Annotated in this window: 51 protein-coding genes, 2 other RNA genes and 1 pseudogene (2 of these 54 cut by a window edge); 40 read left to right on the plus strand and 14 right to left on the minus strand. The window is 66.6% G+C overall.

What is annotated here, in order from left to right; genetic code table 11:
• A protein-coding gene (locus A7D16_RS05940; RefSeq protein WP_064630954.1) for a diffusible signal factor-reguated S8 family serine peptidase crosses the window boundary here: on the plus strand, positions 1–1352 show its 3' portion. Its footprint begins 532 nt before the window's first position; the window shows 1352 of its 1884 coding nt (coding positions 533–1884); its start codon lies off the left edge, out of view; its stop codon occupies positions 1350–1352.
• Positions 1353–1363: 11 nt separating this feature from the next.
• Here the strand turns inward: A7D16_RS05940 and A7D16_RS05945 are convergent.
• Positions 1364–1439: non-coding RNA, sX9 sRNA (locus tag A7D16_RS05945), on the minus strand.
• Between the two features lie 185 nt (positions 1440–1624).
• On the opposite strand from A7D16_RS05945, the gene gspE reads away from it, so the two are divergent.
• The 12 genes from gspE to A7D16_RS06005 all read left to right on the plus strand — a co-directional run bounded on the left by gspE (position 1625) and on the right by A7D16_RS06005 (position 13615).
• The gene (gene gspE / locus A7D16_RS05950) at positions 1625–3352 is read left to right on the plus strand and encodes a type II secretion system ATPase GspE (protein ID WP_064630776.1); all 1728 of its coding nucleotides are present in this window, start codon (positions 1625–1627) and stop codon (positions 3350–3352) included.
• A gap of 265 nt (positions 3353–3617) precedes the next feature.
• On the plus strand, positions 3618–4835 hold the full coding sequence (gene xpsF / locus A7D16_RS05955) for a type II secretion system protein XpsF (RefSeq protein WP_064630778.1): 1218 nt from the start codon (positions 3618–3620) through the stop codon (positions 4833–4835).
• A 270-nt stretch (positions 4836–5105) separates the two neighbouring features.
• Entirely contained in the window at positions 5106–5537 is a 432-nt protein-coding gene (gene gspG, locus A7D16_RS05960; protein ID WP_064630780.1) for a type II secretion system major pseudopilin GspG, read from the plus strand.
• Between the two features lie 9 nt (positions 5538–5546).
• Positions 5547–6056, plus strand: coding sequence for a type II secretion system protein XpsH (gene xpsH, locus A7D16_RS05965; RefSeq protein WP_010367776.1), 510 nt, complete (start codon positions 5547–5549; stop codon positions 6054–6056).
• Positions 6053–6469, plus strand: a complete 417-nt coding sequence (gene xpsI, locus A7D16_RS05970) for a type II secretion system protein XpsI (RefSeq protein ID WP_064630782.1) — start codon at positions 6053–6055, stop codon at positions 6467–6469. Before xpsH ends, xpsI begins: the two co-directional genes overlap by 4 nt.
• Positions 6466–7101, plus strand: coding sequence for a type II secretion system protein J (locus A7D16_RS05975; RefSeq protein WP_064630784.1), 636 nt, complete (start codon positions 6466–6468; stop codon positions 7099–7101). Before xpsI ends, A7D16_RS05975 begins: the two co-directional genes overlap by 4 nt.
• The gene (locus A7D16_RS05980) at positions 7098–7949 is read left to right on the plus strand and encodes a type II secretion system minor pseudopilin (protein ID WP_064630787.1); all 852 of its coding nucleotides are present in this window, start codon (positions 7098–7100) and stop codon (positions 7947–7949) included. The genes A7D16_RS05975 and A7D16_RS05980 overlap by 4 nt, the downstream gene beginning before the upstream one ends.
• Entirely contained in the window at positions 7946–9067 is a 1122-nt protein-coding gene (locus A7D16_RS05985) for a PilN domain-containing protein (RefSeq protein WP_064630789.1), read from the plus strand. The genes A7D16_RS05980 and A7D16_RS05985 overlap by 4 nt, the downstream gene beginning before the upstream one ends.
• Complete coding sequence (gene gspM, locus A7D16_RS05990; protein WP_064630791.1) at positions 9051–9704, plus strand: type II secretion system protein GspM; 654 nt, start codon at positions 9051–9053, stop codon at positions 9702–9704. The genes A7D16_RS05985 and gspM overlap by 17 nt, the downstream gene beginning before the upstream one ends.
• A complete protein-coding gene (gene xpsN, locus A7D16_RS05995; protein WP_064630794.1) occupies positions 9694–10488 on the plus strand; it encodes a type II secretion system protein XpsN in 795 nt (264 codons plus the stop codon). Before gspM ends, xpsN begins: the two co-directional genes overlap by 11 nt.
• The gene (gene gspD, locus A7D16_RS06000) at positions 10485–12779 is read left to right on the plus strand and encodes a type II secretion system secretin GspD (RefSeq protein WP_064630796.1); all 2295 of its coding nucleotides are present in this window, start codon (positions 10485–10487) and stop codon (positions 12777–12779) included. Before xpsN ends, gspD begins: the two co-directional genes overlap by 4 nt.
• Complete coding sequence (locus A7D16_RS06005) at positions 12776–13615, plus strand: glycosyltransferase family 2 protein (protein WP_064630798.1); 840 nt, start codon at positions 12776–12778, stop codon at positions 13613–13615. The genes gspD and A7D16_RS06005 overlap by 4 nt, the downstream gene beginning before the upstream one ends.
• Positions 13616–13839: 224 nt before the next feature.
• On the opposite strand, the gene A7D16_RS06010 is transcribed toward A7D16_RS06005, so the two are convergent.
• From A7D16_RS06010 to A7D16_RS06025, 4 genes are all read right to left on the minus strand, one after another.
• On the minus strand, positions 13840–14568 hold the full coding sequence (locus tag A7D16_RS06010) for a UTRA domain-containing protein (protein ID WP_064630800.1): 729 nt from the start codon (positions 14566–14568) through the stop codon (positions 13840–13842).
• A gap of 105 nt (positions 14569–14673) precedes the next feature.
• Positions 14674–15249: a nicotinamide riboside transporter PnuC gene (pnuC, locus tag A7D16_RS06015; protein WP_064630802.1), complete on the minus strand. Its 576-nt coding sequence runs from the start codon at positions 15247–15249 to the stop codon at positions 14674–14676.
• A gap of 192 nt (positions 15250–15441) precedes the next feature.
• Positions 15442–17604, minus strand: coding sequence for a TonB-dependent receptor (locus tag A7D16_RS06020; RefSeq protein ID WP_064630804.1), 2163 nt, complete (start codon positions 17602–17604; stop codon positions 15442–15444).
• Between the two features lie 30 nt (positions 17605–17634).
• Positions 17635–18792, minus strand: coding sequence for a phosphotransferase enzyme family protein (locus A7D16_RS06025; protein WP_064630806.1), 1158 nt, complete (start codon positions 18790–18792; stop codon positions 17635–17637).
• A 623-nt stretch (positions 18793–19415) separates the two neighbouring features.
• Here A7D16_RS06025 and A7D16_RS06035 point away from each other — a divergent pair.
• The 10 genes from A7D16_RS06035 to A7D16_RS24440 all read left to right on the plus strand — a co-directional run bounded on the left by A7D16_RS06035 (position 19416) and on the right by A7D16_RS24440 (position 28851).
• Positions 19416–20255, plus strand: coding sequence for a glycosyltransferase family 2 protein (locus tag A7D16_RS06035; RefSeq protein WP_064630810.1), 840 nt, complete (start codon positions 19416–19418; stop codon positions 20253–20255).
• Between the two features lie 129 nt (positions 20256–20384).
• Positions 20385–21419 (plus strand): hypothetical protein, encoded by a 1035-nt coding sequence (locus A7D16_RS06040; protein WP_064630812.1) that lies wholly within the window; start codon positions 20385–20387, stop codon positions 21417–21419.
• 12 nt (positions 21420–21431) lie between these two features.
• Entirely contained in the window at positions 21432–23339 is a 1908-nt protein-coding gene (locus A7D16_RS06045; RefSeq protein WP_064630814.1) for a glycosyltransferase family 2 protein, read from the plus strand.
• A gap of 49 nt (positions 23340–23388) precedes the next feature.
• On the plus strand, positions 23389–24699 hold the full coding sequence (locus A7D16_RS06050) for a hypothetical protein (protein WP_064630956.1): 1311 nt from the start codon (positions 23389–23391) through the stop codon (positions 24697–24699).
• Positions 24681–25649: a glycoside hydrolase family 113 gene (locus A7D16_RS06055; protein ID WP_064630816.1), complete on the plus strand. Its 969-nt coding sequence runs from the start codon at positions 24681–24683 to the stop codon at positions 25647–25649. Before A7D16_RS06050 ends, A7D16_RS06055 begins: the two co-directional genes overlap by 19 nt.
• A 161-nt stretch (positions 25650–25810) precedes the next feature.
• Complete coding sequence (pncB, locus tag A7D16_RS06060; protein ID WP_064630817.1) at positions 25811–26989, plus strand: nicotinate phosphoribosyltransferase; 1179 nt, start codon at positions 25811–25813, stop codon at positions 26987–26989.
• Between the two features lie 15 nt (positions 26990–27004).
• On the plus strand, positions 27005–27592 hold the full coding sequence (locus A7D16_RS24425) for a hypothetical protein (protein ID WP_162577187.1): 588 nt from the start codon (positions 27005–27007) through the stop codon (positions 27590–27592).
• Position 27593: 1 nt separating this feature from the next.
• Positions 27594–28475: a cellulose synthase subunit BcsC-related outer membrane protein gene (locus A7D16_RS24430; protein WP_239686949.1), complete on the plus strand. Its 882-nt coding sequence runs from the start codon at positions 27594–27596 to the stop codon at positions 28473–28475.
• A complete protein-coding gene (locus tag A7D16_RS24435; protein ID WP_373418994.1) occupies positions 28472–28720 on the plus strand; it encodes a hypothetical protein in 249 nt (82 codons plus the stop codon). Before A7D16_RS24430 ends, A7D16_RS24435 begins: the two co-directional genes overlap by 4 nt.
• The gene (locus tag A7D16_RS24440) at positions 28624–28851 is read left to right on the plus strand and encodes a cellulose synthase subunit BcsC-related outer membrane protein (protein WP_373418995.1); all 228 of its coding nucleotides are present in this window, start codon (positions 28624–28626) and stop codon (positions 28849–28851) included. Before A7D16_RS24435 ends, A7D16_RS24440 begins: the two co-directional genes overlap by 97 nt.
• A 270-nt stretch (positions 28852–29121) precedes the next feature.
• Here A7D16_RS24440 and A7D16_RS06070 read toward each other — a convergent pair whose 3' ends face one another.
• Positions 29122–30780 (minus strand): PA domain-containing protein, encoded by a 1659-nt coding sequence (locus tag A7D16_RS06070; protein ID WP_064630819.1) that lies wholly within the window; start codon positions 30778–30780, stop codon positions 29122–29124.
• Positions 30773–31192 carry a post-PEP-CTERM-1 domain-containing protein gene (locus tag A7D16_RS06075; RefSeq protein ID WP_064630821.1) on the minus strand — a complete coding sequence of 140 codons (420 nt, stop codon included), beginning with the start codon at positions 31190–31192 and terminating at the stop codon, positions 30773–30775. The genes A7D16_RS06070 and A7D16_RS06075 overlap by 8 nt, the downstream gene beginning before the upstream one ends.
• A 468-nt stretch (positions 31193–31660) precedes the next feature.
• Here A7D16_RS06075 and A7D16_RS06080 point away from each other — a divergent pair.
• The 8 genes and pseudogenes from A7D16_RS06080 to A7D16_RS06115 all read left to right on the plus strand — a co-directional run.
• Positions 31661–31909, plus strand: a pseudogene (locus A7D16_RS06080) (ArsC/Spx/MgsR family protein); the annotation flags it as partial.
• A 175-nt stretch (positions 31910–32084) separates the two neighbouring features.
• Complete coding sequence (gene def / locus A7D16_RS06085) at positions 32085–32600, plus strand: peptide deformylase (RefSeq protein ID WP_064630823.1); 516 nt, start codon at positions 32085–32087, stop codon at positions 32598–32600.
• Between the two features lie 654 nt (positions 32601–33254).
• Positions 33255–33347 (plus strand): potassium-transporting ATPase subunit F, encoded by a 93-nt coding sequence (locus A7D16_RS06090; RefSeq protein WP_006452907.1) that lies wholly within the window; start codon positions 33255–33257, stop codon positions 33345–33347.
• A 15-nt stretch (positions 33348–33362) separates the two neighbouring features.
• On the plus strand, positions 33363–35177 hold the full coding sequence (gene kdpA / locus A7D16_RS06095; RefSeq protein WP_064630825.1) for a potassium-transporting ATPase subunit KdpA: 1815 nt from the start codon (positions 33363–33365) through the stop codon (positions 35175–35177).
• A 12-nt stretch (positions 35178–35189) separates the two neighbouring features.
• Positions 35190–37289 (plus strand): potassium-transporting ATPase subunit KdpB, encoded by a 2100-nt coding sequence (kdpB, locus tag A7D16_RS06100; RefSeq protein WP_064630828.1) that lies wholly within the window; start codon positions 35190–35192, stop codon positions 37287–37289.
• A 40-nt stretch (positions 37290–37329) separates the two neighbouring features.
• On the plus strand, positions 37330–37959 hold the full coding sequence (kdpC, locus tag A7D16_RS06105) for a potassium-transporting ATPase subunit KdpC (protein ID WP_064630829.1): 630 nt from the start codon (positions 37330–37332) through the stop codon (positions 37957–37959).
• Between the two features lie 93 nt (positions 37960–38052).
• Positions 38053–40713, plus strand: coding sequence for a sensor histidine kinase (locus tag A7D16_RS06110; protein WP_064630831.1), 2661 nt, complete (start codon positions 38053–38055; stop codon positions 40711–40713).
• Positions 40703–41419, plus strand: coding sequence for a response regulator (locus A7D16_RS06115; protein ID WP_064630833.1), 717 nt, complete (start codon positions 40703–40705; stop codon positions 41417–41419). Before A7D16_RS06110 ends, A7D16_RS06115 begins: the two co-directional genes overlap by 11 nt.
• A 195-nt stretch (positions 41420–41614) precedes the next feature.
• Here A7D16_RS06115 and A7D16_RS06120 read toward each other — a convergent pair whose 3' ends face one another.
• Genes A7D16_RS06120 through A7D16_RS06135 form a run of 4 tightly spaced genes read right to left on the minus strand, consistent with a single transcriptional unit; the run spans position 41615 to position 45684 of the window.
• Positions 41615–43003 carry an FAD-binding oxidoreductase gene (locus A7D16_RS06120; protein ID WP_064630835.1) on the minus strand — a complete coding sequence of 463 codons (1389 nt, stop codon included), beginning with the start codon at positions 43001–43003 and terminating at the stop codon, positions 41615–41617.
• Positions 43000–43539: a metal-dependent hydrolase gene (locus A7D16_RS06125; RefSeq protein WP_064630958.1), complete on the minus strand. Its 540-nt coding sequence runs from the start codon at positions 43537–43539 to the stop codon at positions 43000–43002. Before A7D16_RS06125 ends, A7D16_RS06120 begins: the two co-directional genes overlap by 4 nt.
• Positions 43540–43580: 41 nt before the next feature.
• The gene (locus tag A7D16_RS06130) at positions 43581–43949 is read right to left on the minus strand and encodes a YraN family protein (RefSeq protein ID WP_064630837.1); all 369 of its coding nucleotides are present in this window, start codon (positions 43947–43949) and stop codon (positions 43581–43583) included.
• Between the two features lie 4 nt (positions 43950–43953).
• Positions 43954–45684 carry a penicillin-binding protein activator gene (locus tag A7D16_RS06135; protein ID WP_064630839.1) on the minus strand — a complete coding sequence of 577 codons (1731 nt, stop codon included), beginning with the start codon at positions 45682–45684 and terminating at the stop codon, positions 43954–43956.
• An 82-nt stretch (positions 45685–45766) separates the two neighbouring features.
• On the opposite strand from A7D16_RS06135, the gene rsmI reads away from it, so the two are divergent.
• Together rsmI and rnpB are read left to right on the plus strand one after the other, a co-directional pair.
• On the plus strand, positions 45767–46588 hold the full coding sequence (gene rsmI / locus A7D16_RS06140) for a 16S rRNA (cytidine(1402)-2'-O)-methyltransferase (RefSeq protein ID WP_064630841.1): 822 nt from the start codon (positions 45767–45769) through the stop codon (positions 46586–46588).
• A gap of 146 nt (positions 46589–46734) precedes the next feature.
• An RNA gene (rnpB, locus tag A7D16_RS06145) (RNase P RNA component class A) lies at positions 46735–47161 on the plus strand.
• Positions 47162–47529: 368 nt separating this feature from the next.
• Here the strand turns inward: rnpB and A7D16_RS06150 are convergent.
• The 3 genes from A7D16_RS06150 to A7D16_RS06160 are packed head-to-tail and all read right to left on the minus strand — an operon-like array spanning position 47530 to position 48912.
• Positions 47530–47847, minus strand: coding sequence for a CcdB family protein (locus A7D16_RS06150; RefSeq protein ID WP_064630843.1), 318 nt, complete (start codon positions 47845–47847; stop codon positions 47530–47532).
• Entirely contained in the window at positions 47844–48095 is a 252-nt protein-coding gene (locus A7D16_RS06155; RefSeq protein ID WP_047697619.1) for a type II toxin-antitoxin system CcdA family antitoxin, read from the minus strand. Before A7D16_RS06155 ends, A7D16_RS06150 begins: the two co-directional genes overlap by 4 nt.
• A 49-nt stretch (positions 48096–48144) precedes the next feature.
• Complete coding sequence (locus A7D16_RS06160; protein ID WP_064630845.1) at positions 48145–48912, minus strand: NRDE family protein; 768 nt, start codon at positions 48910–48912, stop codon at positions 48145–48147.
• 314 nt (positions 48913–49226) lie between these two features.
• On the opposite strand from A7D16_RS06160, the gene mraZ reads away from it, so the two are divergent.
• The 7 genes from mraZ to mraY form a co-directional block, all read left to right on the plus strand.
• Positions 49227–49682: a division/cell wall cluster transcriptional repressor MraZ gene (gene mraZ, locus A7D16_RS06165; RefSeq protein ID WP_016903087.1), complete on the plus strand. Its 456-nt coding sequence runs from the start codon at positions 49227–49229 to the stop codon at positions 49680–49682.
• A gap of 14 nt (positions 49683–49696) precedes the next feature.
• Positions 49697–50785 carry a 16S rRNA (cytosine(1402)-N(4))-methyltransferase RsmH gene (gene rsmH, locus A7D16_RS06170; protein ID WP_064630847.1) on the plus strand — a complete coding sequence of 363 codons (1089 nt, stop codon included), beginning with the start codon at positions 49697–49699 and terminating at the stop codon, positions 50783–50785.
• The gene (gene ftsL / locus A7D16_RS06175; RefSeq protein ID WP_005991913.1) at positions 50782–51045 is read left to right on the plus strand and encodes a cell division protein FtsL; all 264 of its coding nucleotides are present in this window, start codon (positions 50782–50784) and stop codon (positions 51043–51045) included. Before rsmH ends, ftsL begins: the two co-directional genes overlap by 4 nt.
• A gap of 139 nt (positions 51046–51184) precedes the next feature.
• Positions 51185–53053: a peptidoglycan D,D-transpeptidase FtsI family protein gene (locus tag A7D16_RS06180; RefSeq protein ID WP_064630849.1), complete on the plus strand. Its 1869-nt coding sequence runs from the start codon at positions 51185–51187 to the stop codon at positions 53051–53053.
• A gap of 8 nt (positions 53054–53061) precedes the next feature.
• A complete protein-coding gene (locus A7D16_RS06185; RefSeq protein ID WP_064630960.1) occupies positions 53062–54537 on the plus strand; it encodes a UDP-N-acetylmuramoyl-L-alanyl-D-glutamate--2,6-diaminopimelate ligase in 1476 nt (491 codons plus the stop codon).
• Positions 54534–56102, plus strand: a complete 1569-nt coding sequence (locus tag A7D16_RS06190) for a UDP-N-acetylmuramoyl-tripeptide--D-alanyl-D-alanine ligase (protein WP_064630851.1) — start codon at positions 54534–54536, stop codon at positions 56100–56102. The genes A7D16_RS06185 and A7D16_RS06190 overlap by 4 nt, the downstream gene beginning before the upstream one ends.
• A protein-coding gene (mraY, locus tag A7D16_RS06195; RefSeq protein WP_064630853.1) for a phospho-N-acetylmuramoyl-pentapeptide-transferase crosses the window boundary here: on the plus strand, positions 56092–56762 show its 5' portion. The gene runs 415 nt beyond the window's last position; 671 of the gene's 1086 nt are visible here — the first part of the coding sequence; it begins with the start codon at positions 56092–56094; its stop codon lies off the right edge, out of view. The genes A7D16_RS06190 and mraY overlap by 11 nt, the downstream gene beginning before the upstream one ends.

The raw sequence follows: 56762 nt of genomic DNA on the forward strand, positions 1-56762 counted from the left end.
GCATCAATGCACCGGCAGCATGGGATCTGTCGCAGGGCGCCGGCGTGGTGGTGGCGGTATTGGATACCGGCATCCTGCCGGGCCATCCCGATTTCGCCGGCAACATCCTGCAGGGCTACGACTTCATCACCGATGCCGAAGTGTCGCGGCGCCCGACCGATGCGCGCGTGCCTGGCGCACTGGATTACGGCGACTGGGAAGAAGCCGACAACGTCTGCTACGACGGCTCGGTCGCCCAGGAAAGCTCCTGGCACGGCACCCATGTGGCGGGCACCGTGGCCGAGGCGACCGATAATGGGGTAGGCATGGCCGGTGTGGCGCCGAAGGCGACCATCCTGCCGGTGCGCGTGCTTGGCCGTTGCGGCGGTTACACCTCCGACATCGCCGATGCGATCGTGTGGGCCTCCGGCGGTGCGGTGGATGGCGTGCCGGCCAACACCAACCCGGCCGAAGTGATCAACATGAGCCTCGGCGGCGGCGAGCCGTGCGATTCGGCCACCCAGCTGGCGATCAACGGTGCGGTCTCGCGCGGCACCACCGTGGTGGTCGCGGCCGGCAATAGCGGCGAAGATGCAGCCAACCATTCGCCGGCCAGCTGCAACAACACGATTACGGTGGGCGCCACGCGCATCACTGGCGGCATCACCTACTACTCCAACTATGGCAGCAAGGTCGACTTGTCCGGCCCGGGCGGCGGCGGCAGCGTGGACGGCAATCCGGGCGGTTACATCTGGCAGGCCGGTTACACCGGTGCGACCACGCCGACCTCGGGCACCTATAGCTATATGGGTCTGGGCGGGACCTCGATGGCGTCGCCGCACGTGGCCGGCGTCGTGGCGCTGGTGCAGAGCGCGGCCATCGGTCTGGGCGATGGCCCGCTGACCCCGGCTGCGGTCGAAGCGCTGCTCACGCAGACCAGCCGTCGCTTCCCGGTGACCCCGCCGGCCAGCACGCCGATCGGCAGCGGCATCGTCGACGCCAAGGCTGCGCTGGAAGCGGTGCTGGTGGAGCCGTGCGACCCGGCCACTGAAAGCTGCGCACCGACTGCCATCGAACTGACCAACAAGGCACCGGTTGCCGGCTTGAGCGGCGCTGCCGGCAGCTCCACGCTGTACAGCTTCGACGCCAAGGCCGGCGCCGTGCTCAGCTTCATGACCTACGGCGGCACCGGCGATGTGTCGGTGTATGTCAGCTTTGAGGCCGAGCCCACCGCTACCTCCTACGATGCCAAGTCGACCCGTCCGGGCAACAGCGAAACCGTGCGTTTCACTGCACCCAAGGCAGGCACCTACTACATCAAACTGGTCGGTGCGAAGGATTACGCGAAACTGACGCTCGTTGCACGACAGTAAGTGATAAGAGCGGCTAGCAAAACGTAGCAAGCGGTTGTCAGGTGGGTGCGGACGGCGCGCACGAACCGGAGTGTACGCGTGGTGCATGCCGATTCCGAGCACCGACCGCGCCCGCATGGCGGCCGCACAGTAGTTTTGTTAGTTGCCCTAAATAGTGTGACCGCTGCCCCCGGCCAATCACCGGGGGCAGCGTTTTTCAGGGCGATTCAGATGGGTGCGGTTGATCGTCGCGGCAAACTGCTACAGTCGGCGCCGAACCAGTGGAGACGAGTGTGAACGCGGTTGCCGTCGATCCAATCGAGCATCGAAGTGCGGAGACGCGCATCGTCGAAGCGCTGCTTGAACGCCGTCGTCTGAAAGACACCGATCTGCTGCGCGCGCGCCAGTTGCAGGCCGAGTCCGGTATGGGCTTGCTTGCCCTGCTCGGCCGCCTGGGTCTGGTGTCCGAACGCGATCATGCAGAAACCTGCGCCGATGTGCTCGGCCTGCCGTTGGTGGATGCACGCCAGCTCGGCGACACCCCGCCGGAAATGCTGCCTGAAGTGCAGGGCTTGTCGTTGCGCTTTCTCAAACAATTTCATCTGTGCCCGGTCGGCGAACGCGATGGCCGGCTGGAGCTATGGATCGCAGACCCCTACGACGATTACGCCGTGGATGCAGTGCGCCTTGCCACCGGCTGCACGCTGCTGTTGCAGGTGGGTTTGCGTTCGGAAATCGACGATCTGATCGAGCGCTGGTACGGCCAGGGCCGCAGCGCGATGGGCACCATCGTGGAAACCGCCGATGGCGATGCCAACAGCAGCGACGACATCGAAGCGCTGCGCGATCTGGCCTCCGAAGCGCCGGTGATCCGGCTGGTGAATCTGGTGATCCAGCACGCGGTGGAACTGCGCGCCTCCGACATCCATATCGAACCGTTCGAAAACCGGCTCAAGGTGCGTTACCGCGTGGACGGCGTGCTGGTGGAAGGCGAAAGCCCGCCGGCCAAACTCACTGCCGCGGTGATCAGTCGCATCAAGATCATGGCCAAGCTCAACATCGCCGAACGCCGCCTGCCGCAGGACGGCCGCATCATGCTGCGCGTGCAGGGCAAGGAGCTGGATCTGCGCGTGAGCACCGTGCCCACCGCGCATGGCGAAAGCGTGGTGATGCGTCTGCTCGACCGCGAAACGGTGGTGTTCGACTTCTACAAGCTCGGCTTCACCGAAGACTTTTTGCCGCAGTTCCGCAAGGTGCTGGAGCAACCGCACGGCATCATGCTGGTCACCGGCCCCACCGGCTCGGGCAAGACCACCACGCTGTACACCGCGCTGAGCCAGCTCAATACCTCCGACGTGAAAATCATCACCGTCGAGGACCCGGTGGAATACCAGATCGAAGGCATCAACCAGATCCAGGCCAAACCGCAGATCGGGCTGGATTTCGCCAACGCGCTGCGCAGCATCGTGCGTCAGGACCCGGACATCATCATGATCGGCGAAATGCGCGATCTGGAAACCGCACGCATCGCGATCCAGTCCGCGCTCACCGGCCACCTGGTGCTGTCCACGTTGCACACCAACAACGCGGCCGGCGGCATCACCCGTCTGCTGGACATGGGCGTGGAAGATTACCTGCTCACTTCCACCATCAACGGCATCCTGGCGCAGCGTCTGGTACGCAAACTCGACCTGGCCAACGCCGAACGGTATGCCGCATCGCCGGAAGAAATCGCCAAGTTCGATCTGCGCCGCCTGCAGCCGGAGGGCGAGATCTTCCTGTATCGCCCGCGTCCTTCTGCCGGCGCACCCACCGGTTATCTCGGCCGGACCACCATCGTCGAATTCCTGGTGATGAACGACGAATTGCGGCGCGCGGTGATGCGCCGCGCCGGCATGGGCGAGATCGAACAACTCGCACGCCAGGCCGGCATGCGCACGATGTACGAGGATGGCCTGTCGAAGGCCCTGCGCGGCGAAACCACCATCGAAGAAGTTCTGCGCGTCACGGAGGATGCGTGATCGGCGACGTGATGGGACCCGGGACCCGGGACCGGGGACCCGGGAACAGCCAAGGCAGCAGCGTGGCTGCGTCTTTGCCACGCGCGGACCTGCGCGCTGCCAGATTCCAGTGCTGCGGCACGCCGTCTTTCACGGGTCAGGGCAGCAACGACGTCCCGGCTGCAGCGCCCATCCATGCCGACCGAAGCGCCGCAGTGTTCCCGTTGTGCAGTAAACCGATCTTCCCGGGTGCCCGGTCCCCGGTCCCCGGTCCCGGCCGTTCCTGATGCCCCTCTACCGTTACAAGGCGCTGGACGCCCACGGCGAAATGCTCGACGGCCAGATGGAAGCGGGCAGCGATGCCGAAGTGGCGCTGCGTCTGCAGGAGCAGGGCCATCTGCCGGTGGAAACGCGTCTGGCCACCGGCGAAAACGATTCGCCGTCGCTGCGCATGCTGTTGCGCAAGAAGCCGTTCGACAATGCCGCGCTGGTGCAGTTCACCCAGCAGCTGGCGACCTTGATCGGTGCCGGGCAGCCGCTGGATCGTGCGTTGTCGATCCTGATGGATCTGCCCGAAGACGAAAAAAGCCGGCGGGTGATCGGCGATGTGCGCGACACCGTGCGCGGCGGTGCGCCTTTGTCGTCCGCACTCGAGCGCCAGCATGGGCTGTTTTCCAAGCTCTACATCAACATGGTGCGCGCCGGCGAAGCCGGCGGCAGCATGCAGGACACGCTGCAACGGCTGGCCGATTATCTGGAGCGCAGCCGCGCGCTCCGGGGCAAGGTGATCAACGCGTTGATCTACCCGGCGATCCTGCTGGCGGTGGTGGGCTGCGCATTGCTGTTTTTGTTGGGCTACGTGGTGCCGCAGTTCGCGCAGATGTACGAAAGCCTGGATGTGGCGCTGCCGTGGTTCACGCAAGCGGTGTTGAGTGTGGGCCTGCTGGTACGCGACTGGTGGCTGGTGCTGATCGTGGTGCCCGGCGTGCTGGGGTTGTGGCTGGATCGCAAGCGTCGCAACGCTGCATTTCGTGCGTCGCTGGACGAGTGGCTGCTGCGCCAGAAAGTGGTCGGCAGCCTGATTGCGCGGCTGGAAACCGCACGCCTGACACGGACTTTGGGCACCTTGCTGCGCAATGGCGTGCCGCTGCTGGCGGCGATCGGCATTGCGCGTAACGTCATGTCCAACCTGGCGCTGGTGGAGGATGTCGCCAATGCCGCCGACGACGTCAAGAACGGGCATGGTCTTGCGATATCGCTGGCACGCGGCAAGCGCTTTCCGCGGTTGGCGCTGCAGATGATTCAGGTGGGCGAAGAATCCGGCGCACTGGACACGATGCTGCTCAAGACCGCCGACACCTTCGAGCTGGAAACCGCGCAGGCCATCGACCGCGCATTGGCCGCGCTGGTGCCGTTCATCACGCTGGTGCTGGCCTCGGTGGTGGGGCTTGTCATCATTTCGGTATTGGTACCGCTGTATGACCTCACCAATGCAATCGGCTGAGAGCGGCGATCGATGCGGCCGCGTTGCCGCCAGACGGACGCAGCCGGTACTCGGAATCGGCGTGCACCACTCGTACACTGCGGGGCCTGCGCGCGGTTTGCGCGGAGCTGCCAACCAGTCGCGACGCGGTGCCAGCCATGTTCCCGGCCGGGCAGCGTCTTCACAACAACGTTCCGGTGACCGCACGACACCCATGCGGGAACCATTGCAATGCCCGCCGTGTCATCTGTTGGCGGCAGCATCCTTCATCGACGTGCAAGGAAATCGTTCATGATCAAGCGTTCCATCACCCGCAGTCCGTCGCGCGCAGGCCAGGCCGGCATGAGCTTGCTGGAAATCATCATCGTCATCGTGCTGATCGGCGCGGTGCTCACGCTGGTCGGCAGTCGCGTGCTCGGTGGCGCCGATCGCGGCAAGGCCAATCTGGCCAAATCGCAGATCCAGACCCTGGCCGGAAAGATCGAGAATTTCCAGCTCGACACCGGCAAGTTGCCGAGCAAGCTCGATGACCTGGTCACCCAGCCCGGCGGCAGCAGCGGTTGGCTGGGCCCGTACGCCAAGCCGGTGGAACTCAACGACCCATGGGGCCACACCATCGAATACCGCGTGCCCGGCGATGGCCAGCCGTTCGATCTGATCAGCCTGGGCAAGGACGGCAAGCCCGGTGGCAGCAGCTACGACTCGGACATCAAGTACCAATAAGCCCTCGCCATGCGCGTTGCGTGTCAGCCGTTGCGTCATCCGCATGGAGTGGTCGGCCCTGGTCGGGCACGCACGCGTGGCACCTCGTTGCTGGAAATGCTGCTGGTCATCGCGTTGATCGCGATGGCCGGCGTGCTCGCCGCCGCGGCATTGAACGGCGGCATCGACGGCATGCGCCTGCGCACCGCCGGCAAGGCGATTGCCTCGCAACTGCGCTACACGCGCACCCAGGCGATTGCCACCGGCACGCCGCAGCGGTTCTTGATCGACCCGCAGCAGCGCCGCTGGGAAGCCCCCGGCGGCCACCACGGCGATCTGCCGCCGTCGCTGGAAGTGCGCTTCACCGGCGCGCGCCAGGTGCAATCGCGGCAGGATCAGGGCGCGATCCAGTTCTTCCCGGATGGCGCCTCCACCGGCGGGCGCATCGATCTACAGGTCAAGGACGCGCGGTGGCGCGTGGACGTGGGCTGGATCACCGGCGAGGTGCGTTCGGGCCCGTTGCGGACGCCGTCGCCATGAGACGTCAGCGCGGTTACACCCTGATCGAAGTGATCGTCGCCTTCGCGCTACTGGCGCTGGCATTGAGCCTGTTGCTGGGGTCGTTGTCCGGTGCCGCACGCCAGGTGCGTGCAGCCGATGAAAGCACGCGCGCCACCTTGCACGCGCAGTCGCTACTGGCCATGCAAGGGATGGACAAGCCGCTGGAGCCCGAGCAGCAACAAGGCAGCTTCGAAGACGGGCACTTCCGCTGGTCGATGGACGTGCGCCCGTACGACGAACCGCGGCGCAACCCGCAGGCGCCGCTGTCGCCCGGCGCACATCGCCTGCTGCAACTGACCCTGGTGGTGCGCTGGGGCGAGCAGCCCAACCAGGTGCTGCAATGGCGCACGTTGCGGCTGGTGGCCGCCGCCGCGCAGGGCAGCCCGCCATGAGCCGTTCGCGCAGCGCCGGATTCACCCTGATCGAAGTGCTGCTGGCGACCATGCTGCTGGTCGGCGGGCTGGCCTTGGCGTTTGCCACCTTGCGCTCGGCCAGCGCGGTGAGTCAGCGCGGCGAAGCGATCGCGCAACGCAGCGAGCGCGTGCGTGCGGTGGAAGAATTCCTGCGCCGGCGGCTGGCCGCGGCATTGCAGATCGCCATGGGTATCGACCCGCAGAGCCAGCAGCCCATCTTGTTCATCGGCGAACCGCAACGCATGCGCTTTGCCGCAGACGTGCCGGATTATCTGGGCCGCGGCGGGCCGTATCTGCACGATCTCTCGGTGGCCGGCGATGGCGAACAGCGCAATCTGCTGATCGCATTGACCATGCTGCAATCGGGCAAGTCGATCGAAGAAGGCAGCACCTTGCCGCCGGAAAAACTGGCCGAAGGCGTGCAGCAGGTAAGTTTTCGTTATCGCGGCATGGATCCGCAGAACGGCCGCCTGAGCGCATGGCTGCCGCGGTGGGAATGGCACGACCGCCTGCCGCTGCTGGTGCGCATCGACATCCGCAGCGGCGACGCCGCATGGCCGTCGCTGGTGGTGGCGCTGCCGCAATCCAGCAACCCCGGGGCAGGGCAATGAGCCGCGCGCGTGGTGCCGCGCTGGTGTTGGTGTTGTGGCTGATCGCCCTGCTCACTGCGATGATCGGTGCGTTCGCGCTCACCGCACGCGTAGAAGCATTGCAGGGCAGCATGCTGCGCAATGGCGCACAGGCGCAGGAATACGCCCGCGCTGGCCTGGAATACGCACTGTCGCGCTTGCAGAGCACCGATACCCAGACACGCTGGCGCGCAGACGGCCGACGCTATCGTTGGCAGATGGACGATGCCAGTGTGGAGATTCGCATCACCGACGAAAGCGGCAAAGTAGATCTGAACATGGCCGAGCCCACCTTGCTGGCCGGTCTGGTGCGCGCGGTAGGCGGCGAGCAGGCCAATGCCGCGCGCATCGCCGGTGCCATCGTCGATTGGCGCGATGGCGATTCGTTGAGCCAGCCGGGTGGCGGCGCGGAAGATCGCGACTACGCCGACGCCGGGCTGCCGTATGGCGCAAAAGACAGCCCGTTCGAAACGCTGGGCGAACTGCGCCTGGTGCTGGGCATGGATGGCGAGTTGTATCGCAAGCTGCTGCCCAACATCACCCTGTACAGCGGGCGTTCGCGGCCTGAAGCGCGCTTTGCGCCCGGCCCGGTGTTGACCGCGATGGGCCTGGATGCGCAGCAACTGCTGGCGCAGCGTGACGCGCCGCTGGGTTTGTCGGGCAGCGAGGCGACGGTCGGTGGCTCGGACACTTATAGTATCGAGAGCCGGGCGCGACTGAGTCAGGGACGCGAGGCTGTGTTGCGGGCGGTCGTGTCCATCAGCGCGTCTGCATTACCGGGGTCGGCCTATACCGTGTTGCGTTGGGAAGAGGGAGCAGCAGTGCAATGACCGCATGGCGGGATACCTTGGGTCGTATCGGCGTACGCGCCATGCCGGGAGCCGGAGGCGTCTGGCGTTGGTGGCAACAATCGCTGCTGGCCTGGCTGCCGCAACGGTGGCAATGGCAGTTGGGTCTGTCGCAGGCACGCCTGTTGTTGCAGCAGGACGGCGACACGCTGCAGTTGCTGCGCCAGCGCGACCACAGCAGCGACACTGTCGCCAGCCTGCCGTGGCCGGTGCAGCCGCAGGAAGTGAACGCCTTGCTGCCGACCGCGCTGGAAGGCCTGCCGCGGCATTGGTTGTTGCCGGCCGCACACGCGTTGCGCCGCCCGTTGCGCCTGCCTGCCGCAGCAGCGGCGCGCCTGCAGGATGTGGCGCGCTTCGAGATCGATCGGCAAACCCCGTTCACCGCCGACCAGGTGTATTTCGATGCGCGCGTGCTCGACGTGCGCGAAGACGGCCAGCTCGATGCCGAACTGGTGGTGGTGCCGCGGCGCATGATCGACGGCCCGGCCGGTGTGCCGGACGCCTGGAACAGTACGCTGTCGGGAATCGATGTTGCCGATGCGAACGGTCTGCCGCTGGGCGTGAACCTGCTGCCCCCAGCGCGACGCCTGCGCCGCAGCGACCCGATGCAGCGCTGGAACCTGATGCTCGCTGCCGCCGCACTGGTGTTGTTGGCCGTGGCCGGCTGGTTGCTGCTCGACAATCGCCGCCAGGCTGCCGACGATCTGCGCGCCAAGGTGCAGGCCAATGCTGCGCGCGCGCGCCAGGTTGCCGCCGAACGCCAGCAGTTGCTCGATCTGGTTGAAGGCGCCCGGTTTTTCCAGCAGCAACGCGCCACCCGCCCGACCTCGGTGGAAATCTGGGACGAGTTGAGCCGGCGTCTGCCCGGCGGCACCTATCTGGAAAAATTCTCGGTCGAAGGCGGGCAATTGCAGTTGATCGGCTTGAGCAACGAAGCCTCCTCGCTGGTGCGCCGTCTGGAAGGCTCGCCGCTGTGGCGCACGCCCTCGCTGACCGGCGTGCTGCAGAGCGATGCCGGTCGCAACGTCGACCGTTTCACCATCACCGCCGAGCTGGCCGGCCCCGATGCGAAGGAGGCGGCCAATGCCACGCAGCGTTAAGCGCGATCGCTGGATCGCTTTGGGGATACTGCTGCTGGTGATCGGCGTGGCGTATCTGGTGCTGGTGCACCCGTGGTTCACCCAACCGATGATCGCCGTGCAGGACGACCTGCAATCGCTGCGCGAGCGCGAGCTGCGCGTGCGCGTGCAATTGCAGCAGGCGCCGGAAGTCAGCAAGCGGCTGCGCCAGGCGCGTCAGACGCTGGAAAGCCGCCCGGGCTTCTTGCCGGAGACCTCGGCCGAACTCGCCTCCGCCGGGTTGGTGCAGCGGCTGGAACGCGCGGTGGTGGAAGCCAGCCCCGGCAACCGCAGCTGCGCCATCAGCAACCGCTCGCCGTTGCAGCCGGAGAGCAAGGACCGCTTCACCCGCGTGGCGGTGCAGGTGCGTTTGCGCTGCGGCACCCCGGAACTGGCCTCGGTGTTGTACAGCCTGGAAAACGGCACCCCGCGTCTGTTCGTGGACAACCTCAACGTGATGGCGCAGCGCTACCAGCTCTCGCCCAACGAAAGCGGCAACGGCCTGGATATCGCCTTCGAACTGGCCGGCTACCTGCGCCCGGGCGCCAGCGCCGCGCCGCTGAATACCGAGACCGCGCCCACTGCGCCAGCCGCCGCGGAGGCCAGCAATGCGCCTTGACATGATCGGCCTGCGCACCTGGTTGCTGGCTACCGTGGTCGGCTGGGCACTGCTGGTGTGCGTGCTGGCAGTTGCCGGCCTGGGCAAGCGTGTGGAGCTGCTGCCGGACGACCCCGCGCTGGTGCAGCGGTTGCCCACCTTGCCGGCACCGGCCCCGGAGCGGCTGGGCGCGTTCGTGAAATATTCGGAGATCGCCGCGCATCCGGCGTTCGCTGAAGACCGCCTGCCGCATCCGTTCTTCCTGTCCGGCAACGACGGCAGTGGCGCCGCTTCCACGGTGCGCCTGACCGGCGTGCTGCTGACCGAAAACTTCAAGATGGCCACGCTGACCCTGGACCCGCAGGATTCGGTGCGCGTGCAGCTGGGCGGCGACGCAGTGAAGGGCTGGCGCCTGCTCGCCCTGCAGCCGCGTAGCGCAACCATCGAAGGCCCCAGCGGCACTCAGACACTGGAATTGCACGTGTTCAACGGCCAGGGCGGGCAGCCGCCCACCGCCAATGCGGCCGCGCGTGGTGCCGCCGCGGAAACCCCGCCGTTGCCCTCTCCCGATGCTGCCGCGGTTGCACCGGCGCAGCCGCCGCCGCCAGCGCAACCCGCCCCGTCTGCGCAGCAGCCCGGCGGGCAGGCACCGCCCACGGCGCCGCCGCAGCGCAGCGATGGCGCGCAGGAAGCCCCACGCCCCTCCGACGATCAGATGCGTGCCATCCGCGAACGCATCGAAGCCCGACGCCGCCAGCTGCAACAGCAGCGCCAGAGCGGCTCTACCCCCGGTCAGACCCAATGAGTGAACGCATGACGCCGCGCCTGTTTCCCGTGTCCCTGCTGATTGGCCTGCTGGCCGGTTGCGCCACCACTCCGCCGCCGGACGTGCGCCGCAATGCGCGCCTGGACCCGCAAGTCGGCGCTGCCGGCGCCACCCAGACCCCCGCCGAACAACGTGCAGACGGCAACGTCAGCGCCAGTGCCAAACCGAGCCCGGTGATCCGCCGCGGCAGCGGCACCATGATCAACCAGAGCGCCGCCGCCGCGCCGTCGCCCACGCTGGGCATGGCCAGCAGCGGCAGCGCCACCTTCAATTTCGAAGGCGAGTCGGTGCAGGCGGTGGTCAAGGCGATCCTGGGCGACATGCTCGGCCAGAACTACGTCATCGCGCCGGGCGTGCAGGGCACCGTGACCCTGGCCACGCCCAACCCGGTCTCGCCGGCGCAGGCCCTGAACCTGCTGGAAATGGTGCTGGGCTGGAACAACGCGCGCATGGTGTTCAGCGGTGGCCGCTACAACATCGTGCCGGCCGATCAGGCGCTGGCCGGCACCGTCGCGCCCAGCACCGCATCGCCCTCGGCCGCGCGCGGGTTCGAAGTGCGCGTGGTGCCGTTGAAGTTCATCTCCGCCAGCGAAATGAAGAAGGTGCTGGAGCCGTATGCGCGGCCGAATGCCATCGTCGGCACCGACCCGTCGCGCAACGTCATCACCCTGGGCGGTACCCGTGCCGAGCTGGAGAACTACCTGCGTACCGTGCAGATCTTCGACGTGGACTGGTTGTCGGGCATGTCGGTGGGCGTGTTCCCGATCCAGTCCGGCAAGGCCGAAAAGGTCAGCGCCGATCTGGAAAAGGTGTTCGGCGAACAGAGCAAGACGCCCAGCGCCGGCATGTTCCGCTTCATGCCGCTGGAAAACGCCAACGCGGTGCTGGTGATCACCCCGCAACCGCGCTACCTGGACCAGATCCAGCAGTGGCTGGACCGCATCGACAGCGCCGGCGGCGGTGTGCGGTTGTTTTCGTACGAGTTGAAGTACATCAAGGCCAAGGACCTGGCCGATCGGTTGTCTGAGGTGTTCGGCGGCCGCAGTAGCGGCGGCGATTCCAATGCCTCGCTGGCGCCGGGCGCCGAGAGCAGCGTGCTCGGTGGCGCGCTCGGTAATCGTGACAGCAGCATGGGTGGCAGCTCCGGCATGACCGGTGGCAGCGTCGGCGAAAGCGGCGATGGCAGTTCGTCCGGCAGCAGCTTCGGTGGCAGCAGTGGGAGCGGCAGCAGTGGTGGCCTGGGCAACGGCAGCCTGCAGCTGTCCCCGCGCAGCAACGGCAATGGCGCGGTGACCCTGGAAGTGGAAGGCGACAAGGTCGGTGTGTCGGCGGTGGCCGAAACCAACACTTTGCTGGTGCGCTCCACACCGCAGTCGTGGGCCTCGATCCGCGACGTCATCGAAAAGCTCGATGTGATGCCGATGCAGGTGCATATCGAGGCGCAGGTGGCTGAGGTGAATTTGACTGGTGAGCTGCAGTACGGTGTGAATTGGTATTTCGAAAATGCAGTGAGCGTGCCAGTGGCATCCGGTGGGCCCGGCCTGCCACCTGCCGTAGGACGCGGCATCTGGGGCGACATTGCAGGAACCGTCACCAACGGTGGGGTGGGCTGGACATTTCTTGGCAAGAATGCAGCGGCAGTCATCAGTGCGTTGGATACCGTGACTAACGTACGTTTGCTGCAGACGCCTTCGGTGTTCGTGCGCAACAACGCCGAAGCCACGCTCAATGTGGGCTCGCGCATTCCGATCAATTCGACGTCGATCAATACCGGGCTGGGCAGCGACAGCAGCTTTTCGTCGGTGCAGTACATCGACACCGGCGTGATCTTGAAGGTACGTCCACGGGTCACCAAGGACGGCATGGTGTTCCTGGATATCGTGCAGGAGGTCAGCACGCCGGGTGCACGACCGCCGGCGTGTACTGCGGCGGCTACCACAACCGTCAACAGCGCCGCTTGTAACGTCGATATCAATACGCGCCGTGTCAAAACCGAAGCTGCAGTGCAGAGCGGCGACACCATGATGCTCGCAGGCTTGATCGACGACACGACGAGCGACGTCAGTGCAGGCGTCCCCTTCTTGAGCAAGCTGCCAGTTGTCGGCGCCCTGTTCGGTCAAAAGACCAGGAATACCGACCGCCGCGAAGTCATCGTGCTGATCACTCCGTCGATCGTCCGCAATCCGCAGGAGGCACGCAATCTCACCGACGAGTACGGCGAGAAGTTCCGGGCGATGGATCCGCTTGATGCAGCCAAGAAACTAAGGTGAGTGCAGCGCTGCCCGTCGTGCTGGTGCCGGTCGGCACCGACGACGAGGCGCTGGACGCGTGTTTAGGCGCGCTGGACGCCGCCACGCCCGCAGGCACGCGGGTGTGGCTGGCCGACGATGCCCAGGCCGGTCCGCGCGGGCGCGTGGTGATCGAACACTGGCTGGCGCGCACGCAGTTGCAGGCACACCACACCCGTCGCCAGCGCATGCTTGGCGAGGTGGCACATCTGGACGAAATGCTCAGCGCCTGCGGCGACGCCGATGTGGTGGTGCTGGGGGTGGATGCCTGCCCGTTGCCCGGGTGGTTGCGGCAACTCACCGCATGTTTTGCACGCGATGCGGCGATCGCCACGGCCACGCCGTGGAGCAATGTCGGCGAAGCCTGCAGCTGGCCGCGGCTGGGCGAACTCAATCCGATGCCGGATGCACCCGAACGGCTTGCGGCTGCCTGTGCCGCGATGCCGCCGCTGCACCCGGAACTGCCGTCGGCGATCGGGCATGCAGTGCTGTTGCGTGGCACTGCACGCCGCAAGGCCGGTGGCCTGGATGCCAGCAGTTACGGCTCGTGGTATGCCGCACTTGTGGATTTGAGCCTGCGCATGGGCGGGCTGGGATGGCGCAACGTGCTGTGTGATACCGCGTTTGTTGCCTCGCCGCACGAAGGCCGCCCGGCCGATGGCGACATGGACGCACTGGCCACCCGCTGGCCGGCATGGCATACGCGCCTGGCCAACTTCCTCATGCACGACCCGCTGCGCGCCCGGCGCGATCAGCTCACCCAACTGCTGGCCGACCTCCCGCCACCGGACCCGCAACGCGCGCTATTCGACGCGTAGAGAAGCTAACACAGCACCTGCGCTCGGCGCCAAGAGCGCGTGGCCGGCGCTCGGCGCCGCATGTGTCACCTGCGCGCCGTGTTCCGAGCGCACAACCGAATTCAGATCGATAGTTCACGATGTGCTGTCAGTGACGCCAAGCCCGCACTAAAGATGCAAAGAAAGCAGCGCGGTATGCTCTTCCCGATTCCCGATTCCCGATTCCCGATTCCCGATTCCCCGCGCTACAGCGCCGAGCGCGTCGGTGCCTCCGTGCGCACCACCACATCCAGCGCGTCGTGCCGCCAGGATTCGATATCCAGTTCCACCGCGCTGCCGTCTTCGGCAAAGCTGATCCGCTGCAGACGGAAACACGGGGTGCCGGGGGTGGATTGCAGCAGCATCGCCTGCGCCGCATCCAGGCCGGCCGGATGCATCGACAGCTGCGCGCGGCTCAGGAACAGGCCGAGCCGCTGGTTGAACACGCTCGACAGCGAGCCGGCCAGATCGTGTTCGAGCAGGCCAGGCGCCCAGGCCGCGAGCACCACATTGGTTTCCAGCAGCACGGCGCGGCGGTCGATCCAGCGCCGGCGTTGCAGCACAAACACGTCGTCGTACGGGCTATCCAGGCGCAATGCCGCAGCATAGGCGGCGCCTGCTGCCTGCCGGGTGGCGCTCAATAACTCGGTGCGCGGCTTGCGTCCTTGCGCCGCCACGTACTGCATGAAACCGGCAATGCTGGTGGGGTCGTAGCGCACGCGCGGTGCACTGACAAACCAGCCGCGGCGGTTTTCGCGGTAGATGCGGCCTTCGGCTTCAAGCTGCTGCAGCGCTTCGCGCAACGTGATGCGGGTGCAGGCGAACCGCTCGGCCAACGCGCGTTCCACCGGCAGGCGTTGATCCGGCCCCCATTCGCCGGCGGCAATCTGCGCAGAAATCACTTCGGTGATGGTGTGCTGGCGCGACACGCTCATGCGGCGAACCGCCGAGGAAGCGCGCAGGGCATGGGCAAGGCAATGAGTTGAAAGGCGTACATGCTGCGATGGTAAAGAAGAACGCGTGCGCAAACTGCGCTTGGCTCAGTGGGCGCCGGCCAGGTTCCGGTTCTGTTGGGTTTTCCAGCTGTGCCAGCCGTACACGGCAAGTGCCACGAAGCCGGCATAAAGCACGGCGGTGGGGTAGAGCCCCGTGCTGATGAAGACGCCGACATACACGCAGTCCAGCACGATCCACAACACCCAGTTGGCGATGCGCTTGCGTGCTGCCCAGACGCTGGCGACCAGGCTGAAGCTGGCCAGCGCCGCGTCCAGCCACGGCAGCGCCGCATCGGTGCGGTAATGCATGTAAGCACCGAGTGCGGCAGCGAACGCCGCGCCGATGCACAGCGACAGCCACAGTTCCGCAACCGGCATCGGCAGCGGGCGAATCCGCGTTTGGACAGCGCTTCCGCGTTGCCAGTGCCCCCATCCGTAGAGCTGGGTCAGCACGTAGACGCCTTGCAACAGCATGTCCGAGTACAGCTTCCACTGATAGAACAGCCATGCATACAACGCCACCGCCACGATGCCGACCGGCCAGCACCAACGGGTGCGCCGCGCGGTCAGCCATACGCCCAGCAGGTTGATCACGACGGCGATGGATTCGAGCAGCAGCATGGAAGGCCTGAAGGGAATGCAGAGTGGAAGCTGGATCGAGGTGCAATGCTGCAGACAGGTCAACGCGACGGTGCAAGCACCAGGTGAGCGTTTGTCATTTGGTGCCATCTACCCATGCGCTGCACTCACGACAGCAACAGCGCAACGAACGCACATCAGCTGCTGGCGAATCGAATGGCTGCATCAGCGCTTTTAAAAATCCACCTGCACGGTCAGGCGCGCCGTCCGCGGTGCGCCGGGGAACAGATAGGCATCGCCCTGGTATTCGCCGGAATCGCGCCAGTAGCGCTTGTCGAACACGTTGTCCACATTCAAGCGCCAGGTGGTGGCCAGCCCGCCCAGCGCAGTGGCATAGCGCGCGCCCAGATTGGCCACGGTGTAGGCCGGTACGCTGGCAGTGCCGATTCGGTCGGCGAACTTGCGCCCGCTGTATTGCACGCCAGCCAGCAGCGCCAGCCCATCGACACCGGGCACGCTGTAATCGGCCTGCACACTGGCGCGCAGCTTGGGCACGTTGATCGCCTGATGGCCTTCGTACTCGGCAATGTCGGTGCCTTCTGCGCGCGCGCGGATCGCCGCAACGCTGGCGAAGATGCGCAGTTGTTCGGTGGCTGCGCCGTCGGCCGACAGCTCCAGGCCGCGGTTGTGCAGGCGGCCTTGTTGCACGTAGAGCAGGCCGCCATCGGCCTGCGCTTGGGTGAACTGGTAGGCCTGGCGGATGTCGAACAGCGCCGCGCCCAGGCGCAGGCCCTGCAGATCGATCTTGGCGCCGGTTTCCAGCTGATAGGCGTTGGTGGGCGGCAGGATTTCATCGGCGTTATCGGCAAACCACGGCGCGGTGCCGCCGGCGGCCAGGCTCTTGGCGTAGCTGGCATACAGCGACACGTTCTGCTGCGGTTTGAACAACAGTGCCGCCTGCGGCAGCACCGCGTCCTTCCGGGTGCGCCGCTCCAGCATGCCGTCGCGATCGAACGCGCGTTCGTCCAGCCGCACGGCGCGCGCGCCCAGCGCCAGCTCCCACTGCTCACCCAGGCCGATACGGTCGGCCAGCACCAGCGCGCGCTGGCGGCTATCCAGGCGGCGTTGTTTGGGGTCCAGGGGGGCATCGGTTTGTGCGAACACGGCCGGGTCGCGGTCGATGCTGCCGCTGCCGACGAATTCGTTGACCGAGCCAAAGCGATCGATGGTGCGGCGTAGCCAGTCGCCACCGATGCTCAGATGGTGATCCAGTGCACCGGTGAGCACGTGGCCTTCCAGCGTGGCGCGCAGTTGATCATGCACGCGGGTGTCGTCGGGGCTGCGGTAGTCGTAGACGTCGTAATCGCCCTGCGCGCTGAAGAAGTTCGGCGTGGCGATGTCCGCGCAGCTTGCCGCGCCATAGCAGCCCCAGGCGAATGCGGAGAAATCGTTGATCACCGAGCGGCTGCGCGATGCCTCGGCGGTGGCGCGCCAGTCGTCGTTGAACTGGTAGGCGTAGCGCAGCTGGGCGTTGAGCGAATCCATTTCCACCGGCCGTGCCCACGGCTGGTAACCCAGCAGGCGACGCACGTCGATATCGCGCGGCACCTGCGTGCCGCCGAGCAATTGGTAGCCGGGTACCGAGCGCTGTTGCCGATGCTGGTATTCCACGTCCAGCTGCAGCAGCGCTTGCGGGCTGATCTTCCAGTCGCCGGCCAGCGAGAGGAAATTGCGGTAGCCATCGGCATGGTCGACATAACTATTGATGTCTTCGCGTGCGGCGTTGACGCGCACTCCCAGCGTGCGTTCGGCACCGAACCAGTCGCCCAGGTCGGCGGCAACATAGCGCGAGCCCTGCTCGTCGGTGCCCAGGGTCACGCTGCGCACGTGCTCGGGCCGCTTGGTGCGGTAGTCGATCAAGCCGGCCGGCTCGTTGACGCCCGACTGCAGTCCGGCCAGACCCTTGAGAAGTTGCACCTGCTGCTTGTTTTCCAGCGCGATCGTCTGTTCGCCCACCGCGCTCAGGCCGTTGATGCGATAGCTGTTTGCGGCATTGAGCGAATAGCCGCGCACCACGAAGTTTTCGTAATAACCGATCGGCGCATACGCATCGCCAGCGGAGGCGTCGGCGCGCAGCACCTCACTGAGCACGCGCGCCTGACGGTCCAGCAATTGCGCGCGCTCGATGACTGCGATCGAGGCCGGTGCGTCCAGCAGCCGGGTTGCGCCGAATCCGCTCAATGCGGTGTTGGTTTCGGCATGCTCGCCACGCACGTTGACCGCATCCAGTTCGACCGCATCGGCGTCGGGTTGCTGCTGCGCCAGTGCAGGAGCGCAGCACAGCGCCAATGCAAGCGCGAGCGGGCAGCGGGAGAGCAGGGGAGATGCAACGGACATGGGCAGGACTCAACAGAGAAGGGAAGGCGCTCATGGCAACCGGTGCGCACGCGCGTGCAGATGCTTGAGCAGGTGCTGGCCGTCGGCGCTGGTAAACCAGTCCGCATGGCCCAGCAAATAGCGGTGATAGGCGATGTCGGCATTCGCGGGCGAGCGCGTGATGCCGGCGAAGTATTCGATTTCGCTCAGCGCGAAGTCGGCATGCACGATGGGCAGCAGCGCGGCCAGGCAGCGCACTTGGTTGGCATCCAGCGGGCGATGCTGCGCGTAGCCATCCAGCAGCGCGTCGAGCTGGGCCAGCTCGGCCTGCGCGCGTGCGCCGGTGTCCAGTCGCAACCACGGGATGAGGTTGCGTTCGATGGCGGTGGCCAGATCGAACAGCGCGCTGCTGCAATCGCTCAAGCCGAAATCGAAGATGGCGCTGACGCGGGTATGCCCGTCGTCGGTGTCCCACAGCAGGTTGGACGCGTGCCAATCGCCATGGGTCCACAGCGGCGGTAGCGCGCCCGGTGCGGACAGCAGTGGCCATGCACGCGCATGCCAGGGCAGCAGATGGGTGGCGAAGTCGTGCTGCCAGGGGCGGTGCTGCAGCGCCGCTGCCAGGCGTGGCCGTGCCGGCAAGACCGCATGCAATGCCTGCACGGGGTCGGCCTGCGCAAACAGGCGCAGATTGGCGACCAGCACGCTGGTGGAGCGCGCGGGTGCATCGAAGCCCTGGGCGGCGGTGTGCAAGCGCGCCAGCGCGACGCCGGCGGCCTGTGCATGCGCAGCGTCGGTGAACGGTGTCCACGACAAGGCATCGCGGTAGATGTCGCGTCCGGCGCCGACGCGCTGCACCTCGTACACCCAATCGTCGTGTGCCAGCGCAGTGCGGCCCTGGGCGTCGTGCAGCACTTCCACCACCGGTGCGCCGGCCCAGCGCAGATGGGCCATGAAGCTGTGCTCCTCGCGCAACGCGGCGACGCTGCGCACGCTGCGGTGGTGGCGTTTGACGATGAGCGGGCCGCTGGCAGTGTCCACGCAGGCCGCCGCCGAGAACGGGCGCGCGCTATGCCAGCGCACCGCGGCAAGCTGGCCCAGTGCCGGAAACCCCTGCAATACGCGCTGGATTTCGTCGGTGCTCAGCACCGGCCAATCCGGCAGCGCCAGTTCCAGGCTCATGCCATGTACCTGATGCGGCACGCTCATGGCGGCGCGCCTTGCGTACGCCTGCGGCGTGCGGCACCGGTGGGTGGTATAGACCAGGCGGTCAGGAGTGAAGCGGCGGACCCGGCGCGCGCGCCGGCATCGACAAGGACGGCGCTGCCAGGCCGTCGTTGCATCGCATCCGCCATCAGGCAGCCGCGACGCAGGGAATGAAAAGGCAGCGCGAAACCAAAAGGTCGCTGGCCGTCATCTCAACAATCAGGTGTGGGAGTGCATCAAAGCGACTGGCAAAACGGGTGGCTGTCAGGTGGGTGCGGGCGGCGCGCTCTCAAAAAAAACGCGATGTACGCCTGGTACATGCACCGCGTGCTGCCCGCGCTCGCCTGTTGGCTGCGCAATCGTGTTGCTGGTCGCTCAAGTGTCGCAAACGGAGACCGCATGGCGGCTCCAAGCGCGCAGTATGCGCTTTGCGGCGATGGGTCGCCATGCCGGTGTGGCGCGGTCGCGCGAGCGCCGGCGAGGCCGGTGCAGCCGCGACAGCAGTTGGCGCGCAACCTGCAGCCCGCATCTGCAGCCCGCAGCCCGCACCCGCAGCCCGCAGCCCGCAGCCCGCAGCGTCGAAGTTGAGATGGCGCTGCGCCGTCCCGGCACCGGATAATGGCCGGATGACTCCCGTCCAGATCGCCGCCGTCGTCGTCACCTACCAGAGCAGCAGCACCATCGATGCGTGCCTGTCGCGATTGCGCGCGGCCGCGGGCATCAGCGAGATCCGGGTGGTCGACAACGCCTCCAGCGACGACACCCTGGAAGTGGTGCAGCGCCACGCGCTGGCCGACGCGCGGCTGCATTTCATCGCCAACCCGGACAACCCCGGTTTTGCCACCGCCTGCAACCAGGGCGCGCGCGACTCGCAGGCGCCCTGGCTGGTCTTCATCAACCCGGACCTGATGGTCGAGCGCGACACCTTGCTGCAGCTCTGCGACCGCGCGGCCGGGCATCCGGCGGTGCTGTTGGGAGTGGAACAGGTGGACGAACAAGGCCGCCCGGATGCTGCCGTGCGCCGTCGCGACCCGGACTTTGCCGCCATGCTGCGCGCCCCGCGTGCCGCCGCCCAGCTGGCGGTGCCGGCCGACCCGGCGTGCGCCTTGCAGACGGTGGATGCCATCTCCGGTGCGTTGATGCTGATGCAGCGCAGCCTGTTCGACCGGCTGGACGGCTGGGACAGCGGCTACCGGCTGCATGCCGAGGACCTGGATCTGTGCCGGCGTGCGCGCCAGGCCGGCGCGCTGGTGGCGGTGGCCAACGATCTGCAGGTGCTGCACGTGCGCGGGGTCTCCAGCCGTGCACGCCCGTTCTTTGTGGAATGGCATAAGCACCGCGGCTTGTGGCGCTATTTCCGCAAGTTCGAAGCCGGCCAACGCGGGCTGTTCACCCGTCTCGGCGTGTGGCTTGCCATCTGGACCCATGCCGCTGCGCAGGTGCCGCGTTTGTTGCAAAAGAAATGAGTTTGATCGCGTTAAATTTGTGATAAATCAGTGATGGGTCGCCGCAAAAACTGTGATACGTTGCGCCCCGAAGTGTGATCAATCATTAGCTTCCTGTCCCTCTCGGGTCCCCCATCAGGAATCGTGCAAATGTCCTTACAGAACGACCCGCAATTGCGGGTACGTCAGTCGTGCGCCGCCCCGCTGCAGTCCAGCCCGGTTGGCCCGACGTGTCGCCCCAATCCAGCTGCCCGTCGCGCGCCGTCGATCCTGGCCTCAGCGCTTGCACTGAGCTGCCTGCTTGCCGCCTCGCCGGGTACCGCCCTGGCCGGTGCCTGGACCCAGCCGCAGGGCGACACCTTGGTGATCGTCAAGGCCTTGCATAGCGATGGCCGTGGGTGGTTCGACGATAGTCACCACCGCACCACGTTTGGCGACGGCCAGCAGTTCGACGGCAACGGCCGCAGCCGTCAGGACCAGCTCAATGTGTATGTCGAGCATGGTTTGACCGACAAGCTCAGCTTCATCGGCAATTTCTATTTCACCGATGTCGGTTTCAGCAGCCACGATGTTGGTCGCGGCCGGCAGCAAACCAGTACGACCGGTTTTTCCGATCAAGAAATCGGCTTGCGCTACGCGCTTCCGAGCGCGCCGGACGATGTCTGGCGCAGTTCGGTGCAAGGGCTGGTCAGTATCCCGGCCTATGGCCGCAGCAAGACCTACCACCCGAACAATCCCCCGGCGAATTCCGATCCCGCGCTCGGCTTGGGCGATTACGGCCTGGAGCTGCGGTATAGCCGTGGCCGCGGCTACACGCTGGGCGGACGCAATGGGTACGTTGATTTGGGGGGCGCAGTGCGCCTGCGCGGCAGTGCGGCTTCCGATGAAGTGAGGGTGGATGCCTCCACCGGCTTGAGCCTGACCCCGAGCTGGTTGTTGCTCGGCGAACTCAACGTCATCCAGGGTCTGGGCAATGGCCGTAACAACTTCGACGTCCCAGGTTCGGCTGGGGGCGTGGGCTTTGTCGCCACCGGCACCAACTACGACCTGACCAAGCTGCAGCTGTCCACGTTGTATACCGCGCCGGGCGGCAGCCAATGGCAGCTGGGGTATCAGCAGCCGGTGATGGGCCGCAACACTGCTGCCGCAGGCGGGCCATTCGTGGCCGCCTGGTGGCGTTTCTAAGGGCGCGTCCACATGACGGTCACCTGCGAAATGGAGGCGCTGGGACGCGCGCCGGACATCGGCCGCGAGCGCGGTCTGCTGGGTCGTGCGCTGGTTTCGGCAGGCGTCATCACCGATGAACAGCTGCGCTTGGCGCTGGCCTTGCAGCAACGCTGGAACTCGCGTCTGGGCGATGTGATCCTGGCCCAGCGCGGTGTCCCGGCGCAGCGGTTCTACGCCATCGTTGCGGCGCACTTCGGGCTGCAATTCGTCGATCTTGTGCAGCAGTCGCCGGATCCGGCGCTGCTGACTCCCGGCGATCTGGACAGCTACGCGCAGCGCCTGGTGTTGCCGTGGCGGCGCGAGGACGGCGTGCTGGTGTTGGCCGTGGCCGACCCCGATCCAGCGTTGTTCGCCTGGGCGCGTGCGCATTACGGCGAAGACGTGCGCTTTGTCGGCACCGCCAAGTTCGACATCATCTGGAGCCTGCAGCGCTACGCCGACGAGCAGCTCACCGATAACGCACTGAACCTGCTCGCCTCGCACGCGCCGACCTATTCGGCACGCCAGGTGGTCACGCGCGGGCAGAAGCACGCGCTGTGGGCGATCGCTGCGGTGTTGCTGCTTGCGATGGTGGTGTTTCCGGTGCCGGCCTTGATCACCGTCAACGTGCTGGTGGCGCTGGGCTTTTTGGCGACCTTCGGTTTGAAGCTGTTGCTGGTGTGGTTCGGCTCGCGCCATCGCATCGACATCAAGGTCACCGAAGACGAAGTGGCCACGCTGCGCGACGACGACCTGCCGGTCTACACCGTGCTGGTGCCGATGTACAAGGAACCGGAAGTCCTGCCGATTCTGGCCAATGCGCTGCGCAAGCTGGACTACCCGATCAGCAAGCTCGACGTGAAGCTGGTGCTGGAAGCGGACGATTTCGAGACTATCGACGCGGCCAAGAAACTGGGCCTGGAAGCATTCTTCGAAATCATCCGGGTGCCGCCGTCGCAGCCCAAGACCAAGCCCAAGGCCTGCAACTACGCGCTGCATTTTGCGCGCGGCGAACTGCTCACCATCTACGACGCCGAAGACAAGCCCGAGCCGGACCAGCTCAAGCGCGTGGTGGCGGCGTTCCGCAAGGCCGAGAAGGATGTGGTGTGCATCCAGGCGCGGCTGAACTACTACAACGCCGACGAAAACTGGCTGACGCGGATGTTCACGCTGGAGTACACGCTCTGGTTCGACTTCTACCTGCCGGCGCTGGAATACCTGCGTATCCCGATTCCGCTGGGCGGCACCTCCAATCACTTCCGCCTGGACGTGTTGCGCCAGGTGCGTGCATGGGACCCGTACAACGTCACCGAAGACGCCGACCTGGGCGTGCGGCTGATCCAGAACGGCTACCGCGTCAACGTGGTGAACTCCACCACGTTCGAAGAAGCCAACGTCAGCATTCCCAACTGGATCCGGCAGCGTTCGCGCTGGCTCAAGGGCTACATGCAGACCTGGCTGGTGCACATGCGCGACCCGGTGCATCTGTATCGCAGCACCGGGTTCAAGGGGTTTTGGGGCTTTCAGTTCTTTATTGGCGGTAATTTTTTCATCGCGTTGGGCGTGCCGGTGATGTGGGCGTTGTGCCTGATCAGCATCGTGGGCGGCGCGCGCGTTTTCGATGCGATTTTCCCGCCGTGGCTGGCTGCAGTGTCCCTGGTCAACCTGCTGCTGGCCAATGCATTTTTCATCTACATCACGTTGGTGGCTGCGTTCAAACGCGACTACTTCAAGCTGGCGCCCTACGCGCTGACGGTGCCGTTCTATTGGGTGCTGCAGTCGGTCGCCGCCTACAAGGGTCTCTGGCAGCTGATCCACAATCCGTTCTATTGGGAGAAAACCACGCATGGCATCAGCAAGCATTCGGAAAACGAGCGCCGCGCCGCACTCGAAGAGTGACGCGGTAACGCCGCGTCGCGAGAGCGGGCTGCCGGCGTTCCTGGTGGCCGTGGTGGCATTGTCGCTGCTCAGCCAGCCGTTGCTGCTGCAGTCGGTCGGCACCGCAGCGCCGACGCTTGCGCCGGGTGCTGGCTTGCCGGCAACCGGCCTGCTGGCGTGGGCCGTCGATCTGACCCTGCACAGCTGGAATCTGCCGTTCCAGGTCTGGCCGTTCCTGGCGGTGGCGGCCAACGCGCTGTTCCTGTCGCTGCTGTGGCGCGACCTTGCCGGCGTGTTCGGGCGCGGCTGGGCCAGCGCTTTGACCCTGCTGGTGGGCTGCAATCCGCTGTTTCTGTTACCGATTGCAGCCGGCGGCAGTCAGGCAGTGGGGTTGCTGGCCTTCTACGGCCTGTGCCGCACCTTGCGCCGCTTGCAGGCGCCGGTAGAAGCCTTCACTTATCTGCGTATCGCCGGCTGGTTGTGCGTCCTGCTGTGCCTGGATCTGCAGACGCTGGCGTTGTCGACGATGGTGGCACCGTGGCTGCTGTTGGTGATGCCGCCGCAGATGCTGCGCAAGGCGCCGGGTTCGTTCTATCTGGTGTGCTATCTGCCGTTCGCGTTCCTGGTCGGCATGTGGGCCTACGTCAACCTGACCGTGTTCAATGCACCGTGGCCGACGCTGTCCAGCATCGCGCAGGTGTCCAGCCCGCTGCCGCTGCCGTTGGCCGCGCATGCCGAAGGCTGGTTGCCGGCGGTGCGCTGGGGCGTTGCGGCCGTGGTGTGCTTCCCGATCCTGGCGCTGGTGGCGCGTGCGCGCAGTGGAGCGTTGACGCGTGGCGTGGTGGCCAGTGCCGGCACCGTCATCTGTGCGGCGGCGTTGTCGTTCGCATTCGGCTGGGCCGGGTTCGACGCCTTGTTGCTGCTGTGGGTGCCGGCGGCGTTGTTGTTGCGCGCGCTGCACGCCGATCAACGCAGCCAGGCCGCTGGCTTGCTGCTGCTGGGCCTGTTCGGTGCGGTCTGGGCGCAGCCGCAGGGCTGGGGTAGCTGGATGCGTGCCGCACCTGCCGATGAGCAGGCGTTGCTGCAGGGCGAGGCCGTGGTCATGACGGCGCCGGTGTCGCTGCCGGTGAATGCAGCGCTCGCTCCTGCTGCGCAGGATGCAGGTGTGGCGCAGCCGGCAGTGACCGACGGCGTTGCCGTGACGCCGGCTGCAACAGTGGCTGCCATCAGTGCCGACCGGGCAAACCCTGTCACCGCCACGGTGGCGCAGCCGGACGATAACAACGCATCCTTGCGTGCAGCCGCGTGCGCCCAACACGCGGCGCTGCCGAATTCCGCGGTGTCTGCCGAGGTGTCTACCGCATGTTCAAGCGCCTTCTAAGCAGCGCAGCGTTGATCGGCGTGTGTCTGCTGGCAAACGGCTGCAATGCCGCCGCGCCCATCTGGATGGGTGCCAACGTCAAGGTCTCGGCCAACGCGCCGTGGGAAAGTGAGGCTGCAGCGCAGTCGTTGGACGCGCTGGCCGATACCGGCGCCAGCAAGGCGCTGCTGGTCGCGTTCGTGTGGCAGGCCAACCCGCAGTCCAACGACCCGGTGCTGGGGAGCGACAGCAACGTGGAAGCCATGCGCGCCGCGTTGCGGCAGAGCCTCCAGGCCGGCTTGCAGCCGACACTCAAGGTACATGTATGGATTCCGGGTCACTGGGCCGGCGATGCAGCGCCTACCGACCCGGCTGCCTGGTTTGCGGCGTATCAGAATGCGCTGCTGCCGCTGGCCAAGTTGGCGCAAGACGAACACGCCGAAGCGCTGGTGATCGGCACCGAATTGCGCAAGCTGCAGGACGCGCCGCAGTGGCCGGCCCTGGTGGCGGCCGTGCGCAAGGTCTACCACGGCAAGCTGCTGTACGTGGCCGATGGCATGGAGCATGCCGAGAGCTTCCGGTACTGGTCGTTGTTCGATGCGGTGGGCACCAGCCTGTATCCGCGCCTGTCCGAAGCCGCCGATGCACGCACCGCCGAAATGACCGCTGCCGCGCAACGCCTGCAGCAGTTGGGGCAGCGCGTGGGCAAGCCGGTGTGGGTGGCCGAGCTGGGGCTGCGTTCTGCGCGCGGCAGTCTGGCGGCGCCCTGGGAAAGCCCGGAGCAACGCACGGCCGCAGTCGATACGCAGCTGCAGCTGCAGGTGCTGCAGCAGTGGCGCAAGGTGCTGCAGGCGCACGGCGTGGAAGGCATCGCGCTGTGGTGCTGGTACACCGACCCCAAGGCCGGTGGCCCGGGCGACAGCGACTTCACCGTGCAGGGCAAGCCGGCTGAGCAGGTGCTGGCGCGCTGAGCGATGGCGCCTGGCAATCTCCAAGAGAATGCCAGGCGCAATTACCGAGGTGACTTGCCGGGGTGACGCGCACTGCCGCTGCGCTGCGCAGCGCATCGCCTCCCGGACGCATGGGCGGCTTGCACGCAGCGCGATCGCCGCTGCGGGCATAATCCGGCGGCATGATCATCCATTCGCTGCTCGACACCGACCTGTACAAATTCACCATGATGCAGGCGGTGCTGCACCAGCATCCTGCAGCGCAGGTGGATTACCGCTTCAAATGCCGCACGCCCGGCGTGGATCTGGCGCAATTCATCGACGAGATCTCACGCGAGATCGACGCGCTGTGCCGGCTGCGGCTGCGCGAAGATGAGGTGGATTACCTGCGCAGCCTGCGCTTCATCAAGCCGGACTTTGCCGACTTCCTGGCGCTGTTCCATCTGGATCGCAAGTATCTGCAGCTGTCGGCATCGACCACCCACCCGGGCGAGATCGAGCTGACCATCCGCGGCCCCTGGCTGCACACCATCCTGTTCGAAGTACCGCTGCTGGCGATCATCAACGAGGTGTGGTTTCGCAACACCTCCGAGCCGGATTTCGAGGAGGGCCGCAGCCGCCTGCGCGCCAAGGTGAGCAGCCTGCGCAGCATGCCGGCCGGCTGCAAGATCGCCGATTACGGCACCCGCCGGAGGTACTCGCGGCAGTGGCATGGCGAGTTGCTGCCGCTGCTGCGCGATGGCCTGGGCGCGCAGTTCGTGGGTACCAGCAATGTGTATTTCGCCAAGCGGTACGGGCTGACTCCGCTGGGGACGATGGCGCACGAATACCTGCAGGCGTTCCAGGCGCTGGGGCCGCGGTTGCGTGATTCGCAGGTGGCGGCGCTGGAATCGTGGGCGCGCGAGTACCGCGGCGATCTGGGCATTGCGTTGTCGGATGTGGTCGGGCTGGACGCGTTCCTGCGCGATTTCGATCTGTACTTCTGCAAGCTGTTCGATGGCATGCGCCACGATTCGGGCGACCCGTTCGAATGGGGCGAGCGCGTCATCGCGCATCTGGAAGCGCACCGTATCGACCCCCGCACCAAGGTGCTGGTGTTCAGTGACGGCCTCAATATCGACAAGGTGATGCGGCTGTACGCGCACTTCCACACGCGCTGCCGGCTGGCCTTCGGGGTGGGCACCAGCCTGACCAACGACCTGGGGCCGACGCCGCTGCAGATCGTCATCAAGATGGTCCGCTGCAATGGCCAGCCGGTGGCCAAGCTCAGCGATTCGCCCGGCAAGAGCATGTGCGACGACATCGGGTACCTGCGCTATCTGCGCGACGTGTTCGGGTTGCCGCCGCCGGCAGAAACGTAACCGCGCAGGGTGACCATGCGCGGCAGTTATCTGCAACGCGCGCTGGCGCAGGCACCGGAGTCGCCGGAAGTGCTCGCCGCCGCCGGCCGCGTGTGTCGCAGCGCTGGCAAGAACCGCAAGGCCGAGCAATATTTCCGCACATCGCTGGCTGCGCAGCAGCGTCAGGCCGCTCAACTCGATAACGGCCTGCCGTCGGCACGCGGCACGGCTGCGGTGGCATCGTCCGGGCGCCCGCTCAATCCGTTCTCCGGCATGACCGGCGCGATGCCGCGCTCGCCGGCGGTGCTGTCCGAACGCATGGACGGCGGCAATGCGTACGACGCCGCCGCAAGGGCGCCCACCGTGCAACTGGCGCCGGTCGCCACGCCGCCCACCGCTGCACGTTTCGCAACGGCTGCGCCGGTCAACGCCTATACCGGCACCAGCGGCGACGCGTTGCCGCAGCCGGTGAGCGCCAGCGCCGTGCCTTCCACCTTGCCTGCACCCAGCAGCCGCCTGCGCGCTTCCACGCGCAACGACGTGCCGCTGCTGTCAGCAAGCGATCCACAGCCGCGCGCCATCGCCACGCACGCACGCACTGCCTGCGCGCAGCAGCGGCAATAGCGTGCTCGACGAATTGCGCGCGGTGCAGTTGGAAAACAGCGACAACCTCGCCGGCGGCGCGCTGTATCGCGCCCGCGACGGCGAAGACGGCCTGGGCCGTTTGGACGACATCGAAATGCCGGTGCAGGCCGAGTTCGCGGTCGGCGAGGGCAAGCTCGGCGTCACCCTGACATCCACCGGGGTGGACGCCGGCACGCTCACTACCGAGTCCGTCACCGCCAGCCGCTTCGGCACCGGCCCGCAGGGCGCGATCGGCGATGCGCTGGCCGCCGATCGTGGCCCGATCGACACGCTGGTCAACACCCCGGTGTATCAGCTGCTTGCCACCGAAGGCGACAACGCCGCCACACGCGAACCGCTGCGCCGCTACACCTTGAACACCGGCTTGTTCAACGAGCTGCTGGTCGAAAACAACAACAGCAACGCCGCTGCGCTGGCCGCGCTGGCCAACGAACCGTTGCCGGCGTATCTGCTCAGCATCAACGTCTCCGCCACGCCGATTGCGCAGCTGCCACGCGACATCCTGGGCAACACCGCACTCAGCGAACAGCTGGGCGCCGGCGGTGCGGTCGCCTTGCGCGCGCTGGCCGGCAGCACGGCCGCTGCGCAGCAGACGCCCACCGGGCTGGCCGATACGCTCAACGCGATGGCCGCCAGCGGCAACGGCAGCTGCCGGCTCAGCCAGGACGACACCGGCGTGGGTGTTGGCGTGCGCTATCGCAATGGCGGTTTCAGCGCCGATGCGGGCAGCACGCCGATCGGGTTCCAGGAACAGAATGTCATCGGCGGCGTGGGCTATCGCGGCGAACTCGGCGACACCGTCAGTATGTGGACCTGGGGTTCCCGGTGCACTGGAGCGGGCGCACGGCCGGGCAGACGGTGAACTGGAAGGTCGACGCCAGCATCGGCGTGCAGCACTTCAGCACCGACGCCTCGCCGTATTTCCCCGCTGACCGACCCTGCAACAGGCCGCCTACGATGCCGCATCGCTGGCGGCGCTGCTCGGCCTGGTCAACCGCTACACCGACCCGGTGTACGCCGGCGAAAGCCGTACCGGCGTGTCCTACAACCTCAGTGGTGCGGCCGAATGGCAGGTGGCACCGCAGCTGTTTCTGGGCGGGCGGCTGACGTGCAACAACGCGCGCGACTCCAACCAGTTCAGCTGCAATCTCTATCTGCGTTTCGTGATGGACCGGTTGGGCGCGGCGCTGGGCCGTGCGCCGCAGGTGCTGACCTCGCCGTATGCGGCGGATCGTTGATGGCCTGGCAAGCCTGATGCGTCGTCGATCGGGTGTGCAGCAAGCAGGCGCAGCACGTGTGTGCAGCGAATGCATGCAGCGGAGCGTGACGCGACAGCTGGCTGCCGCGCGCATCGCGTTCGCGCCCTGATGTGCTTCCGGCTGTTGGTTCGAGTCGCTGCAACGGTGCGTGGAACGCTTGGCCTGCACCGAACGCCATGAGTGCGGATAAACGAACGGCGCCTCTCGGCGCCGTTCGCATTACTGCGTTTTACGCACCACGTGTGACGCTTACGGACGCACCTTGGTGGCGCAGACAAAGACCGCTGCCTGCTGCACGCGGCTGATCACACCCTGGCTCTGCAGCTCACGCACGTGCTCGTCCATGCAGGTCAGGTAACCCAGACGGTTGCCGCCATTCTGCGACTTGCACAGGCTGCTTTCGGCAGACACGTTCGCACCCGGAATCAGGCCGCCGGTCTCCACCGTTGGCACCAAGGTATTGCAGGTGCCCAACTTGGCCGGCCCGCTGTTCAAGGTCCAGCCGATGTCGGCAAACAGCGCCGGGGTCAGGTCGATGTTGACGTGCGCCTGCACCTGCGGTGTGTCGAACGGTTCCATCAACGCGTTCGGCTGCAGATCGGTATCGAAGTGCGAGAACGTCGAACCGCCGGCCACCACGCTGGGCGAGTACAGGCGCGTGCGGCCTGCGCTGTCGGTGCCCTGCAGCAGCGTGGGATCCTCGTACAGCGCCGCGACCACCGCAGTACTGCTCTTCAGGCGCGCGCCATCGGCCTGCGAGACCATGATGGCGGGGATGGTGATGTCGGTGATCGGCGGGGCGGCATTGCCCATCGTCTGCACACCCGCGGCGTTGTTGGCCACGATCACGCCTACGGCGCCGTTGAGTTGCGCATTCTTCGCCTTGATCGTAAACGCGCAGGTGCCGCGGTCGATCAACGCCACCTTGCCGGCCACATCGGCCGCATTGGCGAAGGGTGTTTCGCAGCCATCGCTGGCCGACGGTGCCGCCACGCCATCGTTGACCGTCACCACCGCACGCGCGGGGAAATTGGCTGCGGTGGCCAGTGGCCCGAAGCTGGCAAAGCCCACTTCGAACTTGCCCGCTGCGCTGGCCGGTGCGGTCACGCGCAACAGCGTGCGCTGGTCCAGGATCAACGCCGCCTCGCGGTTCACGCGGGTGCCGGCCCACACCGTGCGTCCGGGCGTGCGCATCGCTTCGGCACGCAGGGCGTCGGTCATGGCGGGGTCGTCGAAGCGCTTGTTCTGGACGTTGTCGTAGGCCTGCGAGGTGTAGACGTCGGTCAGGCCGCTGCCCGAACCGAGCACACCGGTGGTCTTGTTGAGGAAGCCCGCCGCGCCCAGCCCATGGCCGATCTCATGCATCACCACGTTGAGGAAGTTGATCTGGCCTTCGGGCGTCTTGCCGTCCAGACCCAGATACCAGCCCGAGCCGGCCAGGCAGTCGTCCTTGCCCAGGTCCCCATTGAACTGCGAAAACACGTCGGCCGGATCGGCCGGATCCGGCACCAGGTCCTGCCCGGCGATCGCATCGCCCAGCGCAGACGGGTACAGCGTGTTGGGCTTGGCGCCGGGGAAATTGTTGACGATCCAGTTCGGCCCGGCCTGGCCCAGCGTGCCGCTGGTGGCGGCGCAAGTCAGCCGCGCGAACGAGGCATACACCTTGATCTCGACGTTGCTCTGCAGCACCGCGCCCCACAGGTCCATCGCGTACTGATAAGCGATACGGCGTTGCTCACCGACCGAGCGCCCCGGGTTGCCGCCCAACGGCGCGGCAGCAGTCGGGTCGTTCAAGCCGACCACGCTGCCGGCATCGCCATTGATCAGCGTGACGTTGGCCGCCGACGCATGCAGCGGTGCCAGTGCGGCGGCCACGGCCAGGGACAACAGCAACAAGGGCTTATTCATGCGGCAGCGCTCCGTGCTCGGCGTGGGCGGGTTGGGGGGTGTCGGCGTCTTCGCTGTGTTCGATGACGATGCGTCCGTCGGCCTGGCGGGTCGCTGTCAGCGAACTCATCTGGGTCGCCGGCAACTTGCGCACCACGGTGCCATTGGGCAGGCGGCGCTCGGTGGCGCGTGCGGCCGCCTCGGTCTGCGGCACCGAGCTGCGCGCTGCGCCGCGACGGGCTGCGGAGGCGGCGGCCTGCTGATCCAGCGCCGCGCTCTCGGCGTCGGTCAGCGGGCGCAACTTGCCGGTGGTGGGGTCGATCCCGACCTTTGAACTGCTGGTGGCTGCCTCCTGCGCTGCGGCAATGGCCGGCAGGCACACAACACACAACACACCGGACAGCATCCATCCGGGCTTGCGAAAGCTCATCATCGTTGGGGTTTCCTTGGGTCCAACAGGGGAAAAAACGCCGTGCTGACACCGGCGCTCGGGAGAATCCTTCCGTTCCATTCTGTTCATGACTGAATCATGAATACGTGACGTGTGTCAATCTTTTGACACGTCAGCCGATAAATGCGAAGCGGTAGCCTGAAAAAGTCATCGACTGACTTGTGGTTTGAGATTTTCTTGGAATGACCCGTTGGGATGGCCCGGAATCAGTCAGATTTTTGGCGCACAGGCACAGGCACAGGCCCGCTCCTGGTCATGCCATGACAAGGTCCGTAGCTAGCCCCGCCGAGCAGCCCGCTGCTTCAGAAAGGCCGATGGTCCAGCAGGCGCCAACTGCACTCTCTTCTCCCGCCGGGAGAAGGTGCCGCGAAGGGGCGGATGAGGGTACGGGCGCCGTCTACAGGGGCATGTCCTACCGACTTGCTTTTCCTGGCGTCGCCCAGTTCCGCTCGCCAGAAGGGAACGCCGTATCTGGAGCTGGGACTCGACAATCCTGCGCTGGATGACGCCGCACTCCTCAGCGCGATGCTCGCGCACCCCATCCTGATCAATCGCCGGTTCGTGCGGACGCCGCTGGGTACGCGCCTGTGCCGGCCATCCGAGCAAGTGCGCGAGCTGTTGCCTCCGGCCACCCGCGCGTTCGTCAAGGAGGACGGCGAACCCGTGCTGGACGAGACCGGTCAGCGCATCGGTGCCTGAGCGCCGCAGCCATCGCTAAAGCGACTGCTTGAGCACAGGCCGGTGCGGCCGGTGCCAGGACGCGCTATGTCGCATTTTTGCACTCGGGTGAACGCCGCCCACATCTGCCTGGCAGCCGCTCGCTAGCAGGTGTTGGCCGTTCTAAGATCGCCGTATCGTTTTGAGGAGCACCGACATGATTCGTGAAATTATCCGCATGGGCGACAAGCGCTTGCTGCGTGTGGCGCCGCCGGTGACCAATCTGGGCAGCGCCGAGTTGCACACGCTGGTGACCGATATGTTCGAAACCATGGACGATGCGCGTGGTGTCGGCCTGGCAGCCCCGCAGATCGCGGTGGATCTGCAACTGATGGTGTTCGGTTTCGAAGCCAGCGAGCGCTATCCCGAAGCACCCGCAGTGCCGCGCACGGCGCTGGCCAACGCGCAGATCGAACCGCTGTCAGACGAGATGGAAAACGGCTGGGAAGGCTGCCTGTCGATTCCCGGCCTGCGCGCAGTCATCCCGCGCTATCGCTACATTCGCTACCGCGGCTTTGCCCCCGACGGCAGCCCGATCGAGCGCGACGCCGAAGGCTTTCATGCCCGCGTGGTGCAACACGAATACGACCATCTGGTCGGCCGCCTGTATCCCTCGCGCATCGAAAACTTCGACACCTTCGGCTTCGAAGACGTGCTGTCCTACGACCTGTAGCACTGCTCTCAACCGGCAAGCAGCGACGCGCTGTCTTCGCTCTTCAACAAAACCACCAGCCAACTATCTGGTGCGGTGTCCTTCCCGATTGCGGGACCGTTGGCGGCATGGATGCCGCCACCGAGCCTCCAGGGACGGATTCATGGCGTGTCCCGCGAGCGGTGAGGGCACCGCACGCTCAGCCACCTCAGCGTTGAGCAGTCAAAACAACGCAAGTAATCGGGGGTAAGCGTCTGAACGGAGGGATTCTGATAAGCGACTAAAGCAGGCCAGCCCCCAGGTCGCAGCAAACGTCGTAAAGATGGCAGGGCACGGGTCTCTGCACCCTGCCAACGCCACCTGATCCCAACGAACATCGGCTTTGATCCAGGAACAACAACTTCGCCGCTCACCCGCACTGGGTGATTTATGCGGAATTTACGCGGCGGCCACTGCGGGTCCATAGCGACTTTACGCGGCACGGGCGGAGACTGCGCAGGTTGGCGGAGCGGTTCCGCCGTGGACGATCCCGATGCATCCCTTGACCTGTCTGCTCCATCGGCGCTGCGCGCACGGTGCGGCAGCGCTTTGCCTGGTTGGCACGCACATGCTGCCAGCGCCATTGCACATCGCATCCATCGCGCCGCCTTGTGCGCGTCTTGGGGAGTAGCCGACATGCCTGCCTGGTTGTCCCTGTTGTGCGGCGTGGCCGTACTCGTTGCTGCTGCGTACCTGTTGTACGTGGTGCTGCGGCCCGAAGACTTCTGATGCGAGTGCGCTCCAATGACTGAAACGTTTCTTGTCTACGCGCTGGCGATCGTGCTGGCGTGGCCCCTGGGCCGCTATCTTGCCGCGGTGATGCGCGGTGCCCCGATGCGCGGCGATGCGCTATTTGGCTGGATCGAGCGGCCGTTGTATGCCTTGCTCGGAACGCGCCCGCAGCAGGGCATGTCGTGGCGCGGTTACAGCGTGGCTTTCCTGCTCAGCAATCTGGTCGTCGGCGTACTGACCTGGGTGGTGTTCATGACCCAGGCCTGGCTGCCGTTCAACCCGGACGGCATTGCGAACATGCGCTGGGACACTGCGCTGCACACCATGGTGTCGTTCGTCACCAACACCAATCAGCAGCATTATTCCGGTCAGGCGCAGCTGTCGTATCTGGCACAGATGACCGGCATCGTCGGTCTGCAGGTGGTGACACCGATGATGGGGTTGGCGTTGGCAGTGGCGACGCTGCGCGCCTTGTTCGGTGGGCGCGCCGCCGCACACGTATCCGATACCGCACTGGCATCGGACGCGACGGCGAGCGCCCGCGCAGAGACGGCCGGGCCGGACGATTCGGAGACGGCACTGCTGCGCAATGGAGGGCAACAGCCAGGTTCCAGCGCGGAGGCACTCCCCGAAGCAGACGTCGGCAATTACTGGGCAGATGTGATCCGCGCCAGCGTGCGCGTGTTGTTGCCGCTGTGCCTGCTGTGGACGGTGTTGCTCGGCTGGCAAGGCGTGCCATCCACATTGCAGGGCGCGGCAACGGCAGCGCCGTTGGATGGTAGTGCCGGCATGGCCAAGCAGACCATTCCGGTGGGCCCGGTGGCGGCAATGGTGGCGGTGAAACAGCTCGGCACCAACGGCGGTGGCTGGTATGGCCCCAACAGTTCGGTGGCGCTGGAAAACCCCACGCCGTTGAGCAATCTGCTCGAAACGCTCGCATTGGTATTGCTGCCGATGAGCGTGGTGTTCATGGTCGGCTATCTGGCCGGGCGCAAGCGCCTCACCGCGTTGGTATTCGGCACCATGCTGACGATGTCGGCCGCGTCCACCGCGTTGTTGCTGTGGTCTGAAGCACATTCGGCCAGTGCGGGCTCTCCAGCGCTGATGGAAGGCAAGGAAGTGCGCATCGGTGCGGATGCCTCGGCGTTGTGGGCGGCGTTGACCACGCAGACCTCCAACGGCTCGGTCAATGCGATGCACGATTCGTTGGCGCCGTTGAGCGGCCTGGTCACGTTGGTCGACATGCTGATCAACGCCATCTGGGGCGGCATCGGCTGCGGCTTGCAGCAGTTCGTGGTGTATCTGTTGCTGAGCGTGTTTCTGGCCGGGTTGATGACCGGACGCACGCCGGAATTGTTCGGCCGCAAGATCGAAGCGCGCGAAGTGCAGCTGCTGGCGCTATTGATCCTGCTGCAGCCGCTGGTGGTGCTGGGCTTCACCGCAGTGGCGCTGGCAGTGCCGGCATTTACTGCCAATTCCAATCCTGGTTTTCATGGCATCAGCCAGGTGTTCTACGAGTACACCTCGGCCTTTGCCAACAACGGGTCGGGCTTCGAAGGCCTGGGCGATGCCACGTACTGGTGGAATCTGAGCTGCTCGGCGGTGTTGGCGCTGGGTCGGTATCCGGCGTTGATCCTGCCGCTGATGGTGGCCGCGCGCATGGCAGTGAAGCGGCGTGCGCCGGAGTCGGCCGGCAGCCTGCAGGTCGAAACGCCCACCTTTGCGCTGACCCTGATGGCGATCGTGCTGGTGCTGACCGTGCTGCAGTTCATGCCGGCACTGGTGCTGGGTCCTATCGCTGAACACCTCGCCCTGGCGGCGTCCTGAGAGTTTTGAGCAATGTCTACGATCGATACGACTGAAAAACGCGAGCGCGGCGACGCAGCGTTGTTCGATGCCGCCGTGCTGGTTGCGGCGATGCGTGCCGCCTTCGGCAAGTTGGCGCCGCGGCATCTGCTGCGCAGCCCGGTGATGGCGGTGGTGATGGGTGGCACGGTGCTGGCGGCGGTGATCACCGCCAGCGGGCATGGCAATGCAGGCTTCGGTTGGACGGTGACGGCGATCCTGTTCGTCACGGTGTTGTTCGGCAATTTCGCCGAGGCCATTGCAGAGGCGCGTGGTCGCGGCCAGGCCGCCTCACTGCGGCGTGCGCGCAAGGACCTGGTGGCACGCCGGGTGGAAACCGCACTTGGCGGCCGCGAGACCTGCGTGCCAGCGGCGGAGTTGCGTCCGGGCGATTACGTGATGGTGTCCGAAGGCGAATTCGTGCCGGCCGATGGCGAGATCGTGCGTGGCGTTGCAACGATCAACGAAGCGGCGGTGACCGGTGAATCGGCACCGGTGCTGCGCGAGGCCGGCACCGACCGCAGCGGCGTGATCGGTGGCACGCGCGTGCTCTCCGACGAGATCGTGTTCAAGGTCACTGCCGAGCCGGGGCATAGTTTCCTGGATCGCATGATTGCGTTGGTGGAGGGCGCCAACCGGCAGAAGACGCCGAACGAAATCGCGCTGACCTTGTTGCTGGCCGCGATGACGCTGACCTTCCTGATCGTGGTGGCCTCGTTGCCGGCGATTGCGGGGTTTGTCGGCGTCACGCTGGATCCGTTGCTGCTGATCGCGCTGCTGGTGTGCCTGATCCCCACCACCATTGGCGGCTTGTTGCCGGCGATCGGCATTGCCGGCATGAACCGCGCGCTGTCGGCCAATGTGCTGGCCAAATCCGGCAAGGCGGTGGAAGTGGCCGGCGACGTGGACGTGTTGCTGCTCGACAAGACCGGCACCATCACCTACGGCGATCGGCAGGCCACTGCGTTTCATCCGCTGGCCGGCATCGACCGTGCGCAACTGCGCGATGCGGCGATGCTGGCCTCGCTGGCCGATCCGACGCCGGAAGGGAAATCCATCGTCAAGCTGGCGCGTCAACAAGGCGCGGTGGTGGTGGAGCCGGAGGCGCCATTGGATGCGGATCCCTCCACAACAGACCGCACATCCATGCGCGGGGTCCCTCATTACATCGCCTTCACTGCGCAGACGCGCATGTCCGGTGTGGATCTTGCCGGGCGCAGTATCCGCAAGGGCGCCGGCGATGCGATCGTGGCGTATGTGCAGGGCATGGGCGCGACGGTGTCGCCGGAATTGCAGGGGCGTATCGAAGAAGTCGCGCGTGGCGGTGCCACACCGCTGGTGGTGGCCGAAGGCCGGCATGTACTCGGTGTGGTCGAACTGAGCGATGTGGTCAAGCAAGGCATCAAGGAAAAGTTCGCGCAGCTGCGCGCGATGGGCATCAAGACGGTGATGATCACCGGCGACAACCCGCTCACCGCCGCCGCCATTGCCGCCGAAGCCGGTGTGGACGACTACATCGCCCAGGCACGCCCGGAAGACAAGCTCGCGCGCATCCGCGCCGAGCAGGCCGGTGGGCGGTTGGTGGCGATGGTTGGCGACGGCACCAACGATGCCCCGGCGCTTGCCCAGGCCGATGTGGGCCTGGCGATGAACTCCGGCACGCAGGCGGCCAAGGAGGCCGGCAACATGGTCGACCTGGATTCGGATCCGGCCAAGCTGCTGGCGGTGGTCGAAGTGGGCAAGCAGCAGCTGATCACGCGCGGCGCGTTGACCACGTTCTCGCTGGCCAACGACGTGTCCAAGTATTTCGCGATCCTGCCGGCGCTGTTTGCCGCAGCGATTCCATCGATGGCGGCGCTCAATGTCATGCAGTTATCCAACCCGCGGCATGCGGTGCTGGCGGCATTGATCTTCAATGCATTGATCATCCCGGCGTTGATTCCGCTGGCCTTGCGCGGCGTGCGCTTTCGTCCGTCCAGCGCCACCGCGCTGTTGCGCCGGAACATGCTGATCTACGGCGTGGGCGGCGTGCTGCTGCCGTTCGCTGCGATCAAGGTGATCGATCTGGCGCTGGTCGCTGCTTTCGGCGCCTGAGTTGCGTGTGATGCACCTTTCTACTTCCAGGAATCTGTCCATGTCTTCTTCCTTGCCGTTACGCGACGACGGCGCTCTGCGCGGTTCACTGATGCTCGCTGTGTTCATCCTGTTCGGGCTGGGCCTGGCCTACTCGCTGATCGCCACCGGCATCACCGGTGCGCTGTTTCCCGAGCAGGCGCACGGCTCGCTGCTGCGCGTCGATACGCGCGTGATCGGCTCGGCGCTGGTTGCCCAGCCGTTTGCCGATGCGCGCTATTTCCAGCCGCGTCCGTCGGCTGCCAAGTACGACCTCACTGCGGCGGCCGGCAGCAATCAGGCGCGTTCCAATCCTGATTTGCAGGCACGTATCGCTGCCACGCGTGCGCAAGTGGCCGCACGCGACGGCATCGCGCCGGAGACAGTGCCAGGCGAACTGCTGACCCAATCCGGCAGCGGTCTGGACCCGCACCTGAGCCCGGCCGGCGCGCAGGTGCAGATCCGCCGCGTGGCCGCCGCACGCGGCTGGCCCGAGCAGCGCGTTGCCGCACTGGTGCAGGCGGCGACCGAGGCGCCACAGTTCGGTTTGCTTGGGCTGCCGCGGGTGAATGTATTGGCCTTGAATCTGGCGTTGGATAAGGCCGGGACCGGGGACCCGGGACAGGGGACCCGGGAACAGCAACAGCAATAGCAGCAGTAATTCTGCGGCATTGCGCGGTAGGCTCTCCCGGGTCCCGGGTCCCGGGTCCCGATTTTCCCGTCCCTACTCCTAATCCCCACCCAGATGTCCGACGCCCGCACCCAGCAAGCCGACGCCTTGATCGGCGAATTACAGCGCGAACACGGCGGGCGCCTGACGGTGTTCCTGGGCGCAGCCCCCGGCGTTGGCAAGACCTACGCCATGTTGTCGCGGGCGCGCGAGCGCCTGCGCCAGGGCATGGACGTGGTGGCCGGCGTGATCGAAACGCACGGGCGCAGCGAAACCGCGGCGCTGCTGGAGGGCTTGCCGCTGCTGCCGCGCGCGCGGGTGAGCTACCGGGGCCGCCTGCTGGAAGAACTCGATCTGGATGCAGTGCTGGCGCGCAAGCCACGGTTGGTGTTGATCGACGAGCTGGCGCATCGCAACGTGCCGGGCAGCCGCCACGAGCGGCGCTGGCAGGACATCGTGGAATTGCTCGATGCCGGGATCGACGTCTACACCACGGTCAACATCCAGCACCTGGAAAGCCTCAACGACATCGTGCTGCGCATCACCGGCGTGCGCGTGTCCGAGACCGTGCCCGATGCGGTGTTCGACCGCCTGCGCGACATCGTGCTGGTGGACCTGCCGCCACGCGAACTGATCGAGCGCCTGCAACAAGGCAAGGTCTATCTGCCCGAGCAGGCCACGCAGGCGCTGCAGGCGTTTTTTTCGCCCTCCAACCTCACCGCATTGCGCGAGCTGGCGATGCAGACCGCCGCCGACCGTGTCGACAGCGATCTGCGCGACACCCAGGCCGCACGCGGCTTGCCCGGCACCGCGGCGTTGCGGCGCCGCGTGGTGGTGGCCATCGATGGGCGTGGCAGCTCGGAGTATCTGGTGCGGGTGGCGCGGCGCCTCTCAGAGCGACGCGATGCACCATGGACGGTGGTCACCGTGCAGACCCGCACCGTGACCGACGCGGCCTGGCAGCTGGAAATCGACCGCGCGTTCGCACTCACGCGCAGGCTCGGTGGCGACACCGCATTGCTGCACGGCGCCAACGTCGCCGATGCCCTGCTGGATTTCGCCGCGCAAAACGGCATCTCCACCCTGGTGCTGGGGCGCACCCGCGAACGCCCGCTGGCGCGCATGTTCAACCGCACCCTGACCCAGCAACTGCTGCAACGTGGCGCGCATTACGAACTGGTCATCGTCAGCTCTGCCGATGCGCGCGCACGTGCGCGGCAGCGCTGGCGCAACCCGCGCCAATGGCTGCAGCGGTATGACCTGGCGTTCGCCGCAATCGCTGCTGCGGGCGCGGTGGCGGTGGCGTGGTTGCTGCAACGCTGGACCGACATCGACGACCTGTCGATGGTGTTCATCGTGGCAGTGGTGCTGGTGGCGTCGCGCACGCGCATGGCGGCCGCCGTGATCGCCGCGCTGCTGAGTTTTGTCGCCTACAACTTCTTCTTCATCGAACCGCGCTTCACCTTGCACATCAGCGCGCGCCAGGGCGTGGTGACGGTGTGCCTGTTCCTGATCGCCGCGCTGGTCGCCGGCCGGCTGGCCTCGCGCCTGCGCAGCCAGGTGCTGGCCTTGCGCGCGGCCAATGCGCACGCCAACGCCTTGCAGGCGCTGGCCCGCCAGCTCAGCACCGCCGCCGATCTGGGCCAGGTGCTCGAAGCCGGCCGGCGCGCCCTGGCCACCGCCCTGGATGCCGAGGTCTGGCTGCGCCTGGAACAGCGCGAAAGCGAGGCACCCACCAGCTTCGGTGCGCTCGATCGCAGCGCGGCGGACTGGACCCAACGCCATGGCCAACCGGCCGGCCGCTTCACCGACACCCTGGCTGGCGCGCAGTGGTGGTGCCTGCCGGTGCGCCACGAGCGGGGCACCCTGGGCGTGGCCGCGCTGCGCTTTCGGCAGACCATGCAGCGGCCTGGCCTGGAACAACGCCGCCTGGCCGAAGCGATGGTGGAAGACATCGGGCAGGCCGCGTTGCGCACGCGTCTGGTTGCCGATCTGGAAGGCGCGCGCGTCAGCGGCGAAACCGAGCGCTTGCGCTCGGCCTTGCTGTCGTCGGTCTCGCACGATCTACGCTCGCCGCTGGCCTCGATGATCGGCTCGGCCAGCAGCCTGGCCAGCTACGGCGATGCGATGGATGGGCAGGATCGCCACAGCCTGCTCGACACCATCCAGCGCGAAGGCGAGCGGCTGGATCGCTATATCCAGAACCTGCTCGACATGACCCGGCTCGGCCACACCGGGCTCACCTTGAATCGCGACTGGATCGGTGTGGACGAGTTGATCGGCTCGGCCACCCGCCGCCTGCAGCGCTACCAGCCGGAGGTACGCCTGCAACTGGATCTGGCAGCCGAGCTGCCGGCGATCTGGGTCCACCCGGCGCTGGTCGAACAGGCCATCTTCAACGTGCTGGAGAATGCGGCGAAATTTTCGCCACCCGGTGCGGCAGTCACCGTGCACGCGCGCCTGCAGGCCGGCGCCTTGCAGATCGATATCGGCGACCAGGGCCCGGGCATTCCCGAAGACGAGCGTGCGCGCATCTTCGACATGTTCTACAGCGTGGAGCGCGGCGACCGCGGGCGCAACGGCACCGGGCTGGGCCTTGCCATCTGCCAGGGCATGATCGGCGCGCATGGCGGCAGCGTGGCGGCATTGGCCGGCGCACATGGTCACGGCACCACCATTCGCATTACGCTGCCGTTGCTCGTTCCCGCCGCGCCACCTCGCCCCGATGCCGACTGACCTCACTGCCATCCCGCCCGCCCGCGTGCTGATCGTCGACGACGAGCCGCAGATCCGCCGTTTTCTCGACATCAGCCTGCGTGCACAGGGCTACCGCGTGCTGCAGGCCGGCACCGCCGAAGAAGGCCTGGCCACGCTGGCCGGGCAGGGCGCCGAACTGGTGGTGCTGGACATCGGCCTGCCCGATCGCGACGGGCACGAGGTGCTGCGCGAAATCCGCCAGTGGTCCAACGTGCCGGTGATCATGCTCACCGTGCGCGCCGGCGAAACCGAAAAGGTCGCCGCGCTCGATGCCGGCGCCAACGATTACGTGACCAAACCGTTCGGTGTGCAGGAACTGATGGCGCGCATCCGCTCCTTGCTGCGCCAGGCCGGTGCCGGCAGCACGCTGGAAGAAAGCGTGTTCGACGATGGCCGCCTGCATATCCATCTGGGCCTGCGCGAAGTCACGTTGGCAGGCGAGCCCGTGCCGCTGAGTCGCAAGGAATACGCCTTGCTCGCACTGCTGCTCAAACATGCCGGCCGTGTGGTCACTCAACCGCAGCTGCTACGCGAAGTATGGGGACCCACCCACGAAGAAGACACCCATTACCTGCGCATTCTGGTCGGCAAACTGCGCCAGAAACTGCAAGACGATGCCGCCGACCCGCATTACATCGTGACCGAGCCCGGTGTGGGGTTGCGCTTTATCGGGGTGACGCGCTGAGCGCAGGTGCGCTGCCATCCGTGCAGCGCCACGCTGTTGCAAGAAGCATGGGGGCGTCTTTCCCGGTGCCTGTCACTGCGAGTGAGTGGATGCGAGCGGCGCGTCGATAGCGGCATCATCGCAGACGCCATGTGCATCGCGAGCGCACAGCTCCGCGCTTGCCCGTACGCACTGCAGTGTCGCAGGCGCGCAACCTCACTCCACCGGCGGCAGCACCTTGCCCGGATTCAAGATCCCATCCGGGTCCAGCGCGGCCTTGATCGCGCGCATCGCTGCCAGCGTGGGTGCGCTGAACGCCTGCGTCATGAAATCGCGCTTGGCCACGCCGATGCCGTGTTCGCCGGAGAGCGTGCCTTCCAGCGACAGCACCAGCGCGAACAGCCGTGGCAATGCCGCGTGCGCGCGCGCGTCTTCGTCGGCATCGGCCGGGTCGTACATGATGTTGACGTGCAGGTTGCCGTTGCCTGCGTGGCCGAAGGCGACGATGGGCAGCGCGAATTCCGCAGCAAGCGCTTCCACGCCGGCCACCAACGCGGGAATGCGCGACACCGGCACCACCACGTCTTCGTTGATCTTGCCGGGCTTGATCGTGCGTAGTGCGGGCGACAGCGCGCGGCGCGCAGCCCACAATTTGTCGCGCGCGCTGCCGTCGGCGGCGATGTCCAGACTCAGCACGCCCTCGCCATTGGCGGCATCGTGCAGTGCCTGCAAGGCGTAGGGCAGGGTGTCGTGATCGCCGTCGGCTTCGACCAGCAACATCGCGCCCGCTTCGGGCACGTCGCTGCCATTGCGGCGTAGCAGTGCAATGGCACTGGCATCCATGAATTCCAGCATGGTCGGCGTGGTCGGCTGCGCCATGATGCGCGACACCGCGGCCGCAGCGCTGGACGCATCGCGGTACAACGCGCGCACCCCGGCTTGCGCGACTGCACGCGGGGTCAGCTTCAAGGTCGCTTCGACGATGATCGCCAGGGTGCCTTCGCTGCCCACCAGCAGATGCGTGAGGTCGTAGCCGGTGGAATTCTTGGTGTATGCGCCGCCGCAGCGGATCACCTCGCCGGTGCCGGTCACCGCCACCAGGCCAAGCACGTTGTCGCGGGTGGCGCCGTACTTGACTGCACGCGGGCCGCCGGCGTTGGTGGATAGATTGCCGCCAACGCTACAGATCTCTGCACTGGACGGATCCGGTGGCCAGAACAAACCATGCGGCTGCAACGCCTGTTGCAGGTCGCCATTGAGCACGCCGGGCTGCACCACCGCGCAGCGGTCTTCCGGACGCAGCGCCATAATGCGATTCATGCGCGCCATCGACACCACCACGCCGCCGGAAAACGGCACTGCCGCGCCGGTGGTGCCGGTGCCGGCGCCGCGCGCCACGATCGGCACGCCGTGCGCGCGGCAGGCCTGTACGATCGCCACCACATCCTCGGTATCGCGCGGCAGGGCGACGGCGGCGGGCAATGCCCAGCGGCGCGAATCGTCTTCGCCATAGCGGCGGCGCGCATCGTCGCCGGTCAACCAGCCCTCGGCGCCGAGGCGCTTGGCCAGCAGCTCGGCCAGTGCAGCGGGAAGTACGTCGGTCATCGCATCTGATCCTGTGGTGTCGTGCGCTGGATGCATCTCCAGCCCAGCACGGCGACGGTGAGCGGCAGCCAGACCCAGCGCAGCTCGGAAAGCAGCGTGTCCAGGCCGCGCGCGTTGAAAAAGCCGCTGGCGAACGGCGACACGCGAATGGGCCGCCACGGTGCGAACCAGCGTGCCTGGTCCCACGGCCAGCCCAGTGCCACACCCAGGCCGCCGGAGGTCAGCGCATCCAGCAGCGGATGCGATGCGGCGCAGACGAACAAGAACACAGCCGCCTGCACGGCATCGGCACGCAACAGGCGATGCGCCGCGCCACCGAGCAACGCCATCGCTGCGGCGAACAACAGCGAGTGGCTGGCACCGCGATGGCCGAACGCGTCGGCATACGGGATGTGCAACGCAAAGGCCGCCACGTCGGCGTCGGGCAGCATCGCCGCCAGCACACCGGCAGCCAGCAGGCATGGCGACATGCGGCCGCGTTCACTGGCGCACCAGAGCGCCAGCGGCACCGCAGCGTGGGTCATGATAGTCGGCATCGAACGTCGGTAATGGCGTGGGTAGCGAGCGTCGGGCGTGGTCAGCAATCGTCGGCGCGGAACGCGTCGCGGATCCAGTGCAATACCGGCGGTTCGCCGCTGGCGTCGACCACATCGAAGCGGCACGGCAGCGCTGCCAGCGCGGGGTGATGGACAAGAAACAATTGCGCGGCCAACACCAGCTTGCGGCGCTTGCGCACATCCACCGATGCCGCGCCGCCGCCGAAGCGGTCGTCGCGCCGGTAGCGCACTTCCACAAACACCAGCGATTGCCCGTCGCGCATCACCAGATCGAGTTCGCCGCCGCGGTAGTTGGCGTTACGCACCACCAGCCGCAGACCGGCCTGCTCCAGCATGACGCGTGCGGCCGCTTCCACTGCCGCACCGCGCTGCTGACGCGCCGCCGGCATGGCCTCAGCGGCCGTCGGCGATCGGCACCGGGCGGCCACCGTTGAAGGTGGACCAGGCCGGAGTGCGCAGCACGTTGCCGAAGCCGTCCAGATGCAAGGTGCCGGTGGCGCCACGCAGGCCGCCATCGGTGCCGGTGGCAAGTTTTTCCAGGTATGCGCTGATCTTCCAGGCGTCGTAGCCGAACGCGAACAGGCGGGCGGCCGGGCCGCGTGCGCTGGGCAGTGTGCTGGCCACCTGGCTGGCCGCCGGCAGGCCGGACACGCCCAGCGCGGTCCAGGTTTCGCTCGGGTAGACGATGCCGTCCAGTGCCAGGTCGTCTTCGATCTTGCCGGTGCCGGCCACCAGCTGCGAGGTGCCCACGCGCGACTTGCCGGCAAATCCGCTCAATGCCAGCTGCGGGGCCAACGCCCGCGCGGTGTTTCCGCGCACAGCCAGGAACACCGCATCGGCGGTGCCGTAATTGCGCAGCTGCGCGCCGATGTCGCCCGGCGTATCGGCCACGCTGATGCTGCCGGCCACCGTGCCGCCGCGTTCGCTGAAGCGGTCGCGGAAGGCCTTGATGGTGCGCTTGCCGCTGTCGTCGCTGGTGCCGACGATCAGCACGTTGCGGCGCTCGCGCGAGAGCAGGTATTCGGCGGCCATGATGCCGTCGTCTTCCGGTGCCAGCGAGAAGCCCGCGCTGCCGGTGGGCGGTGCCTTGTTGTCGGTGGGGCGGTTGAGCGCCAGCACCGGCACCGCCAGTTGGCCGCGTGCGAACAGGGCGCTCACTTCATCGCGCCCCAGCGGGCCGACCACGTAGTCCACCCCGGCGCTCACCGCTTTGTCGTAAGCGGCATTGGCACCGGCCGCAGTGCCGGCGGTGTCGAAGAACTGCACTTCCGGGCGGCGGCGGGTCTCGGCGTAATAGCCGGCCAGCAGGCCGTCACGCACCGGTGCGGAGGCGGTGGCCAGGTTGCCGGTGAGCGGCAACAGCACGCCCAGCTTGACCGGCGGGCGGTAGCCATCGCGCTCGGCCGGCGGACGCTTGCTGGTGTCGAAGCCCCACTGCGCATCGCGCTCGAACGCGTGCGGCAACCCCAGCCCACGGCTGATCAGCGCGCGCCCGGCGAAGTTGTACAGCGGGTCGCCGGCCGGCAGTGCGGCGGTACGGCCCTTGAGCGTGGCATCGTCCAGCGCGGCCAGCAGACGCACGATGGCGCGCTGGTTCTCGCTGCGCGGCGTGCCGGTCAGGCTGGCATCGGCGCGCGCGCGATCGGCGGCGGCGGCGAACAGGTCGCCGGTGGTTTCCAGCGCGGCGGCGCGGGCCACCAGCCAGCGCGTCTGCAGCGGCTGGGTCAGCCCCTGCGGGCTGTCGCCCAGCGCCTCCAATGCCTGCGCGCCCTGCCTGTCGAGCACCGCCAACTCGCCGGTGAGCAGCCCGAAGCGGGCGCGGTCTTCGCCGCTGAGGTGGCGTGCATTGACCTGCGCCAGCAGCGTGCGTGCGCGTGCATCATCGCCGGCGTCGTGCCAACCGAACGCAGATGCGGCCAGCAAGCGGCTGCGCTGTGCACCACTGGCACTGGCGGCCTCGGCTTCCAGTTGCTGCGCCGCCTCGCGCGGCTTGCCCTGGTCCAGCAACGCCAGCGCCGCGCTTTGCGTGGGCGAGGCGGTCTGGGTGACGCTGCTGGTGGCGCAACCGGCCGCCAGCATCACCAGCAGCGACAGGGCGGAGATCCTTGCAACACGCTTGTTCATTTCAGATCCATTGGACAGGGGCCGCCAGGGCGGTCCGTTGAAAACCGCTACGATTCTACCCTTTGCCCCCGGAAGACCGCTGATGATGTCCCCTGGAACCCTGCACGTGGTCGCCACGCCGATCGGCAACCTGGCCGACCTGTCGCCGCGCGCGCAGGAGGTGTTGCGTGGCGTGGCCGCGATCTGCGCCGAAGACACCCGCCACACCCGCCAATTGCTCAGCCATTTCGGTATCGACCGCCCGCTGCTGGCCCTGCACGACCACAACGAAGAAGCCATGTCCGAACGTATCGTGGCGCGCCTGGGCGAAGGCGAATCGCTGGCCATCGTCAGCGATGCCGGCACCCCGCTGGTCAGCGACCCCGGTTTCAAGCTGGTGCGCGCCGCCCGTGCCGCCGGCATCAAGGTCAGCCCGGTGCCGGGCGCCTGCGCGGCGATCGCCGCGTTGAGCGTGGCCGGCCTGCCCAGCGACCGCTTCGGCTTCGAAGGATTTCTGCCGGCCAAGAGCGCCGCGCGCCGCGAGCGCCTGGCGCACTTGGCCGGCGAGACCCGCACCCTGGTGTTCTACGAGTCGTCCCACCGCATCGTCGACTCGCTGGCCGACCTGCGTTTCGCCTTCGGCGACGACCGCCCGGCGGTGATCGCCCGCGAGCTGACCAAGCTGTTTGAAACCGTGCTCGACGGCAGCCTGGCCGAACTGCAGGCCAGGGTCGAAGCCGACGACAACCAGCGCAAGGGCGAGTTCGTCGTGATGGTGCAAGGCGCCGCCGACGCTGCCGACGGCCAGCTCGCCGAAGGCCGCCGCGTCTACGCCAAACTCGCCGAACACCTGCCGCCGTCCACTGCCGCCAAGCTGGCCGCCGAACTCACCGGCGCGCCGCGCAAGGCGTTGTATGGCGGCTAGGGTTGCCGTCGCAGGCGCAGGTTTGCGTGCGGCCGGGATGTCTCGGTAAGGCCTCTTCGCGCCCAGGTGCGTTCCTGGCGGCGATGGCGGGGCTGGCAACGCAGCGCCGTCGTGCAAGGTGGCGATAGCGTATAGTGCGCCCCGGCGGAGTCGGCCAGACAGTCGCGTCACTCGCAAGAGTGCCGAGGAAAGTCCGGGCTCCATAGGGCAAGGTGCCAGGTAACGCCTGGGCGGCGCAAGCCGACGGAAAGTGCAACAGAAAGATACCGCCTACGTCCCTCGTCACCCCTCTGCCGCTACTGGAACGTGCCAGCGATGCATCGCATCGCCAAGTGCGCCCGGAGGCTGCAGAGGGGTGGCGAGGGGCCGGTAAGGGTGAAATGGTGCGGTAAGAGCGCACCGCGAGTCCGGTAACGGACCGGCACGGCAAACCCCACCTGGAGCAAGACCAAATAGGGATCCATTGGCGTGGCCCGCGCTGGATCCGGGTAGGTTGCTTGAGCGCTGCGGTGACGTAGCGCCTAGACGAATGACTGTCCACGACAGAACCCGGCTTACCGGCCGGCTCCGCCACCTTCGTTCGGGCGTTCGCCCTTCTCGAAGGCGCCCACGCTTCGTACCGCCGCAGGCGGTACAAAACGCGGGTCCCGCTCCGGGTATGCCATATCCCCCGCGGCTGTCGCCGCGCCCCCTTGACTCAAGGGGGCTTGCAGATAGGTGGTTGGCTGGGGCGCTGCGCACTAAGTGATCAACTCCCTTCCACCGCTTGCTGCGGTAGGTGCCCGAAGGGCGGATGGGGGCGAGCTTTTCGCTCTGGCGTCATGGCGGTAAATCGGGCGTCAAGCGCTGGGATGCTGGACCAGCCGATGCTTCAGCGTGCGCAACCTGCCGCGATCTGCGTCATGGGCGTCTCGCTCACGCTGCAGTTGCCAGCGCGCTACCTAACCAAACGAGCGGGTGAACAGCTCGTCCAGGGCGTCGACGATGCGTTGCCCTTCGTCCCTCAACGAACCCGCCGGGTGGGTGAGTACCGAGAGCGGTACCGAGGTCATTTCCAGTGGTTGCAGCACGACGCGCTGGCCGGCGACGACGAATTCGGGGGTGAAGCGGGAGGGGGTCGGGGAGTGCGCGGAGGCGATGACCAACGGTACGACGACGCGGCGGGGGGAGGCATCGAAGATTTTCGATTGGACGACCACAACATAAGGAATGTTCTTGTTGCGTCCGACGTTGGCGTAGATATCGAACTGGTCGGTCACAGGGTGGAGAACTCGTCGGCGAAGGCGCCGTGCGCGTCGGTGAAGGCCTTCCATTCGCTTGCGGCGCGTTGCAACTCCATCGCCCGGGCGCTGTGGCTGTCGCGCTCCTTCGTCACGTACTCGGCCAGCAGTTCCTCCACCTTTGCCGACAGGTTGCCGGTCATGGCGCGGGCCTGGGCGGCCAGGTCGGCATTGATGGTCAGGTTGAGGGGTTTTTTTGGTGCGGAGCTATCGTAATAACGGCTCATGACGGGCCTCCTGCGCTTATGCGCACGCTATGCGCATGATTCTGGGCTGTCAATGCGTGGCAGCGATGTCCAGCCGGGTCTCGCCCTGGAAATTCCCGTTCGGGCCGAAGCGGCGCTCGTGGATGAAGCCATGGCCGTGATGGTCCACCGCCACGATGGTGCTGGCGCGGGTGCCGTAGCTGGCGCCGCTGATAAATGCGGCCGAGAGCAGGCGCTCGGTGGGCAGGTCCACGCCGGTGTGGGGAAGGGCGTCGTCGGGGGCGATGGCCGGGTTGCCCAGCGCAGCCCAGAGCGGCTGCAGGTTTTCATCGCCGTCGGCGCACCAGTGGCGCAGCACCTCGGTCAGGGCGGCGGTTTTGGGCCACTGGGCGTCTAGCGGCCCGTTGGACATGCCGTGGATGCCTGCCGCCAGCTGCCGCGCCAGTGGCGGGTGATTGCTGAGGTGCTCGCAACGGTCGGCGTCGCATAGCAATAGGTTAAACGGTGGGAACGCGTGGGCGGCGCCGGAAAGTAGGTCGGCATACGCGGTAGCGCCCAGGCTGCCGGACAGATAGTCGGCAATCAGATGCCCGCGTGAGCGCCCCGAGGCAGTGGCGAGCGGGTCGCGCACATTGGTCACCACCGCAACGCGGCCGTCGCAGCCCAGGCCCACCCAACTGCCTCCGGAGCGCAAATCGCGGCCCGCCAGCACGTTGTCGGCCGGTGCCGCCCAGTGCGCCAGTGCTGCGGTGGGGCGTTCGTGGAATTCATCGCGGTTGCCGGCCAGCAGCAGGCGCCAGCGCGGGTGGGTTTTCCAGGCAAGGGCGACCAGGCACATGCCCGCGATTGTCGCCCGTTTGCGCAGTGGCCGGGTGTAGCTGGCGCAACGTGAAGTGAGACAGTAGTCGAGTTTACATGGCCTTCACACCCCTGAATTTTTGTTCAATCTCAAAATCTGAGACGAAACAGCAACTTGTGGATAACCTTTGAACAAGTCTCTAAAGAGTGCTGCAACTCATTGATGCGATTGGCGATTTGTAGCCTGCAAAGTTGTTGACAACCTTTGACGCGCTGCTAAGGTGGGCAACGGAGGGAAAACCAGGTGTTTTGTGGTTTTTCGTGGTTCAATGATCCCCCAGCGGGTATTCGAGGTTGTATTCGGTGTTTCAGGGCGAGACTGCCATCACGGTGGACGACAAGGGGCGTATGGCGGTGCCAACCGCGTACCGCGACCTGGTCACGCGCGTGAGCGGCAATCGCCTGGTGCTCACCTACAACCCGTTCGAAGCCGGATGCCTGTGGCTGTATGCGGAAAAGGAGTGGGAGCGGGTGCGTGACGATGTGATGTCCAAGCCCAATACCCAGCGCGTGGTCCGCACGCTGCAGCAGAAACTGGTGGGTTCTTCCGCGGTGCTGGAGCTGGACGCCAACGGGCGTCTGAGCATCCCGGCCAGCCACCGCAATGCGGTCGGCATCGAGAAGAAGGCCGTGCTGCTGGGCATGGGCGACAAATTCGAACTCTGGAGCGAGCAGGCACATCGCGCACTGATCCAGCAGACATTGTCTGACGGGGATCTGGGCGATGAATTGCTCGATCTCAGGTTGTGAGCCGGGGTGCCCGGATGCGCGGTGAAGCGCAGCCCGGTCACCCGGTGTCGCAGCCACCGGCGGCCCATGTGCCGGTGCTGTACAGGCCGGTTCTGGATGGCCTGCAGGTGACCGAAAACGGAACCTATCTCGACGGCACGTTTGGGCGTGGCGGACACGCACGTGGCGTGCTGGAACATCTTGGCCCGGGAGGTCGACTGCTGGTGATGGACAAGGACCCCGAAGCGATCGCGGTGGCCGAACAGGCGTTCGGTGGCGATGCGCGCGTGTCCATCCATCGCGGCAGTTTCGCCGGCCTTGGCCAGGTGGTCGCCGCTGCGACCGTCGACGGCATTCTGCTGGATCTGGGTGTGTCTTCGCCGCAGCTGGATGTGGCCGGGCGCGGTTTCAGTTTCGGCAAGGACGGCCCGCTGGACATGCGCATGGACCCGGACAGTGGCCAGAGTGCAGCCGACTGGCTGGCGCATGCCAGCGACCGCGAGATCGCCGATGTGCTGTGGACCTATGGCGAAGAACGCCAGAGCCGCCGCATCGCGCGCGCCATCGTGGCGCGCCGCGCCGAACAGCCGCTGCTGCGCACCGCGCAGCTGGCCGACCTGATCGCCTCGGTGATGCCGCGCGGCGACAGCAAGACCCATCCGGCCACGCGCAGCTTCCAGGCGATCCGCATCTACATCAACCGCGAGCTGGACGATCTGGAAGCTGGCCTGGACGCTGCCCTGGCCGCGCTCAAGCCCGGCGGCCGGCTGGCGGTGATCAGCTTCCACTCGCTGGAAGACCGCATCGTCAAACAATTCATGGCCCGCTACGCCAAGGCCCCGCCGAGCAACCGCCGCCTGCCCGAAGCGCAGCCGTTCGTGCCGACGCTGCAGTTGGTGAGCGGCGCGATCAAGGCCGACGTCGACGAGCTGACTGTCAATCCACGTGCGCGCAGTGCGGTGTTGCGGGTGGCTGAGAGGGTGGCGGGACCGGGGACCCGGGACCTGGGACCCGGAAAGAGCGACAGCGACAGCCAGGATCCGTCGGGCACCGGCCTTGGTTCTTCCCGGGTCCCGGGCCCCGGGTCCCTGGTCCCGAGCGCACTCCAAAGGAGCGCGCCATGAGCCGCCTGCTGCTTATCGTGCTGCTGGCCTGCAGCATCGCCTCGGCGATCGGTGTGGTGTACATGCGCCACATGCATCGCAAGCTGTTCGTGCAGTTGTCCAAGCTCGAACACACGCGCGATGAATTGAATATCGAATTCGGCCGGCTGCAGCTGGAGCAGGCCACCTGGGCGGAAAGCAACCGGGTCGATCAGGTCGCGCGTGCGCGCATCGGGATGAAGTTCCCGGAGACCAACGACATCGTGGTGGTGCGCCCATGACGCAGCGGCAGGACAGCCGTTTTGCACGGCGCAGCCGCCCGCAGGGTGGCGCACACATAAGTACGCCCATGACAAAACGGCAGGACAGCCGTTTTGCACGGCGTAGCCGCCCGCAGGGTGGCGCACACGGAGGTGCGCCATGAAAGCCGGCCGCAACCGCGCGCGCAGCAACTTCAACCTCCGTGGCCGCCTGACGCTGGTCGGCATCGCGCTGGGCCTGTGCTCGGTGACGCTGATCGGCCGCGCGGCGTTCGTGCAGCTGGTCAACCGCGATTTCTACCAGCGCCAGGGCGAGGCGCGCTACCTGCGCGAACTGCCGATCGCCACCTCGCGCGGCATGATCACCGACCGCAACGGCGAGCCGCTTGCCGTGTCCACGCCGGTGGAATCGATCTGGGTCAATCCGCAGGAACTGTTGCGCAACCCGGACCGCATCCCCGAGCTGGCCAAGGCGCTCGGCCAGCCGCTGGACGAGTTGAACGCCAAGCTGGCGCAGAAGGCCGGCAAGGAATTCATGTACCTGCAGCGCCGGATCAACCCGGACAAGGCGCATGCCATTGTCGATCTGAAGATTCCCGGCGTGTTCTCGCAGCGCGAGTTCCGGCGCTTCTATCCGCAAGGCGAGGCGATGGCCCACGTGCTGGGCTTCACCAATATCGACGACCGCGGCCAGGAAGGCCTGGAGCTGGCGTTCGACGAATGGCTGCGTGGCAAGCCCGGCTCCAAGAAAGTGGTGCGCGATGCGCGCGGCGCGATCGTGGAGAGCGTGGATCTGGTGCGTCCGGCGCAGCCGGGCAAGGACCTGACGCTGAGCATCGATCGCCGCATCCAGTTCCTGGCCTACAAGGAGCTGCGCAACGCGCTGGTCGAAAACAATGCGGCCGGCGGGTCGATGGTGGTGATGGACGTGGCCACCGGCGAAGTGCTGGCGATGGTCAACCTGCCCACCTACAACCCCAATTCGGTCACCGGCATCAATCCGTCGGCGCGCCGCAACCGCGCGGTCACCGATCTGGTCGAGCCGGGTTCGACGATGAAGCCGCTGACCGTGGCCACCGCATTGACGGCCGGCGTGGTGACCAAGGACACCATCATCGACACCAACCCCGGCTACATGGCCGTGGGCCGCTTCACCATCCGCGATGTGCCGCGCAACAACGGCGTGCTCAACGTCACCGGCGTGATCACCCGCAGCTCCAACATCGGTGCGGCCAAGATCGCGGCCAAGGTGCCGGATCAGACGTTCTATCAGTCGATCCGCAACTTCGGTTACGGCAGCGCGCCGCATAGCGGTTTTCCCGGCGAATCGTCGGGCGTGGTGCTGCAGCCGGCGCGCTGGAGCGGCCCGTCCAAGACCACGATGTCGTACGGCTATGGCCTGTCGGTGACGCCGCTGCAGATCGCGCAGGCCTACGCCACGCTGGGCAACGGCGGCAAGCTGACCCCGCCGACCTTCGTGCGCGGCCAGCACAACGAAACCCGCCAGGTGGTCACGCCGGAAGTGGCGCGCCAGGTCATCGACATGATGGAAACCGTGGTCACCCAGGGCGGCGCCAAGGGCGCGGCGATTCTGGGCTATCACGTGGCCGGCAAGACCGGTACCGCACGCAAGAACGGCGCCAACGGCTACGAGCGCGGGCATTACAACGCGCTGTTTGCCGGCCTGGTGCCGGCCACGCGCCCGCGCTTTGCCACGGTGATCGTGATCAACGATCCGCAGGGCAAGGTGTATTACGGCGGCCTGGTGTCGGCGCCGGTGTTCCATAAGGTGATGGAAGGCGCGCTGCGGTTGATGGACGTGCCGCCGGACGACATTCAGTCGTGGCTGGCCGCACAGGCCGCCGGCAAGACCGGTCAGCCGGTGGTCAAGCCGCAGCCGGCCGACCTGGATCCGGCACTGGTGCCGGACCCCGTGGACGAAGTGTCTGCCGGCATTCCGACCGCACTGGCACCTGCGCCGTCCGCCGCGCCGGCGCAGCCTGCACCGGTGCAGGAGAGCCGCCAGTGAGCCGCAGCATGGCGCTTTCGCAGCTATTGCCCGACGTGACGCTGACGCACGACGTGCAGGTGTCCGGCCTGGTGATGGACAGCCGTGCGGCACGCCCGGGCGATGCGTTCGTGGCGATTGCAGGCTTCGGTGCGCACGGTCTGGGCTTTGTCGAACAGGCACGCGCCAACGGTGCGGTGGCGGTGTTGTTCGAGCCGCCGGCGCCCGACGGTCTGCCGGTGCCGGCCGATGCGATTGCCGTGCCTGGGTTGCGTGCGCGTCTGGGCGGCATGGCCGATGCATTTCATGGCCGGCCGTCGCAGGCCATGCGCATGGTTGGCGTCACCGGCACCAACGGCAAGACTTCCACCGTGCAGCTGCTGGCGCAGGCGTTGACGTTGCTCGGCACGCCCACCGGCACGCTCGGCACCCTGGGTGTCGGCCTGTACGGCACGGCCGTGCCAACCGGATTCACCACGCCGCTGGTGCTGCCCACGCATGCGTTGCTGGCGCAGTTGCGCGATGATGGCGCGCAGGCGGTGGCCATGGAAGTCAGCTCCCACGCGCTCGATCAGGGCCGCGTGGACGCGGTGCATTTCGATGTGGCGGTCTTCACCAATCTCACCCGCGACCATCTCGATTACCACGGCGACATGGCGCAGTACGGCGCCGCCAAGGCCAGGCTGTTCACCCGCGCCGGGTTGAAAGCGGCGGTGGTGAATCTGGACGATGACTTCGGCCGCACGCTGCTGGCCTCGCTCGACCCCGCGCTGCGCGCGATCGGCGTGAGTTCGCGCGCGCAGGCGAACGCCAGCGTGCGCGCACAGGCATTGCAGCTGGACCATCACGGCATCAACTTCGCGCTGAACATCGCCGGCGAAGTGCATCCGGTGCATTCGCCGTTGCTGGGCCGCTTCAACGTGGACAACCTGCTGGCCGTGGCCGGCGTGTTGTGGGCGATGGACATTGCGCCTGCGCAGATTGCGATTGTGTTGGGCCAGTTGCAGCCGATCCATGGCCGCATGAATCGGCTCGGCGGTGCGCATGGCGCTCCGCTGGTGGTTGTCGATTACGCGCATACGCCCGACGCGCTGGAACAGGCATTGGCTAGCCTGCGTTCGCATGCGCAGGACCGCCTGATCTGCGTGTTCGGCTGCGGCGGCGAACGCGACACCGGCAAGCGCCCGCAGATGGCGGCAATTGCAGAACTCAACGCCGACGTGGCGATCGTCACCGACGACAACCCGCGTGGCGAAGATGGCGATGCGATCGTGGCCGACATCCTGCGCGGCTTCGCGCGCCCGGATGCGGCCATCGTGCAGCGCGATCGCGCCGCCGCGATCCATCAGGCCATCGGTATGGCCAGTGCGTCCGATATCGTGTTGATCGCCGGCAAGGGCCACGAGCCATACCAGGAAGTGGCCGGCGTGCGGCATGTCTTCGACGATGCCACCGTCGCTGCGCAGGCCCTGTTGCCGCGCACCGTGCTGGGGGTGCGCGCATGAAGCTCACTCCACTGTCGCTGATCGCCCATTGGGCCGGCGGCGAACTGCATGGCGAGGACGCCATGATCGATGCGGTCGGCAACGACACCCGCACGCTCGCCAACGGCAGCCTGTATGTGGCGCTGCGCGGCGAGCGTTTCGATGGACACGACTTTGCCGCAGACGCGGTGGCACAGGGCGCCAGCGGCTTGCTGGTGGAGCGCGTTCTGCCGGCGCTGAGCGTGCCGCAGGTGCTGGTGGACAACACCGAACTGGCCTTGGCGCGCATCGCCGCCGGCATGCAGCGCGACCGCGCCACCCGCGTGGTTGCGCTGACCGGTTCCAACGGCAAGACCAGCGTCAAGGCGCTGCTGTTGTCGATCCTGACCGAAGCCGGGCGCGTGGACGGCACCACCGTGTACGCCACGCCGGGCAACCGCAACAACGAAATCGGCCTGCCGCTGGCGGTGATCGCTGCGCCGGACGATGCGGATATTGCGATCTACGAAATGGGCGCCGGCAAGCCGGGCGATATCGCCTACCTCACCGATATCGCGCGTCCGCATGTCGCATTGGTCAACAATATCGCCCCCGCCCATCTGGAGCGCCTGGGCAGCCTGCTCGGCGTGGCGCAGACCAAGGGCGCGATCTATACCGCACTGCCGGCCGATGGCGTGGCAGTGATCAATGCCGACGATGCCTTCGGCGCCTGGTTCGAGCAGCAGCTGCATGCGCAAGCGGTGCAGGGGCGTCGCGTGTTGCGTTATGGCTTGCAGGCCAGTGCCGAGATCCGCGCACATCAGCTGCGGCTGCATGCCGATGGCGCCCGGTTCACCCTGGTGACCCCGCAGGGCCAGGCGCAGATTGCGCTGCCATTGCCGGGCCGCCACAACGTACTCAACGCATTGGCCGCCACCGGTCTGGCGTTGGGCGCCGGCATCGCATTGCCGATCATCGCCGCAGGCCTGGCGCAAGCGCATCCGGTGGCCGGCCGGCAGGTCGCGCATCGTTTGCCTGGCGGCGCGGTGCTGATCGACGACAGTTACAACGCCAACCCCGGCTCGCTGGATGCCGCCATCGATGCATTGGCCGCCGCGCCGGGCGATGGCTGGCTGGTGCTGGGCGACATGCGCGAACTCGGCCATGAGGGCGCTGCACTGCACGCCGCTGCCGGCCGGCGCGCGCGCGCTGCCAAGCTGCAGCGTCTATACGCATTGGGCGAGCTCAGCGCCGCCGCCGCGCAGGCGTTTGGCGAGGGCGGCCGGGTGTTTGCCACGCATGCGCAGCTGGTCGAGGCGTTGCGGGCGGATCTGGGTCAGGCCGGGAACGGGGACGGTGTAACCGGGACCGGGGACCGGGGACCGGGGACCGGGAGAAAGCAACAGCAAGTATTAGGAAATATGCAGGGAAATGGTTTGATTCACGATCAACAATCGCAGTCCGCGCCCGCTCTTGCGGGTCCCCGGTCCCCGGCCACCGGTTCCGGCGCCATCACGCTGCTGGTGAAGGGGTCGCGCGGCAGCGCCATGGATCGCATCGTCACCGCGTTGCTCGCACCGGCGGAGGATGCCTCCCATGCTGCTTGAGTTGGCCCGCTGGCTGCAGCAACTGGAGAGCCTGTTCGGGCTGTTCAACTATCTGACCTTTCGCGGCATCCTGGCGGCGTTGACCTCGTTGTTCCTGTCGTTGTGGATGGGCCCTGCGGTGATCCGCAAGCTGGCCCAGTTCAAGGGTGGCCAGCCGATTCGTCAGGACGGCCCGCAGACGCATTTCTCCAAGGCCGGCACGCCGACCATGGGCGGCTCGCTGATCCTGCTTACCGTCACCTTGTCGGTGCTGCTGTGGGGCGATCTGCGCAACCGTTACGTCTGGTTGGTGCTGGCGGTGATGCTCTGCTTCGGTGCGATCGGCTGGTACGACGACTGGATCAAGATCGTGCGCCGCGACCCCAATGGCCTGAAATCGCGCTGGAAATACCTGCTGCAGTCGATCTTCGGCCTGGCCGCCGGCCTGTTCCTTTACTACACCGCCGACGTGCCGGCCGCGATCACCTTCTACATTCCGATGTTCAAGTCGATCGCGCTGCCGTTGGCCGGCGTGAGCTTCGTGGTGATTGCCTACTTCTGGATCGTCGGCTTCTCCAACGCGGTGAACCTCACCGACGGCCTGGACGGCCTGGCGATCATGCCGACCGTGCTGGTGGCCTGCGCGCTGGGTGTCTTTGCCTATGCCTCGGGCAACGTGGT

Source organism: Xanthomonas nasturtii, assembly GCF_001660815.1.
Classification (GTDB): Bacteria; Pseudomonadota; Gammaproteobacteria; order Xanthomonadales; family Xanthomonadaceae; genus Xanthomonas; species Xanthomonas nasturtii.

What these genes read in the sequence shown, in the direction of transcription:
- xpsF (WP_064630778.1), top strand. Translation starts at nt 3,618, where the DNA reads ATGCCCCTCTACCGTTACAAGGCGCTGGACGCCCACGGCGAAATGCTC.
- gspG (WP_064630780.1), top strand. Translation starts at nt 5,106, where the DNA reads ATGATCAAGCGTTCCATCACCCGCAGTCCGTCGCGCGCAGGCCAGGCC.
- xpsH (WP_010367776.1), top strand. Translation starts at nt 5,547, where the DNA reads ATGCGCGTTGCGTGTCAGCCGTTGCGTCATCCGCATGGAGTGGTCGGC.
- xpsI (WP_064630782.1), top strand. Translation starts at nt 6,053, where the DNA reads ATGAGACGTCAGCGCGGTTACACCCTGATCGAAGTGATCGTCGCCTTC.
- A7D16_RS05975 (WP_064630784.1), top strand. Translation starts at nt 6,466, where the DNA reads ATGAGCCGTTCGCGCAGCGCCGGATTCACCCTGATCGAAGTGCTGCTG.
- A7D16_RS05980 (WP_064630787.1), top strand. Translation starts at nt 7,098, where the DNA reads ATGAGCCGCGCGCGTGGTGCCGCGCTGGTGTTGGTGTTGTGGCTGATC.
- A7D16_RS05985 (WP_064630789.1), top strand. Translation starts at nt 7,946, where the DNA reads ATGACCGCATGGCGGGATACCTTGGGTCGTATCGGCGTACGCGCCATG.
- gspM (WP_064630791.1), top strand. Translation starts at nt 9,051, where the DNA reads ATGCCACGCAGCGTTAAGCGCGATCGCTGGATCGCTTTGGGGATACTG.
- xpsN (WP_064630794.1), top strand. Translation starts at nt 9,694, where the DNA reads ATGCGCCTTGACATGATCGGCCTGCGCACCTGGTTGCTGGCTACCGTG.
- gspD (WP_064630796.1), top strand. Translation starts at nt 10,485, where the DNA reads ATGAGTGAACGCATGACGCCGCGCCTGTTTCCCGTGTCCCTGCTGATT.
- A7D16_RS06010 (WP_064630800.1), bottom strand. Translation starts at nt 14,568, where the DNA reads ATGAGCGTGTCGCGCCAGCACACCATCACCGAAGTGATTTCTGCGCAG.
- pnuC (WP_064630802.1), bottom strand. Translation starts at nt 15,249, where the DNA reads ATGCTGCTGCTCGAATCCATCGCCGTCGTGATCAACCTGCTGGGCGTA.
- A7D16_RS06020 (WP_064630804.1), bottom strand. Translation starts at nt 17,604, where the DNA reads ATGTCCGTTGCATCTCCCCTGCTCTCCCGCTGCCCGCTCGCGCTTGCA.
- A7D16_RS06025 (WP_064630806.1), bottom strand. Translation starts at nt 18,792, where the DNA reads ATGAGCGTGCCGCATCAGGTACATGGCATGAGCCTGGAACTGGCGCTG.
- A7D16_RS06035 (WP_064630810.1), top strand. Translation starts at nt 19,416, where the DNA reads ATGACTCCCGTCCAGATCGCCGCCGTCGTCGTCACCTACCAGAGCAGC.
- A7D16_RS06040 (WP_064630812.1), top strand. Translation starts at nt 20,385, where the DNA reads ATGTCCTTACAGAACGACCCGCAATTGCGGGTACGTCAGTCGTGCGCC.
- A7D16_RS06045 (WP_064630814.1), top strand. Translation starts at nt 21,432, where the DNA reads ATGACGGTCACCTGCGAAATGGAGGCGCTGGGACGCGCGCCGGACATC.
- A7D16_RS06055 (WP_064630816.1), top strand. Translation starts at nt 24,681, where the DNA reads ATGTTCAAGCGCCTTCTAAGCAGCGCAGCGTTGATCGGCGTGTGTCTG.
- pncB (WP_064630817.1), top strand. Translation starts at nt 25,811, where the DNA reads ATGATCATCCATTCGCTGCTCGACACCGACCTGTACAAATTCACCATG.
- A7D16_RS24425 (WP_162577187.1), top strand. Translation starts at nt 27,005, where the DNA reads ATGCGCGGCAGTTATCTGCAACGCGCGCTGGCGCAGGCACCGGAGTCG.
- A7D16_RS06070 (WP_064630819.1), bottom strand. Translation starts at nt 30,780, where the DNA reads ATGAATAAGCCCTTGTTGCTGTTGTCCCTGGCCGTGGCCGCCGCACTG.
- A7D16_RS06075 (WP_064630821.1), bottom strand. Translation starts at nt 31,192, where the DNA reads ATGATGAGCTTTCGCAAGCCCGGATGGATGCTGTCCGGTGTGTTGTGT.
- def (WP_064630823.1), top strand. Translation starts at nt 32,085, where the DNA reads ATGATTCGTGAAATTATCCGCATGGGCGACAAGCGCTTGCTGCGTGTG.
- A7D16_RS06090 (WP_006452907.1), top strand. Translation starts at nt 33,255, where the DNA reads ATGCCTGCCTGGTTGTCCCTGTTGTGCGGCGTGGCCGTACTCGTTGCT.
- kdpA (WP_064630825.1), top strand. Translation starts at nt 33,363, where the DNA reads ATGACTGAAACGTTTCTTGTCTACGCGCTGGCGATCGTGCTGGCGTGG.
- kdpB (WP_064630828.1), top strand. Translation starts at nt 35,190, where the DNA reads ATGTCTACGATCGATACGACTGAAAAACGCGAGCGCGGCGACGCAGCG.
- kdpC (WP_064630829.1), top strand. Translation starts at nt 37,330, where the DNA reads ATGTCTTCTTCCTTGCCGTTACGCGACGACGGCGCTCTGCGCGGTTCA.
- A7D16_RS06110 (WP_064630831.1), top strand. Translation starts at nt 38,053, where the DNA reads ATGTCCGACGCCCGCACCCAGCAAGCCGACGCCTTGATCGGCGAATTA.
- A7D16_RS06115 (WP_064630833.1), top strand. Translation starts at nt 40,703, where the DNA reads ATGCCGACTGACCTCACTGCCATCCCGCCCGCCCGCGTGCTGATCGTC.
- A7D16_RS06120 (WP_064630835.1), bottom strand. Translation starts at nt 43,003, where the DNA reads ATGACCGACGTACTTCCCGCTGCACTGGCCGAGCTGCTGGCCAAGCGC.
- A7D16_RS06125 (WP_064630958.1), bottom strand. Translation starts at nt 43,539, where the DNA reads ATGCCGACTATCATGACCCACGCTGCGGTGCCGCTGGCGCTCTGGTGC.
- A7D16_RS06130 (WP_064630837.1), bottom strand. Translation starts at nt 43,949, where the DNA reads ATGCCGGCGGCGCGTCAGCAGCGCGGTGCGGCAGTGGAAGCGGCCGCA.
- A7D16_RS06135 (WP_064630839.1), bottom strand. Translation starts at nt 45,684, where the DNA reads ATGAACAAGCGTGTTGCAAGGATCTCCGCCCTGTCGCTGCTGGTGATG.
- rsmI (WP_064630841.1), top strand. Translation starts at nt 45,767, where the DNA reads ATGATGTCCCCTGGAACCCTGCACGTGGTCGCCACGCCGATCGGCAAC.
- A7D16_RS06155 (WP_047697619.1), bottom strand. Translation starts at nt 48,095, where the DNA reads ATGAGCCGTTATTACGATAGCTCCGCACCAAAAAAACCCCTCAACCTG.
- A7D16_RS06160 (WP_064630845.1), bottom strand. Translation starts at nt 48,912, where the DNA reads ATGTGCCTGGTCGCCCTTGCCTGGAAAACCCACCCGCGCTGGCGCCTG.
- rsmH (WP_064630847.1), top strand. Translation starts at nt 49,697, where the DNA reads ATGCGCGGTGAAGCGCAGCCCGGTCACCCGGTGTCGCAGCCACCGGCG.
- ftsL (WP_005991913.1), top strand. Translation starts at nt 50,782, where the DNA reads ATGAGCCGCCTGCTGCTTATCGTGCTGCTGGCCTGCAGCATCGCCTCG.
- A7D16_RS06180 (WP_064630849.1), top strand. Translation starts at nt 51,185, where the DNA reads ATGAAAGCCGGCCGCAACCGCGCGCGCAGCAACTTCAACCTCCGTGGC.
- A7D16_RS06185 (WP_064630960.1), top strand. Translation starts at nt 53,062, where the DNA reads ATGGCGCTTTCGCAGCTATTGCCCGACGTGACGCTGACGCACGACGTG.
- A7D16_RS06190 (WP_064630851.1), top strand. Translation starts at nt 54,534, where the DNA reads ATGAAGCTCACTCCACTGTCGCTGATCGCCCATTGGGCCGGCGGCGAA.